The sequence below is a fragment of the Natrinema versiforme JCM 10478 genome (assembly GCF_000337195.1).
GTDB lineage: Archaea > Halobacteriota > Halobacteria > Halobacteriales > Natrialbaceae > Natrinema > Natrinema versiforme.
Map to the genome: position 1 here is coordinate 166,695 of NZ_AOID01000005.1, position 56,344 is coordinate 223,038.

Genomic DNA, 56,344 nt, shown 5'->3' on the forward strand with positions numbered 1-56,344 from the left:
ACCGCAATGGTCCTCGAGTGGCTCGATGCCGTCGATCCGGCGCGGTATCTCGCCGCGGGTGCATGGGTCGTCTTCGGCGTCTTCTGGGTCACGCTTACCCCCCACTACTACCTCGAGGTCAAGAGCCCGATCGAGACGCTGTTGACGGTGGCTGCGCTGCCGCTGTGTGTCTACACCGGATATCTGCTTGTTCGGGGCCGCGAGTCGCTTCTGTTGCTTTCGAAAGCGGTCGCGATCATGGGAGTGATCTATCTGCCCGCCGAGACGATTCCGGTCGTCCGCACGTGGCTGATCGAGACGACCGCCGCCCAGACCCACTTCGGGATGGAACTGCTCGGCCACAGCCCCGGCATCGAGACGGGATTGAACGGGTATCAGAGCCGCTTTGCGTTCGATTCCGACGAGACGGTGACCGGTCGAACGACCTACATCATCATGTCCTGTACCGGAATCGGAAGCATGGCCATCTTCGGCGGGCTCATCGGCGCGGTCAAGGCACCGATCAAGCGAAAGGTCGCCCCCTTTGTGCTCTCGATCGGCGTCATCTGGTTTCTCAACCTCATCCGGAACGTCTTCATCGGGCTGGCCTCGCCGTGGGGTTGGTTCCAGCAGGACGCCTTCGTCTACGTCGTCACGGAGTTCATGGGGGCCCCCGTCGACCGGACCTCCTATATCGTCGCCCACAACTTCATCGCCCAGTCGCTGTCGATCGTCGCTCTGCTGGGGATCACCTACCTCGTCGTCCGCATGCTCCCCGAAGTCCTCGAGCCCCTCGAGGACGTGCTCTACATCCTGACGGGGACGGAGTACGACCTCTCGGACGCTCTCGGGCAGGAAATGCGCGCCGACGGGGGCGCGGGCGCGACGACGACAGCATCCGGGACGGAGCCGGCGGCCGAGCCAGCGGCGACGGACGCCGAGTCCGACGCCGCGTCCGAAGCCGACACCGACTCGGAGCGATGACCGACCCCGACGTCGAGATCGACGTTCCGTTTTCCGTCCGCGATCGGGCGATTTTCCTTCCCGCCGCCGAGACGCTCGTCCTCGCCGACGTCCACCTCGGCAAGGCGGCCGCCTCGAGCGTCGACGCGCCGATCGACGACGGGAGCGATAGCCTCGAGCGGCTTCGGGGCCACCTCGTGGAGACCACCCCGGAAACCGTCGTCGTCGCCGGCGACCTGCTGCACTCGTTTTCGCGGATTCCACACGGCGTGGAGCGCGATCTGGATCGGCTCACCGATATCGTCGAGGGAGCCGGTGCGGAACTGATCGTCACGCCCGGCAACCACGACGCGCTGCTCGAAGACGTATTCGACGGCGAGACGACCGCCGAGTACGCGGTCGGCGACGGCGAGACGGTGGTCTGTCACGGTCACGAGCGCCCGGACGCGGCCGCCGACCGCTATATCGTCGGTCACGACCACCCGGCGCTGTCGATCGAGGGGCGCAAACGCCCCTGTTTCCTCTACGGACCCGACCAGTACGAGGGCGCGGACGTACTCGTCCTCCCGGCGTTTACCCGCCTCGCCGCCGGGTCGACGGTCAACGGGATGTCCGGTCGGGACTTCCAGACGCCGCTCGTCCCCACCCCCGACGCCTTCTATCCCGCGGTCAGGGACGCCGCGAGCGGCGAGACGCTCTGGTTCCCGCCGCTGGGGCGGTGCCGACGGCTGCTGTGAGGCGGTGTTCTGCAGCGATCGGCGACCGCCGCGAAAATCGAACTCAAGAATCGAGGTATCCGACGGTCGACCGCCCAGCCACGAGCGCCAGCACGCCGACGCGAACCCCGGCCGCGTCGCGGAGCATGAACAGGTCCCTGAAGAAGTCGCTGAACGTGATCAGGATCAGCCCGGCGACGATAATCAGGCAGAGAAAGCTAAAGAAGATGATCGCCGCCTGCCGCCCGGTCAACGCTGTCCCCTCGAGGAGTTCGTCCAGAGCCATGGCTGTACTATCTCCGTATCTCGAGTAACGGCGCTCCGGCGCTTAATAGTTCTCCGCTACTCGCGGGACTGTCACGGTCTCGAGAGCGTCTGCTCCCCTCCGCAGCCGGTCGATCCGATCGAACGGGGCGACTCGAGTCGGCCGCCGCGGGGATCACCGTGACAGGTCGTCGATCACGGCTTTCGCCGCCTCCCGGCCGCTCTCCATCGCACCCTGGATCGACGACCACTGCGTGTAGTCGCCGGCCAGATAGACGGGGCCCGCGGGATCGCGAGCGTCTGGCAGTCGATCGCGAAAGCCCGGCGGCTGGTCGAACTGCGCGAACGGCACGCGCTCGGTGTGGAGCGTCTCGAGCGCGTCGAACTCCCGATCGGGATACCACGACTCGAGGGCCGCTCGCGTCCGGTCGGCCAAGGCGTCGTCGCTCTCGTCTGGGACGCCGAGGTAGGTCGCGCTGACCAGCGTTTCCCCATCGGGGGCGTACTCGGGTGCGACCGCGCTGTGGGGCACGACGTGATTCGGGCCCCGATCGGTCGCGTTCAACAGGAGCCGCCGCCCGGTCTCGAGGTCGATATCGTCCGGTAGCTCGTAGTACTGGGTGGTACAGCCCCGCGCGTCGGTGGGGATCGACTCGACGCCGGTGAGGTCGCGTGCGGTCGGCGGATCGGTCGCGATGACGACGGCGTCGGCCGCGACGGTCCCCTCGTCGGTCTCGATCGTGACGGAGCCGTCGGTGTCGAGGCCTACCTCGCTCGAGTCGCTGCCGTTCGCCGCGACCGACTCGACATCGACGCCGATCTCGATCGTGCCGCCGGCCTCGCGAACGCGGGCGGCGAGCTGAGCCGGAACCGCGCCCATCCCGGCGGCCGGAACCACCGTCTCGCCCGCCGCGAGGGTCTTGAACGTGTACTCGAAGACGTGTCTCGAGGTCGAGAGCGAGCGATCGAGCGTGATCCCGCCGTAGAACGGCGCGACGAAGCCCTCGATGAACGGCTCCGAAAACCCGCGGTCGCGGAGGAAGTCGTCGATCCGGCCGTCCTCGCCGGCGAACAGGTCGTCCGGATCGGTTCGTCGAAGGTCCCACCAGAGCCGGGCGACCCGAAACGCGTCGCCGGCAGAGAGGAACGGAGTGGACAGCGTTTTTGCGATCGTTCCGGGCTCCCGAAGCGGGTCTGCGAGCACCGATCGCCCGTCGGGTCCGGCGATGGTAGCTCCCGGCGCGAACCGGCGCAACTCGAGTGCCGCGAGATCGAGTTCCCGCCGCACCGCGGGATAGGCGGTAAAGAGGACCTGAAAGCCGCGATCGAATCGGTAGCCGCCGCGCTCGAGGGTCCGGACGCGGCCGCCGACCCGGTCTCGGCGTTCGAACACCGTCACGTCTGCGCCGCCGCCGGCGAGGTGGCGTGCGGCGACCAGTCCGGCCAGTCCGCCGCCGGCGACGAGTACCCGCGGAGTCGACTGCATGGGTGGACATCGACCAGCGGCGGATAAAATCGTCGGGCCACTAATGCAGGTGTTTTCGATCGCTGACAGGTCAGGGGGTCGCCGATTCGCGTTCGAACGGCATGCGAGACAAGCACTCGCAGGTGAATGCACTATTCGATATCTCGGCGTCCGTCGCCTATATGGCAGACGATGACGAGCCAGCGTTCGATTTCACGCGCGATCTCTCGCGGCGAAAAGTGATGCAGGCCGGTGGCACTCTGGCCGTGTTCGGCATCGCCGGAACGGCGGAGGGGTTCGATCCCGAGCAGTTCGACGTGACGCCGCTCGAGCAACTCGAGGAAGTCGAGGTCGAGGAACAGGGCCTCGAGTACTTCACGATCCAGCAGGCGCGAGTCGTCCACGACCTGACGGCGCGGATCTATCCCTCCGACGACAACGGGCCGGGTGCGCCGGAAGCCGGCGTGGTCTACTTCATCGACAACCAGATGAACTCGGCGTGGGGTCGCGGCGAGCGATGGTATATGCAGGGGCCGTTTGCGGGGAAGGACCCGGGCGGGCCGTTCGAGGACGATCCGGAGCAGCCGGCCGATGTCGAACAGGAGCAGGAAGTCCCGTGGGCGGAAACGACGCCGGCCCAGACGCAGGGCTGGCAGTACGCGCTCACGCCAAACGAGGCCTACGATCAGGGCATTGCGGCCGTCGAGGAGTACGTCCAGTCCGAGTACGACGCCGAGACGTTCACCGGTCTCGACGACGACCAGCAGGACGCGGTCATCGAGGCGCTCGAGGCGGGCGAGGTGGGGACGTTCGAGGACACCGACATCGACCCGGAGGGGTTCTTCCTCATGGTTCGCCAGAACACCCTGGAGGGGATGTTCAGCGATCCGATGTACGGCGGCAACCGCGAGATGATCGGCTGGCGGCTGAAGGGCTTTCCCGGCACGCCGGGCGCGCTCGGCAGCTACCGGGGACTACTGCAGGAGGGCGAGTACGTCGAACTCGAAGAGGGCGACTACCGGAAACTGGCCGACGACGTCGAGTCGCTCGGGGTCGACGCCGAGAACGAGCAGCCGGCCAACGAACAGAGCGAGGAGGGCCACGCACACGTCCACGATGCGGCGGAAGCGGACTACCCGAACATCGTCGACGAGCAGGCCGCTCGCGGAAACGCCGACGACGAGTCGGTTCAGGCCGATCTCGACGACGAGGCCGCCGATCACGGGGGTGAGCGCTGATGGCCCAACAACTCGACCCCGTCGACGTGGTGACCGTCGGCGCGGGCTGGACCGGCGGCATCATCGCCAAGGAACTCACTCAGGAGGACTACCAGGTGGTGAGCTTAGAGCGCGGCGGCGAGCGGGAGACGGAGAACTTCTTTACGGTCCACGACGAGCTGGGCTACGCGCTCCGGTACAAGCTGATGCAGGACCTCTCGAAGGAGACCATCACGTTCCGGAACGCGGTCGACGACACCGCCCTGCCGATGCGCCGCTACGGCGCGTTCCTGCCGGGCTCGGGCGAGGGCGGCGCGGGCGTCCACTGGAACGGCCAGACCTGGCGATTCCTCCCCTACGACTTCGAGATCCGATCGCGGACGATCGACGAGTACGGGGAGGGGAAAATCCCCGAGAACATGCAGCTGCAGGACTGGGGGATCAGCTACGACGAACTCGAGCCCTACTACGATCAGTTCGAGTACACCGCCGGTATCGCGGGTCAGGCGGGGAACATCGAGGGCGAGATTCAGGAGCTGGGCAACCCCTACGAGGGCCCCCGGTCGCGGGAGTACCCGCTCCCGCCGATGATGGAGACGCCGGTCCTCGAGCGGTTCAAGGAGACGGCCGCGGAACTGGGCTACGAACCGTTTCAGGCACCCTCGGCGAACCTCACGGAGCAGTACACGAATCCGGACGGCGTCCAGCAGGGCCAGTGTCAGTACTGTGGCTACTGCGAACGCTTTGGCTGCGAGTGGGGGGCGAAGGCCTCGCCGATCACCACCGTGTTACCCGCCGCACGGGAGACGGGCAACTTCGAACTGCGGACCCACTCGGACGTGGTCGAACTGCTGTACAACGAAGACGAACAGGAAGTCGAGGGCGTCCGGTACGTCGACCGGAAGACCGACGAGGTCTACGAGCAGCCGGCCGACGTCGTCGCGCTGACCGCCTACGTGCTGAACAACGTCCGGCTCCTGTTGCTGTCGGACATCGGCGAGCCCTACGACCCGGAGACCGGCGAGGGGACCGTCGGGAAGAACTACTGCTATCAGAACTTCCAGGCCAGCGCGACCGGTTTCTTCGAGGACGAGGAGTGGAACCTCTACATGGGTGCCGGCGCGCTCGGCGCGTCGATCGACGACTTCAACGGCGACAACTTCGACCACTCGGATCTGGACTTCCTCCACGGCGGGAACGTCGCCCTCAACCAGACCGGCGACCGGCCCATCGCGAACAACCCGGTTCCCGAAGGGACCCAGTCGTGGGGGTCGGAGTTCAAGGCCCAGAGCATCGACAACTACCACAGTTCGATCTCGGTCGCTGCACAGGGAGCCGTGCTCCCGTTCCGGGACAACTATCTCGATCTCGACCCCAACTACACCGATCAGTACGGCCAGCCGCTCTTGCGGATGACCTTCGACTGGCACGAGCAAGACCGGAACATGGTCGAACACATCGGCCCGCAACTCGAGGAGTTCGTGACGGAGATGGGTGCCGACACGGTCGACGCGAGCACGAGCCTCGAGGGAAGCTTCGATATCACGCCCTACCAGTCGACGCACAACACCGGCGGTGCGGTTATGGGCTCGGACCCGTCGGAGTCGGTGGTGAACAACTACCTCCAGAACTGGGACGCACACAACCTCTTCGTTCCCGGTGCGTCGGCGTTTGCCCACAACAGCGGCTACAACCCGACGGGGACCGTCGGCGCGCTCGCCTTCCGCGCGGCGGAGGGGATTCAGGAATACCTGGACAGCCCCGACCTGCTCGCATCGCCGGAGAACTGACCGCTCGAGCCGGCTTCGCGGACGGGTCCGTCGGCAAACGCCGAGCGCCCCGACGCTCTCACTTCCCCGCCACCAACCGAAGCACGATGCCGGCGAGGATCACGGCGACCCCGCCGAGCGCGCTCGCGACCGGTGGAATTGGGAAGAACAGCATCACGATACCGGCGACGATAACGATCGTCGAGAGTTTGACCATACGATAGCATTGACGGGGCGACACGTATGTGGCCGGCAAGCATTCACAGTACTGGCCGCTCGCCGTTGCCGGCACGATTGGAAAAGCGCCCGCAGCAATCGGGTTCCCATCCGGACTGCCGGAAGTCATTTCCGGAGACCCGCGGGCGTTCGCGGCCTCCGGTCAATCGGTACGACAGCCCGTCTCAGTGGACGCCGACGTACGCCTCGCGGACGTACTCGTTGTCGTGGAACTCCGCGGACGTGCCCGCCAGTTCGATCTCGCCGGTTTCGATCAGCGAGAGCCGTTCGGCGTGGCGCAGCGCGAACGTCGAGTTCTGCTCGGCGAGCAGGATCGTCAGCCCCTGCTCCGAGAGCCGCTCGAGCGCGTCACTGATATCCTGGATGATGACCGGCGCGAGCCCGAGCGTGGGCTCGTCGAGCATCAACACGTCGGGGTCGCTCATGAGCGCTCGGCCGACGGCGAGCATCTGCTGTTCGCCCCCGCTCATGGTCTCGGCTTCCTGTTCGCGGCGTTCGTCCAGCCGCGGGAACAGCTCGTAGACCATCGCGAGGTCGTCCTGGACTGCATCGCGGTCGTCGCGGAACTGCGCGCCCATCAACAGGTTCTCGTGGACCGAGAAGTACGGGAACAGGTCCCGGTCCTCGGTACAGTAGATCAGGCCGTCCCTGACGATCTGTTGCGGGCTCACGCGGGCGAGGTCCGCCCCGTCGTAGCGGATGGATCCCTCGTACTCGACGAAGCCGGCGATGGCGTTGAGCATCGTCGTCTTGCCGGCCCCGTTGGGCCCGATCACGCCGTAGATTTCGCCCTCGTCGATCGATAGCGAGACGCCCTTCAGCGCGTGTGACTTGCCGTAGTAGACGTTGAGGTCGTCGACCTCGAGTATCGGATCTGTCATTAGAGTCCCTCCCCGGCGAGGTATGCCTCTTGTACGTGCTCGTTCTCGGCGATCTCCTCAGGGCTGCCCGACGCGAGGAAGTCGCCGTTGTTGAGCACGACGACGCGATCGACGAGTTCCATCAGGCCGCCCATGTTGTGGTCGACGACGACCATCGTCATGCCGTTCTCGCGGAACCGTTCGATCTGGGCGGACAGTTCCGAGATCTCGGCCTGATTCATCCCGGCGAAGGGCTCGTCCAACAGCAGCATGTCCGGCTCGGTCGCCAGCGCCTTGGCGATCTCGAGCCGGCGGACGTCCGCGTGGGGCAGTTCGTCCGGCATCTCCTCGAGTTTGTCCTCGATGTCGATGCGGGCGGCGTACTCGTAGATCTCCTCGTCGCTCGCGCCGCCGTGGAGCGAACGAATGCTGTTGGGCAGGGTAAACAGTTTGATGTTGCCCCCGACGGAGTAGAGATCGATCGGATTCGATTCCTGTGAGACTCGCGAGAGCCCCTTGGTGACGATTTCGTGGGTCGAATCGGCCGTGATGTCGTCGCCGTTGAACCGAATCGATCCCTCAGTCACGTCGTAGCTGCCCATGATGCAGTTGAACACCGTCGACTTGCCCGATCCGTTCGGGCCGATCAGACCGACGATTTCGCCCTCCTCGATATCCAGCGAGAAGTCGTCGACGGCGACGAGCCCGCCGAACCGTTTGGTGAGTCCGTCGACCTCGAGGACGCTCATTCCGACTCACCTCCGACGGCACCGAGCCGGTGCCAGATCATCCTGAACAGCCCGTCCCGCGCGAACACGAGCACGAGCAAGACCAGCCCCCACAGGAACAGATACCGGACCGGCGTCGAGTAGCCGTGGAAGAGCTGGTGATTGAGGAACTCGAAGAGGAACGCGCCGCCGAGCGGCCCCAGGATCGAGCTCATGCCGCCGATGACGGCCATCGCGATCATCTCGATACTGTTGTCGACGATGACGAAGGTATCCGGGTCGACGTTCCCCGTAAAGCCGACCAACAGCACCCCGCCGATCCCCATCGGGATCGAACTGAGCGCGAACGACCAGATCTTGAACTTCGTCGGGTTGATCCCGGCGGCCGACACCGCCGATTCGTTCTCGCGGATCGCGACTAGGATCATGCCGAGGTTCGACCGGGCCATGAACGTCAGCCCGAGCGCGATGAGCAACATCGGGATGGCCATGTAGTAGTACCGCATGACCGGGTCCCACGTGAAGACGTCCGGCTGTCCGAATCCGGGGATACCGCCCAGCGAACTGAACGCGGTCGTCAGCCGGTAGAACAGGAGCACGGCGACGAACGTGATCAGCGAGAAGTACGGCCCCTCGAGTCGGAGCGTCGGCAGCGCGACCAGTAGCCCGACCACGAGCGCCGCCAGCACTGACACCGACGCCGTGACCCAGATCGAGAGCCCCGGATCGACGTGGACGATCAGCAGTGCCGTCGTGTAGCCAGCCGCCCCCGACAGCACGGAGTGTCCGAAGCTGATGTACCCGGTGTAGCCGCTCTGGATGTCCCAACTCATCGCGAAGATGGCCCAGATACTGGCGAGTGCGAGCGTCCGCAAGAGGCCGCCGCCGACCAGCGGGCCGACCATCGGTGCCCACACGCCCGCGGTCAGCAGGGCCACGACGCTGCCGACGATCAGCGCGAACTGCAGCCCGGACATCGTGCCGAAATACCGCCCGAGCGACCGATTGTAGGCGTTCGCGGCGGGCTCGAGTCCCCGGTCGATCGGCGCGAGGAGTCGGTCGAGGGCCTGCCCGATCGGTAGCAGGAGTTGCTGTCGTACCGTGCCGGCGGCGTCGCCGAGTCGGCCCGTTACTGTCGCGAGTACCGTTCCGAGGAGTAGGATCGTACTAATCATGGGCGAACTCCCTCCCGTAGAGTCCCTGCGGCATGTACAGCAGGAATACCACGAGCACGACCAGCGAGAGGATACCTCTGAAGCCGTGCCCGACGAACGTGACCGTAAACTGTTCGAGGAATCCGATCACGTACGCCGCGATGACGGACCCCTTGATCGATCCGATGCCGCCGATGACGACGATGATGAACGCAAGCGCCAGCGGATTGAGCCACATGAGCGGCGTCGCACCGCCGGTCGAGCCGAGGATGACGCCCGCGGTCCCGGCGAGTGCCCCGGCGATGAGCCACGTCTTCGACCGCACCGCGTGGAGATCGACGCCGGTCAACTGGGCCCCGCGTTCGCTCATCGAGGCCGCGAGGACCGATCGGCCGTCGTCGGTGTGGGTAATGTAGTACCACAGCAGTCCGATCGCGAGCCACGAGACGACGAAGCCGACGAACTGGACGTAGCGAGTCCGCGCGTTGATCCCGTAGGGCTCGAGGTTCACGGCACCGCTTATCAGCGTCATGCCGATCGGCGAGCCGCCGAACTGATAGAGGACGAACTCCGTCGACGCGATCGCGACGACGACGGTCGCCAGAAACGTGATGACGACGTTTTCCTCGACCCAGCGAACGAGCACCTGATACAGCCCCCACGAGAGGAGGGCGATCACGGCGATCGTCACGGGGAACGCGACGGCGGCGTGGACCGATCGAGAGAGGAGCGCGAAGACGTAGGCACCCCCCATGATCAACGCGCCGTGAGCGAGGTTCAGCGTCCCGCCGACGCCGAAGATCATGGTAAAGCCGATGGCGATCAGCGCGTAGACGGCGCTGATCATCGTTCCCTGCAAGACCAGTGTCCCGATATCTCCGAGCATTGCTCACTGCATCCAGGTCGGCATCTGGTGGTCGGCAGTGCGGTGCTGTTCGGGGTAGACACACTCGAGTTCCGTCTCCGACACCCACTGCGTCACCGGGTAGTTGGTGATCGTGTCGTCGCCGCCGCGTTCCTCCTGGACGTCGTGTGGGTACTCCGAGCCCTCGCCGTAGAAACTGACCTGTCCGGCGACGCCGGTGAAGTCGACGTCGAGCATCTCGCCGACGAAGTCGTCGAGGTTGTCCCGCGTGCTCGTCGTCCCCATCGCGTCGACGACTTCCTTGAAGACCGAGATGCCGTCGTACGTGTTGAACCCCATGTACATCGGTGCCTGAATCGGTGCGTCCTCCGCGTCCTGATAGCGCTCCGCGTACGATTCCACGAAGGGCTGTGTCCGCTCCGTAATGGGTGTGACGCCGGCAGCACCGGACTGCGAAGTCGTCTCGTAGGTCGCAGCGCCGCTGTAGAGTTGGTTGTACGACGGGTGCATCCCGGGCACGTGGACGCCCTCGATGCCGAACTCGTACTGGCCTTCCTGCCAGCGCGTGAGCATGTCGCCGCCGTCGATGTGTGCGAAAAACCGCAACACGAAGTCCGCGTCCGAGTCGTTGATGTCGCTCATGACCGGCCCGAAATCAGTCCCCTCGATCGACAGGGCGTCCTCGTAGACGAGCTCGAGTCCGCGCTCCGAGAGGAGATCCGGAATCTGATCGCCGAACGGTGTCGTCCACTCGGCCTGATCGCGAAGGAACGCGACCCGGCTCCAGTCGTGTCGCTCGTTGAGATAGGCACAGTAATCGGCGATCGACTCCGCCTGGAAATCGGAGTTGATCGGGCCGATACGGAAGACGTTCTTGTACTGTTCGTAGTCCGAGCCGACGGAATCCGTGATCAGGCTCGGTGCGGCCGACCCGGTGATCATGAACGGGACGTCGAACTCCGAGGTGAGGTCTAAAATCGACTGCGTCGTCTCGGAGTTGAACGTCCCGACGAGCAGATCCACGTTCTCCTGCTGGATGAGTTCCTCCGTCACGCTCTGTGCTTCGGAGGGGTCCGTCCGCGTGTCTTTCGTGATGAGTTCCGCTTCCTCGCCGTTGAACCCGCCGTCTTCGTTGAGTTCCTCGACGGCCATCTCCGCGGTTCGCTTGGAGCCGACACCGAGGACGTTCCCCATCGGTGCGAGGTGGCCGATCGTGAGTCCGTCGCTGCCGCCGCCGCCGAGACAGCCGGCCACTGTCGTCGTTAGGGCACCGGCACCAGCCGCCCCCAGAAATTTCCGTCGTCCGACGCGCCCCTTTCCAGATCTACCCGTTCCGAGAATATTGTTATCTTTGTTAGGCATTATGAGTCACTGAGTTACCGATTCTCACACCCTACTTCCGATCCCCTGTTAATAAAGATGAGGGTAGTTACCACGTATCTTGTGAACGAAGTACGTGTTTAGAGTTGCCACTAGCAGGGCTACAGGGGGACTACGCTACCCCGCGAAACCGCCGACCGATCAGAACAGGTCGTCGAGCGACACCGCGTCTTCGAGCAGCCGGTACTCGCCGTTTTCGAACGCGACGACTCCCTCGTGACGGAGATGATCGAGATGGGCAAAGGCCTCACCCGGCCCGTGAACGATGTGAATCCCCTCAAGGTCGCCGAAGAGGTGGGCACTAATCGTCCACGCGTCGGCCGGGCCGTGGTCGACCAGCAACTCGAGGATCGTTTCGGTCCGTTCGCGGTGGTGCTCGAGGATCGTCAGCGCCCGATCGGTCGGGTCCGCGATGGGATCGCGGTGGCCGGGCCAGACCCGCTCGTAGTCGCGGTCGGCGAGCCGACGCAGCGTCGCGACGTACTTCTCGAGCGGGCGCTCGATCCGAACGTCCGCGCCGCCGACGTTCGGCGTATACACCGGGAGGACGGCGTCACCGACGAACGCCTCGTCGCCGTCGGCCGTCTCGAAACAGCAGAGCCCGGCTGCGTGCCCCGGCGCGTGGATCGTCTCGAGGGTTCGACCGCCGACCTCGAGTATCTCCCCGTCCTCGATCGGCGTTGGCTCGGCCGGTGGGCCGTCGATCTCGGCCGACTCGAGGAACTCGAGCAGTTCCGACTGCGCGTCCTCGGGGACGCCCCACTCCTCGAGGCGGTCTCGACGCCGCTCCTCGACGGCCGCGATCGCGTCCGGGTCCTGTGCGACCATCGGGGCGTCGGCCTCGTGGACGTAGACCGTCGCGTCGCTTTCGGCCTGAATCTCGCCAGCCAATCCGGCGTGATCGACGTGGAAGTGCGTGAGGACGATGTCGTCGACGTCGGCGAACTCGTAGCCGCGGTCGGCGAGGCCGTCGCGGAGATCCCGCCGAACCGGATCGGTGGCGATGCCGGTGTCGACGAGCGCGAGTTCGTCCGTCTCCTCGTCAGCGAGTACGTACGCGTTGTTTCGACCCTCGAACTCCTCGTTGCCGAGCGTAATGCGGTCCATGCCGGCTAGGAACATGTCGACAGTTCATAATTCACGCGGTCGCGGAAGGAGACGGATATCGGACCGGTGTGGAAACGATTCCACGATAGTCGCAATTCGCAACAGTCGCTCCCTCGAGAATGGGAGAGCGAGAGCCGCGATTCTGATACAGAACAAAGAAAACGTCGAACGCGCCGGTTAGTCCTCGAGTTCCGCCCGAAGCAACTGATTCACGTCGCCCGGGTCCGCACTGCCGCCGGTCTTCTGCATCACCTGCCCGACCAGGAAGTTGATTGCGCCGTCGTCGCCGCTCTCGTAGTCGTCGACGGCGTCGGGGTTCTCGTCGACCGCTTCGACGACGGCCTGCTGGACCTCGTCTTCGCCGGTCTTGCCCAGCCCCTCCTCGCTGACGACCTCGTCGGGGGTTCGGCCGTCGTCGAGCATCGATCGCAGGACCGTCTCGCGGGCGTTTTTCGCCGTGATCTCATCTTCGGCGAGGAGTTCGACGAGTCGTTTGATCTCCTCGAGTCGGCCCTCGATTTCGGTGATCTCGATGTCGCGGTAGTTGAGTTCGCCCAGCAGGTTGTCCGCGACCCACGTGGCGGCCAGATCGGGGTCGAACTCGCCGGCGACGTCCTCGTAGAAGTCCGCGACCTGCTTGGTCGAGGTGAGCTTCGAAGCCGCCTCCTCGCTCAGGTCGTATTCGTCTTGGAACCGCTCGCGGCGGGCCGAGGGGAGTTCCGGGATCGCGATTTCGTCTTTCCAGCCCGAGACCCGCAACGGCGGCAGGTCTGCTTCCTCGAAGTAGCGGTAGTCTTTTTCCTCCTCTTTCGAGCGCATCGAGACCGTGATGCCGCGGCTCTCGTCCCAGTGGCGGGTCTCCTGCTCGACCGCGCGTCCGCGCTGGATCGCGTTCTTCTGGCGGGTCTCCTCGTAGGCCAGCGCCTTCTCCGCGCCCTTGTGACTCGAGATGTTCTTGACCTCGGTGCGGTTCGCGGCCTCGAGGGCGTCCATCCCGATCTCGTCGGTGTCGTCGCCGTCGATCTCCTCCTCGGGGATGATCGAGAGGTTGGCGTCGATCCGCAGGCTGCCGTCCCGCTCGGCGTCGAAGACGCTCAGGTACTCGAGGACTTCCTCGAGTTCGGCGAGGAACGCCCGGACCTCGCTCGGACTGCGGAAGTCGGGGGCCGTGACGATCTCCATCAGGGGCGTCCCCGCGCGGTTGTAGTCGACGAGCGTGTATTCGGCCGAATCGATCCCGCCACCGCCGCCGACGTGTTGCAGGCTCCCCGGGTCCTCTTCCAAGTGGGCGCGCTCGATCGCGACCGTGCGCCGGGTGCCCTCGACGGAGACCTCGAGTTCGCCGTCGGCACAGATCGGCTCGTCGTACTGGGTGATCTGGAAGTTTTTGGGCAGGTCGGGGTAGTAGTAGTTCTTCCGGTGGAACCGGGTTTCCTCGGGAATGTCGGCGTCGATCGCCTTCCCGATCTTGACGGCGGCCTCGACGGCGGCCTCGTTCAGCACCGGCAGCGCTCCCGGGAGCCCGAGACAGACCGGGCAGACGTTGTCGTTTGGCTCGTCGCTCGGCTCGGTCGAACAGCCACAGAAGATCTTCGTGTCGGTCTCCAGCTGGACGTGGACCTCGAGCCCGATGACGGTCACGAGGTCGCCCTGCTGGGCGGTCTGGGCAGTCATTGAGCCCCGATTCGGGCCCGTGGGGGTAAAGCGTAACGACTGGCGGTCGGCGGCAACCAGCGGTCGCGGACGGCAGTCCCGCCACAGTCCGAACGGCGACGACTCCCGACTCAGGGCCACCCCGAACTGCCGCTACAGCGGTCCTGGCGGAACTGGACATACCGCTCGTCGCTCTCGCGCTCGGTTCGGACTTCGATGTAGAGGGAGTCGGCCTCGTCGTCGTCCGGACAGCCGGGATAGTACCGATAGGTCTCGCGCGTCGCGGGAGCGTCCGCGAGGTGCACGCTGACGTGATACGTGTCGTTCTCGAGGGCGTCCGGCTCCCGGTGCTCGGCCGCGACGGCGTCGTCCGGCGGCGTCTCGAGGTCGTACTGCTCCTGTAAGACGATCGCCTCGGAGTAGCGGTCGGCGTTCGGACGTGCCAGTTCGACGTCGAAGGTGTGCGGCTCGGAATCGAAGTTCAGCAGGATCACGGTCAGCGTATCGGTATCGGAACCAAGCGCCGCACAGCCTGACAATCCCACCGTACTCAGTCCGCCACCGAGCGCGAGGACCTGTCTCCGGGAGACCATACGTCCCGTGAGCGATTCGCGGTACAAATAACTGGGAGAGACGGCCACCAGCGGCAGTCGATTCGGGTCGATCCGACTCGGGGCCTCGAGGTCGGCAGTGACACTGCAGCGGGCGGCGACTGACCCGCCGTTTATCTCGCGTCCTCGAGGTCCTCCAACGCCGCTGGGTTCTCGATGCTGCTCATGTCGCCTAAGTCCTCGCCGGTGTAGGTCGCCTGAATGGCCCGCCGAATGATCTTGCCGGACTGGGTCTTGGGGAACGCGTCGACGAACAGCACCTCGCGCGGCCGGAACGGTTTGCCGAGTTCCGCGCCGACCTGCGCCCGCAGTTCCTCGCGGAGGTCGTCTGACTCCGCGACGCCGTCCTCGAGGACGACGTAGGCGACGACGGCAGTGCCGGTGGTATCGTCCGGCGCGCCGATGGCGGCCGCCTGATTGACGGCCTCGTGGTCGATAAGCGCCCCTTCGACCTCCGCCGGGCCGACCTTGCGGCCGGCCACGTTCAGGGTGTCGTCGGCCCGGCCGTGGAGGAACCAGAAGCCGTCCGCGTCCTTCTGGGCCCAGTCGCCGTGGTCCCACAGCGGCGGGTCCTCGAAGGTCGACCAGTACTCGTTCAGGTAGCGCTCGTCGCCCGACCAGAGCGATTTCGTCATCGAGGGACAGGAGTCACGCGCGACGAGGTAGCCGCGTTCGTTGTCCTCTTTGACCGAATTCCCCTCGCGGTCGACGATATCGATGTCCATCCCGAGGCCGGGGCCGCCGAGCGTACAGGGCTTGAGCGGTTCGGTCGGCATCGGCATCAGGAAGCAGCCACAGATCTCGGTCCCGCCGGAGATGTTGATGATCGGGCACTCGCCGTCGCCGACGCGCTCGTGGAACCAGTGCCAGGACTCGGGGTCCCACGGCTCGCCCGTCGAACCCAGAACCCGGAGCGAGGAGAGGTCGTGGCCCTCAAGCCAGTCGTCCCCGTGCTTGCGAAGCGCGCGGATCGCGGTCGGCGAGATGCCGAACTGAGTGAGGTCGTGGCGGTCGATCATCTCCCAGAAGCGGTCCGGATCGGGGTAGTCCGGAGCGCCCTCGTACATGAAGACGGTGTCGCCGAAGGTATGCGTTCCAATGAGGCTCCACGGCCCCATCATCCAGCCGATGTCCGAGACCCAGAAGAACCGATCCGCGGGCTTGAGATCCATCCCGAAGTAGACCTCCTTGGGACACTGGACCTGCACGCCAGCGTGAGTGTGAACGATTCCCTTGGGCTTGCCCGTCGTCCCCGAGGAATACAGCAGCATCGATTCCTGACTCGAGGGCAGCGATTTCGTCTCGTAGTCGTCGTCCCGCATTTCGACAGCGTTGGCCCACCACTCGTCGCGATCGTCGTCCCACGGGATTTCGTGCTCGCTCCGTTCGTCGCTCGACCCCAGTCGATCGAAGACGATCGTGTGTTCGACGTGACCCGCTTCTTCGATGGCCTCGTCGGCCGCGGATTTGAGGAAGACCGGGTCGCCGCGGCGGTAGAAGCCGTCGCCGGTAAAGAGTACCGAGCACTCCGCGTCCGCGATTCGGGTCGCGGCCGCGTCGACGCCGAATCCCGAGAAGATCGGTACCGCGATCGCGCCGACCTTGAAACAGCCATAGAGGATCGAGACGACCTCGGGTACCATCGGCATGTAGAGGCCGACGGTGTCGCCCGTCCCGATACCCCGGGCCTCGAGCGCGTTCGCGACCTGATTCGACTGCCGGTGGAGTTCGTGGTAGGTGACCTCGCGGACCTCGCCGTCCTCGCCCTCCCAGATGGTGGCGACTTTGTTCCGGCGTTCCTCGTCGACCGCGGCGTGGCGGTCCACGACGTTGTGAGCGATGTTGAGTTCCCCGCCGGGGTACCAGTCGGTGAACTGCGGGCCACCGCGGGTCGCACTGCTCCCCGCTCTCTGTTCCGAGGCGCTTCGCGCCTCGCTCTCGCTGTCGTCCCGGACCTCGTCGTACGCTTCGTAGAACTCGATCCCGAGGTAGTCGACCAGTTCGTCCCAGAACCAGTCGACGCCGCTTTCCGGTTCGTCCGCCAGTTTGGTCGTCGTCCGTTCGATCAGTTCCTCGTAGTCGTCGATTCCGTACGCCTGCATGAACTCGAAGACGTTCGTCGACTCGACGAACTCTCGACTCGGCTCGTGGGCGATCTCGTCGATGTCCTCGAGGCTGGGGCTGGTGTTCCCGGACATTGTTACTCGTAGGTTAGGGTCATGCCACCATCAAACAACAGGTCGCCGCCGTCGAGATGCCGGCCCAGCTCGGAGAAGCCGAGCAGGAAGAGGTTTGCGACGTCGATGGGCTCCATCATCTCTGTGACGCGGGACTGGCCGAGCATGACGTCCTCGATCACCTCGTCGACCGAGATGTCGCGCTGTTCGGCGGTGTCCTCTAGCTGGGCGGTCACGAGCGGCGTCTTCACGTAGCCGGTGCTGAGCGAGAACGCCCGAATCTTTCCCTCGCCCTCGGCGGCGATCGACTGGGTCAGCCCGCGGAGCCCGAACTTCGAGACGTTGTAGGCGACCTTGTCACTGGTGACGTAGTGGCCGTGGACCGACGCCATGTTGCCGACACAGCCCTGGCCGTCGTCGGTCTCCCGGAAGTGTGGAATACAGAGCTTCGAGAGATAGAGCGGTGCCCGGAGCATGATGCTATGCATCAGGTCGTAGGTTTCCATCGGGAATTCGTCGATCGGATCGATGTGTTGCATCCCCGCGACGTTCGCGAGGTACTTGAGATCGCCCAGCGCGGCGGCCTCGTCGACGATCCGCTCGAGATCGTCGTCGTTCGTGAGGTCGCCGGGAACCGACTCGATGGTCCCCTCGAGACCGAGTTCCTCGCCGCGGTCGATCGTTCCCGCGAGGCCGTCCTCGTCGACGTCGGTGGCCGCGACGGTGAGGCCGTTGCCGGCGGCGGCCAGCGCGGTCGCCCGGCCGATGCCCGAGGCCGCGCCGGTCACGAGACAGACGTTGCGCTCGGTAAAGGAGTCGTCGGGGAAGCGGTATATCTCTTCAGCAGAGACGGTGGGCGCTGTGACCTGATCTTGAACCATTGTACACAGTTCATTGTTATCGAGGCTCATCCTAAAGCACCGCCATTAACATATCAACGACGACTGCGCGGACGACCAGACGGCGTGTAGTTTTCGGGGTAGCTGATCGAACGATTATCGCAGATCAAACCCCATAACTACGTGTCTATTCCGGCAGTAACCGACTAGTGAGTGTGAATAATAGCAACTATTAAGACCTTGTATGGGAGTCATTATCTTCCTAGCGATGATCGACCTCGATATCGATATGCGGCAGTACGATTGTCCGTTCATCGACACGACGGACGACGTCGACATCGCCTTCTCGGCCGTCCAGTGGCAACTCGATACCAGCGCCGAACGACTCGAGACGCGACTCATTGCGGAGGGGGATTCGAGGGACGCGCTCGAGGACGGGCTTCGAGCGCTCCGAACCCACTCGAACATGACGGACTGTTATATCCTCTCCAAGCGCGACACCGTCGCCGAGATCGGCACGAAAATCGAGGTGACCAACGCCATGCAGACGATCCAACGGAACGGGGGCTACATCACCGGCCCGTTTCAGATCGAGAACGGCCGGGAACGGTGGCACATCGGTTTCGACGCCGACGAAGACGAGGATCGGACCCTCGCGGAACTCGAGCGCCACAACGAGTTCAGCGTCGAGGACCGCGACCAGTTCGGCCCGTCGAGGCTGTTCGACCTCTTGGAGAACGCCGAGAGCGCGATGGAACTGCTCGACGGCTGTCGATCGCTGACCGAGACCGAACGCGAAACGTTCGCAGTCGCGTTCCGGCACGGGTACTACGAGACGCCCCGCGGGACGACGCTCGACGACCTCGCGGATCACTTCGACGTCTCGAAGACGGCCGTCTCGATGAACCTGCGCCGGAGCGAGCGCAAAGTGCTCCAGTCGGCGCTGGGCGTGCTCGAGCGGATGAACGACGACCAGTTTTGAGCGGGACGGCGAAAACGTCTGTTCCGCTGCTTCGGGGAGCCGTCCCCGGTCACTCACTGCTAAAACTCGGTAGCACTGCGAGCGGTCGAACGGAAACGCGGCGCAGCGACGCCTTACTCCCCGCCGCCCTGCATCAGCAGCTGGATCTCCTCGTCGGAAGAGAGGGCCTCGGGGTCGCCGCTATCGACGATCTCGCCGCGTTCGATCACGTACATTCGGTCGACGATCTCCGGGACGTGGCTCGCGTTCGATTCAGCGATCAACACCGAGATGTCCCGATCGATGATCTCGCGGATGTAGGACTTGACGTTCTCGACGACGACCGGAGCCAACCCCTCGAGCGGTTCGTCGAGGATGAGCAGGTCCGGACGGAGCGCGAGCGCTCGGCCGATCGCGGTCATCTTTCCCTGCCCGCCGCTCAAGTTCTGCACTTCGGCGTCACGCCGCCCCTCGAGTTCCTCGAAGAGATCGAAGACGTCCTCGACCACGGCGTCCTCATCCTCGATGCCGCGTGCCTCCCCGGCGGTCCAGATCGGGAGCCGGAAGTTCTCCTCGACGGTCATCCCGGTAAAGAGGTCGCGGCTCTCCGGCTGGTAGCCGATCCCCCGCTTGGGGATCAGTTCGGGCCGCATCTCGAGGAGTTCCTCGCCGCGCAGCCTGATCGACCCGTTCGCGACCGGCGTCAGACCCATGATCGACCGGAACGTCGACGTTTTTCCAGCACCGTTGCGGCCGACGAGCGCGACGGCTTCGCCCTCGTTGATTTCGAGGTCGATGCCGTGAGTGACCTCGAACCCCTCGACGGTCGCCGTGAGGTTCGAAACCTCGAGCAGTGGGTCGGACCCGCGTCCGGTATCGGAGCCGGGACCGAGGGTGCTCATTCGTTCACCCCCAGCAGGACGCGCCGGAGTTCCGAGTCGGTCTCGAGCAGCGAAGGATCGCCCTCACGGAAGACCGCCCCCTCGTGGAGGACCACGAGGCGGTCGGCGTACTCCTTGACGAGGTCCATATCGTGTTCGATCGTCACGGTCGTTACCCCGTCGGCCTCGCTGGCCTCGACGATGGTCTCGATGACGTACTCCTTTTCACGGGTCGCGACGCCGGCCGTCGGTTCGTCGAGCAGCAGGTAGGTCGGATCGAGCCCGAACGACATCGCTACGTCAAGCAGTTTGCGGTCCCCGTGTGGCAGCGTCTCGGCCACCTCGTCTTGGACATCGGTCAGGCGGAACCGCTCGAGCAGCCCGTCGATTTCGGTCTCGACTTCCTCGTGGCTGTCGTCGACCGATCGCATGCTCAGCGTCTTGTCGTAGCGCGAGAGGACCGCGACGCGGAGGTTCTCGCGGACCGTCATCTCCTCGAAGACGTGGACGATCTGGAAGCTCCTGACGAGCCCCCGTCTGACCCGCTCTTCGGGGGCCATCCCGGTGATGTCGTCTTCGACGGGAGCGCCGTTCTCTTCGCCGTGGACGACGACCGACCCCTGATCCGGCTCGAGGAGCCCGGTCAACAGGTTGATCAGCGTCGTCTTGCCGGCCCCGTTGGGGCCGACGATGAACACCATCTCGCCGTCGGTCTTCCCGAACTCCAGCGAGACGTCGTCCGTGGCGCGCAGTTCGCCGAACTCCTTGCGTAGGTCTCGTGCTTCGAGCATCTCAGTTTACCCCGAAAACGATGATTCGAACGGTGGTTACGGCGCGACTCACGCCCCGACGGAGCGACGACCCGACCGTCGCAACGTCCTCGCGGAGCAGGCCGGGATCGCTCCGTCGTCGCGCCAGCCCGGTGCCGATCTTCGGGATCGACCCCAGGATTCCCTCCGGCAGGAAGAGGACGACCGCGATCAGTACCAGCCCGGTCAGGGCGTTGTAGTACTCCACGTAGAACGGCGCCTGAATCAGCAGGTAGACGAGGACGACGCCGCCGATCACCGGGCCGACGAGCGTCCCGAACCCGCCGAGGATCGCCATGAACAGGATCTCGCCGGATACGAACGCGTAGAGGGTCGGCTCCGGACTCACGTGTAACTGCAGGAGCGCGAACAGCCCGCCGGCGAGTCCGCCGTAGACGCCCGAGATCGCGAACGCGATCCACACGTACTTCTCGACGGGGATCCCGACGAATCTGGCCCGCGTTCGGTCCTGTCCGATCGCGTCCAGCGCCCGGCCGAACGGCGAATTGACGAGCTTCCACATCGCCAGCAGCGAGACGACGAGGACGACGACCGTGAAGTAGTACAGGATCAGGTCGTACCCCGACGACGTCCACTGCAGACCGAACAGCGTCGGCGGATTCAGCCCGTCGGGACGGACGCTGAGCCCGTCGCTGTAGTTGAAGTAGCCGCTCTGCAGGACGAACGCGTACAGGACCTGGTTGAACGCGAGCGTCAGCAGCGCGAAGTAGATGTCGAGGTAGCCGGCGACGAAGTAGCCGATCAGGACCGCGATCGCCGTCGACGCCAGGACGCTCCCGACCAGCAACAGGAGGCCGCTCGAGACGTCGAAGTGCGACGCGAGGACGGCAGCGCCGTAGGCCCCGACGCCGAAGAACGCCGCGTGGCCGAACGAGACGAGTTCGGTGTGGCGCAACAACAGGTTCAGGCCGACCGCCGCGAGGCCGAACAGGATCCCGCGGTGGATCGCCTGAAACGAGAGGCTGGTCAGTCGCGTGATATCGGGGACCGCAAAGAGCACCACGAGTCCGAGGACCGCGAGGACCGACTGGCTCTTCGTCAGCTCCATCCCCTCCGAGAGCCGCACGCGGGTCTGGCCATCCCGTTCGACGAGGAAGCGACTCATTGGATCTCACCCCACGTTCCGTAGAGGCCCTCGGGCCTGACGAGCAAGACGAGCACCATCAGGAGGAAGGGCACGGCCAGCTCGAGTTGCGGGTAGTACGGCGTCACGACGCGACTCGAGACGCCGACCAAGAGCGCGCCGACGAAGGCTCCCTTCAGGCTCCCGAGCCCGCCGATGACGATCACGACGAAGGAGAGCACCAGCCAGCTGAGTCCCATGCCGAGAGACGCGCTGCTCGGGCCGATGCTGACCATCGCGCCGCCGAAACCGGCGAAGAACGCGCCGATGGCGAACACGAGCGTGAACATGCGGTCCGTGCTGACGCCGATCGCCGTCGACATCTCCCGGTTGATCGCGGTCGCTCGCACGATACGGCCGGTCTTCGTCCGATCGAAGAACCAGGCGAGCCAGGCGAACACCGCGACGCCGATCAGGATGACGAGCACGTTGTACGACGGATAGCTGAACCCGACCAGCTCGGTCGTCGGAATCTCGTTGATGGCGCTGAAGACGCCCACGTCGACCGGGGACGGCCCCCAGACGAACTTCATCACGTCCGTGAGGACCAGCAAGAGCCCGTAGGTCAACAGGAGCTGGTAGACCTCGTCCCGGTCGTAGATCGGTCTGATGAACGCCGCCTCGAGCGCGCCGCCGACCGGCAGTAACACGGCGGCGGCCGCGAGCGACCCGGCGAGGACGACGAGTCCGAAGACGATCGTCGTCGCGGGGCCGGTCGGGGCGGCGACCTGCCCGGCGACGAAGCCGACGATACTGAACGCACAGAACGCCCCCAGCGCGTACAGTTCCCCGTGCGCGAGGTTGAGGATCCCGAGGACGCCGAAGATGATCGTCATCCCCGACGCGATCATGAACAGGATCGAGCCGTAGTAGAGTCCGTTGAGTACGTGTTCGAGCATGATTACTGAATCCCATCACACACGCGTCACCAGCTCCCGATCCAGTCGGCGGAGGTCTCGCCGGGCGGCGGCGACACGTTCTTCGCGGCGAAGACGTTCACATCCGAAAGCGCCGCGGCGTCGTGGTCGTCCGACCACGTCAGTTCGCCGAAGTGTGCGTTGGAGTAGCCCTGATGGTCCGCGCCGATGGTGTGGTAGCCCGCCGGTGTGAAGAAGCCGTGATTCTCGAGGACCGTCGCGAGTTCCTCCTGTTCTGGCCAGCGGCCGAGGAGACTGACGGCCTTCTCGGCGGCCGTGGCCCACGCCGTCACCGCGCCGTAGCCGCTCATGAAGTGGGCCGTCGGAACGACGCCGTACTCGTCTTCCACCTCGGAGACGAGGTCGGCGGCCGGGCTCCACTGGTCGGTCGACGGCTCCCCCCAGTAGAAGTTGCGCGATCCGGAGTAGATCGGTCCGTCGACGAGGTCTTCGCTCAGGTCGTTGGCCGAGCCGTAGAGGACCGGCCCGACCAGCAGGTCGACGGCGTCGAACATGCCGTTGGCGTGGCCCTGCTCGAGCAACAGCGTCGCGTCGCCGCCCCAGCAACTCGAGAAGACGACGTCGGGGGCCTCCCCGTTGACCTCGGTGATGTGGGTGGACATGTCGCCGGTCCCCAGATCCGGGAAGCCGCTGTAGACTTCTTCCGCGCCGGTGAGCGCCTCGATCCCCCGCGAGAACAGGTCCATCTCGTCCTGTCCGAACGCGTAGTTGGGGTTGATCCCGGCGTACGTGTCGATCGAGTCCGCACCGAGGACTTCGACCGCTTGCATGACGGCCGCAAGCGCCTCCATGACGTCGTGGTTCTGGAACCGGAACGAGTAGGTCACGTCCGGGAAGTCCTCCTCGTAGAGGGTCGTCACCGTCCCGTCCGTGGAGACGTTAATGACCTCCTGTGCCTCGATCTCGGGGACCATTTCCGCGTGCCCGCTGCTCGAGATCGGGCCGAAGGTGACGTCTTTCCCCTCGTCGACGAACTGCTGGTAGTTCGTGAGGTACGCGCCGCCTTCCTCGACGACGTCGAGGTTCATCTCGCGACCGGCGATCCCGCCGTTTTCATTGATGCGCCGGACAGCGGTCTCCGCACCGTACTGGGCCTGGACGCCGAGTACCGACGGCGCACCCTCGGTGAACGTCTGGAGCCCCGACTCGATCGGTTCGTCCGGTACGTCCGCGTCCGCGAGCGAGTCCTCCCCGTCCTCGAGCAGTTCCGTACACCCCGCCAGTGCGACCGCGAGCGCCGAGCCGCCGACGGTCTTCAGGAGCGTTCGTCGATCGATGCCGCCAGAGTCAGCCGCTGTGGTTGGTCCAGTCGTCATAGCTGATATGCACCGCGTGCCTGTCGCGCCATATATATGAGACTCGCTACCAATCCAAATAGGAGAACGTAAACATGTTAACAGCGACCCCGATTCCGGGTCCGTCGCCGATCGAAGCGCCGTCGCGTCGTCGTCGCGCTCGGCTCGAGACGGCGAGCGTTTTTTCCCCGTCTACGGCGTTCGGAATACCATGAGTACTCGAGCGGGCGCGAACGACGGGGCATTCTGGGGCGATGCCGCCGACGATGTCGCGCTCCACCGCTATCGGACCCTGATCAACACGATCGACGACGGGATCTACCAGCTCGATGCCGACGGCTGCTTCGTCGCGGTCAACGACGTGATCCTCGAGGAGACCGGCTACGAGCGCGAGGAACTGCTCGACGAGCACGTCTCGGTCCTCCTCGACGACGCCGACACCGCCCGCATCGAACGCGAAGTCGCGAGCCAGATCGCCGCTCGAGACGGCGAGATCGCCACCTTCGAGTTGGCCATTCGGACCGCCGACGGCGACGCGCTCCCCTGCGAACTGCGCGTCAACTTGCTGATCGAGGACGACGAGTTTCGGGGCACTATCGGCGTCGCTCGCGACCGCTCCGAGGAGCAACGGCGGCAAGAGACGCTCGCATCGGCGGTGGCGTCGTACGAATCGGTCACGAGCATCATCGACACGGCCGATATCGGCGTCTGCGTCCTCGACGAGGACGAAACGATCTCGTGGGTCGACGAGACCATCGAACAGTACTTCGGCCTCGATCGAGCATCGCTCATCGGCCGGAACAACCGCACCGTCATCGAAGACACGCTCGGAGACCAGATCGCCGCCCCCGATTCGTTCGCGGAGACGCTCATCTCGTCGTACGACGAGCACCGGTATATCGACCGCCTCGAGTGTCGCGTCACTGCGGGCGAGGACCGCGAGGAGCGGTGGCTCACCTATCAGAGCAAGCCGATCGAATCCGGCGAGTTCGCCGGCGGACGGGTCGAGTTCTACTACGAGATCACCGACCAGAAGCGGTCCGAAGCGGACTTACAGGAGAACGAAGCGGAGTTCCAGTCGCTGGTCGACGCCGTCGAGGAGTACGCGATCTTCCGGCTTGACACGGACGGTCGCGTCATCAGTTGGAACAAGGGCGCACGGAAGCTCAAGGGCTACGACCGCGAGGAGATCGTCGGCGAACACTTCTCGACGTTCTACACCGAGAGCGATCGAGCGGCGAACGTCCCCGAGCGAAACCTCGAGGCCGCGACCGAGACCGGGTCCGTCGAGGACGAAGGCTGGCGGGTCCGCGAGGACGGCACGCGATTCTGGGCGAACGTGACGATCACGGCGATCCGGGACGACGACGGCACGCTGCAGGGCTACCTGAAGGTGACCCGTGATATGACCGACCGCCGGAAGCGCGAGCAGGAACTCGAGAGCGAACTCCAGCGCATTCTCGGCCGGATCTCGGATGCCTTCTACGCGGTCGACGACGAGTTTCGATTCACCCACGTCAACGACCGTGCCGCGGAACTCCTCCAGCGCTCCGAGGAGGAACTCCTCGGCGAGCGGCTCTGGGACGTGTTCCCCGATCTCCACGAGATCGACGAGGTCTGGGACGCCTTCCATACGGCCCTCGAAACGCAGGAGCCGACCAGCTACGAACTCTACTACGACACGCTCGATTTCCGGGTCGAGGCGAACCTCTATCCCTCCGAGACCGGCATCTCGGTGTACTTCCGCGACATCACTGAGCGCCGGGAGCGCCAGCGGGAACTCGAGCGGACCGAGCGCCGCTTCGAAGCCATCTTCGAGGACCCGAACATCCTCGTCGGCTTACTCGAGCCCGACGGGACGGTCTTAGACATCAACGGAACCGCGATGGAGTACGTCGATGCCGACCTCGCGGACGTGACCGGCGAGCCGTTCTGGGAGACGCCGTGGTGGGGCGAGGGCGAGGACGTTCGGGCCGCGGTCAAGGAGTGGACCGAACGGGCGGCGGCCGGCGAGTACGTCGAGTTCGAGACCGATCTCACCCGGCCGGACGGCGACCAGTACACGCTCAACGGCGTCTTCAGGCCGGTCACGAACGAGGAGGGCGACGTCGTCTCGATCTTCGTCTCTGACCGCGACATCACGGCGCGGAAGCGACGGGAACGCGAACTCGAGGAGTCCGAACAGCGCTACCGGACCCTCGCCGAGCACTTCCCGAACGGGATCGTCACCCTGTTCGATCACGACCTCGAGTACACGCTCGTCGCGGGCCAAGGCTTCGAGAAGATCCCGGTCGAGCCGACCGATCTCGAGGGCGAACACTTCAGCGACGCTTGGCCCGCCGAGATCAGCGAGGCGCTCGAGCCGGCGCTCCGAGGCGCACTCGAGGGCGAGCAAGGGGAGGTCGAGGTCGAGTACGCCGGCCGGGAGTGGGCCATCTACGCGGTCCCGATCACCGATACCCGCGGCGATGTCTTCGCCGGGGTGACGATGGCCCACGACATCACCGAGCGCAAGGAGTACCAGCGCAAACTCGAGGAGACGATCGCCCGGCTCGAGGAGTCGAACAAGCGCTTAGAGCAGTTCGCCTACGCTGCCTCCCACGACCTCCAAGAGCCCCTGCGGATGGTCTCGAGTTACCTCCAACTGATCGAGAGCCGCTACGCCGACGCGCTCGACGCGGACGGCGAGGAGTTCCTCGAGTTCGCCGTCGAGGGCGCAGAGCGAATGCGGAACATGATCGATGGCCTGCTCGAATACTCCCGGATCGAGACACAGGGGGACCCGCTCGAGCCAACCGATCTCGATTCGGTCCTCGAGAGCGTGCTGACGGATCTGCAACTTCGGATCGAGGAGAGCGGTGCCGAGATCGAGACGGCGGCCCTACCCCGCGTCGAGGGTGACGCGAATCAGTTGCGGCAGGTGTTCCAAAACCTGCTGTCGAACGCGATCGAGTACAGCGGCGAGGAACCGCCGCGGATTTCGGTCGATGCCCGTCGGCGGGGCGGAGAGTGGGTAATCTCGGTCCGCGACGAGGGCATCGGGATCGATTCCGACGATCGGGACCGCGTCTTCGAGGTCTTCCAGCGCCTGCACAGCCGCGGGAAGTACGCCGGCACCGGGATCGGGCTGGCGCTGTGCCAGCGGATCGTCGAACGCCACGGCGGGGAGATCTGGGTCGAGTCCGAACCCGGCGAGGGCGCGACGTTCTCGTTTACGCTCCCCGCGGCGGAGTCCGCGAAGTAAAGGGCTCCCGTCACGGCTCGCTGGCCGCGTACCGCACGCCAATTGTAATATAAATTATAGTCGTCTGACGTACGTTTATGTGGCCAGGCGGATCCCTAGCTGATATGTCGAACAACCGCGTCGAGACGCTCGAATCGACGGTTGCGGAACTCGAGTCGACGGTAGAAGGGCTGACGGACGAACTCATCGAGGCCAAAGAGCGAATCCGCGTCCTCGAGGCCGAACTCGATGCCGACACGCCGACGCGCGTGCCCGAACGACGGAACGAGGAAACCGGAACGACGGCGGACACCGGCGACGAAACGCCTGAGGCCGAACCCGACGATGTCGCGGAAGCGGCGGCCGACGCCGAGACGGAGACGGAATCGACCGACGACGAAGCGGAAGACTCAGGTAGCGACGACATCATTGTCGCATAACTGCGGCCGTCGCTGTGGGTGGGTAGCGCAGACGCGGTCCTCGCCCGCTCCGACGGCCGGTTGCGGTACGGAGGTCTCGCAAGAAGAATGTATATCAAGGCGATCGTCCTCGACAATTTCAAGAGCTTCGGCCGAAAGACGAAGATCCCGTTCTACGAGGATTTCACCGTCGTCACGGGCCCGAACGGCTCCGGGAAATCGAACATCATCGACGCCGTCCTCTTCGCGCTCGGACTGGCCCGCACCCGCGGGATCCGCGCCGAAAAACTGACCGACCTGATCTACAACCCCGGTCACGAGGACGGCGGCGACTCGAGCGGGCCCCGCGAAGCGACCGTCGAGGTCATTCTGGATAACTCCGAGGGCACCCTCGAGCGCTCGCAAGTCGTCAACGCCGCGGGCAGCGACGACGTCGGCGACGTCGACGAGATTCGCATCCGTCGCCGGGTCAAGGAGACCGAGGACAACTACTACTCCTACTACTATCTCAACGACCGCTCGGTCAACCTCTCGGACATCCAGGACCTGCTCGCACAGGCCGGAATTACGCCCGAAGGGTACAACGTCGTCATGCAGGGCGACGTGACCGAGATCATCAACATGACTCCCCACGCCCGCCGGGAGATCATCGACGAGATCGCGGGCGTCGCGGAGTTCGACGCGAAGAAAGAAGACGCGTTCGGCGAACTCGAGACGGTCCAGGAACGGATCGACGAGGCCGAACTCCGTATCGAGGAGAAACGCGACCGCCTCGACCAACTCGCGGACGAACGGCGGGAGGCCATGCGCTACCGCCGGCTCCGCCGCGAGAAGGAGGAGTACGAGGGCTACCGGAAGGCCAGCGAACTCGAGGAGAAACGCGACGAACTCGCATCCGTCGAGAGCGAGGTCGACGACCTCGAAGCCGAACTCCAGGATCTGCAGCGCGAACTCGACGAGCGCGAAGGCGCGGTCGTCCGACTCCAAGAGGACCTCGAGGACTTAAACGCCGAAATCGAGCGCAAGGGCGAGGACGAACAGCTCCGGATCAAAAGCGAGATCGAGGAGATCAAAGGCGACATCTCGCGGCTCGAGGACAAGATCGAGGCCAGCGAGGAACAGATCGAGGACGCCGAGTCCGAACGCCGGGAGGCGTTCGTCCAGATCGACCGCAAGCAGGAGACGATCGACGACCTCGCCGACGAGATGCGCGAGCACAAACTTGAGAAGGCCTCGATCAAGAGCGAGATCCAAGAACGCGAGGCCGAACGCGACGACCTCGAGGCCGAGATCGAGGCCGTCGACACCGAGTTCGACGAACTCAAGGCAGATCTCGCCGAGCGCAAAGACGAGTTAGAGGCGGCTAAAACCGAGAGGAACGACCTCCAGCGCGAGCAGGACCGCCTGCTCGACGAGGCCCGGCGGCGGTCGAACAACATCAGCGAGAAAGAGCAGACGATCGAGGACAAACGCGAGGCGATCCCCGAAATCGAGAGCCAACGGGGCGACTTAGAGCGCGAACTCGAGAAGGCCGAGCGAAACCGTGCGAACATCGCTGAGGTCGTCGACGACCTGAAAGGCGAGAAGCGACGGCTCCAATCCGATGTCGACGAGTTGGACGACGAGATTCAGGCCAAACAGCAGGAGTACGCCGAACTCGAGGCAAACGCCGGCGAGAGCGGCGACTCCTCGTTCGGCCGTGCGGTGACGACGATCCTCAATTCGGGAATCGACGGCGTCCACGGCGCGGTCGCCCAACTGGGGACCGTCCCCGGCGAGTACGCCGTGGCCTGCGAGACCGCCGCGGGCGGCCGGCTCGCGAACGTCGTCGTCGACGACGACGTCATCGGCCAGCAGTGTATCGAGCATCTGAAGTCCCGAAACGCGGGCCGAGCGACGTTCCTGCCGCTGACGGATATGAGCCAGCGCCGGCTGCCGTCGGCTCCGAGTGATCCGGGAATCGTCGACTTCGCGTACAACCTCGTCGACTTCGACAGCGAGTACGCGGGGGTCTTCTCCTACGTCCTCGGGGACACGCTGGTCGTCGAGGACATCGAGACCGCCCGCTCGTACATGGGCGACTACCGGATGGTCACCCTCGACGGCGACTTAGTCGAGAAAAGCGGCGCGATGACCGGCGGCTCTGGCGGCGGCTCCCGGTACTCCTTTACCGGCGGCGGCGAGGGCCAACTCGAGCGCGTCGCGACACAGATCACGGAGCTCCAGGAGGAGCGCGAGTCCCTCCGCGAGGACCTGCGCGGCGTCGAGGAGCGCCTCGACGACGCCCGCGACCGCAAGAGCGACGCGGCCGACGAGGTCCGTTCGATCGAATCCGAACTCGAGGGGCTCGACGAGAAGCGCGACGATGTCGAGAGTGAGATCGAAACGCTCGAGGCCGACCTCGAGGAGCTCCGCGAGGAACGCGAGTCCGTCGACGAGCGGATGAACGAGATCTCCGCGGAGATCGAGGCGAAGACCGCGGCGGTCGAGGAACTCGAGGCCGATATCGCGGACCTCGAGAGCGAACTCGCAGACTCGAAGATCCCCGAGCTAACGGACCAGATCGAAGAACTCGAGGCCGAGATCGACGAGCGCGAGGACCGCATTCAGGAACTCGACAACGAACTCAACGAACTGAGCCTCGAGAAGGAGTACGCCGAGGACGCCATCGAGGACCTCCACGATGACATCGAGGCTGCCCAGAACCGCACGGCAGAACACGAGGAGCGGATCGAGGACTACGAGGAGGAAATCGCCGGCAAGCGCGAGGAACTCGACGAGAAGCGGGCCGCCGTCGAGGAGCTAGAGGAAGAGCTCACGGAGCTGAAAGCCGAGCGCAGCGACCTCAAAGAGGAGCTCTCCGAGGCCCGGACGAAACGCGATCAGCAGCAAGACCGGGTCAACGCCGTCGAGAGCAAACTCGAGGACGCAAGCGAGCGGGCGAGCAGCTTGGAGTGGGAAATCGAGTCCCTCGAATCGGAAGTCGGGGACTACGACCCCGAGGACGTGCCGGACCACGACACCGTCCTCGAGCTGATCGAACACCTGCAGGCGGACATGGAGGCCATGGAGCCGGTGAACATGCTCGCGATCGACGAGTACGACGAGGTCCGCAGCGATCTCGACGACCTCGAGGAGGGGCGGGCGACGCTGGTCGAGGAAGCGGAGGGGATCCGCGACCGCATCGAGCAGTACGAGACCCAGAAGAAGCAGACGTTCATGGACGCCTACGACGCGATCGCCGCCCACTTCACCGAGATCTTCGAGAAGCTCTCGGAGGGGACCGGGACCCTCCACCTCGAGAACGAGGCGGATCCGTTCGACGGCGGGCTGACGATGAAGGCCCAGCCGGGCGACAAGCCGATCCAGCGGCTGGACGCGATGTCCGGCGGCGAGAAGTCGCTGACCGCGCTGGCGTTTATTTTCGCGATCCAGCGGCACAACCCGGCTCCCTTCTACGCGCTCGACGAGGTCGACGCCTTCCTCGACGCGGTCAACGCCGAGCGGATCGGCGAGATGGTCGAGGAGCTCTCCGACAAGGCCCAGTTCGTCGTCGTCTCCCACCGCTCGGCGATGCTCGACCGCTCCGAGCGGGCGATCGGCGTGACGATGCAACAGGACAACGTGAGCGCGGTGACCGGGATCGATCTGAGTAGTGGGGAGGTTCCTGCTGATGACTAGCGAGGGTTCCAAGGAGCCGAAGGCGACGCAGGAACCCTCGAGAATGCGAACGGGGAGCGAAGCGACCCGTGAGCGGAGCGACCCGCGAGACAACAGTGGGGGCAGGCCAGCGGCCCGCAAGCAGACGGGTGACCCGCTTGGCGACGGCGAACAGAGCGAACTACGAGCCGACGGCGGCGAGGAAATCCCGCTGAACATCACCGGACACGAGGACCGCGAGCCGCCGGGCGAATCTCCCTCGAGCCCCGAGACGGCCTCGAGCACCGACGACCCCGCCGGCGAGGACGAGGGTGACTCGGTCCTCGAGTTCACGGATGTCGAGACGGCCTCGGACGGGGACGGGGACGAGGAAGAGAAAGTCGAACCCGTCGAACTGCTCGTCCAACTGGCGAAAGACGGCGAGATCGAGCCGTGGGACATCGACATCGTCGCGGTCACCGACAAGTTCCTCGAGGCGATCGAGGACGTCGACCTGCGGACGTCGGGCCGGGCGCTGTTCTACGCAAGCGTCCTCCTGCGGATGAAAAGCGACGAACTGTTCGCGACCGACGACCCCGACGAGGAGGAACTACCGCCGTGGGAAGCGCCCTTCGCCGACGACGGGCCGATGGACCCCGAGGACGAGGAGCGGGACTACCCACCCGGCTTCGATCCCGTCGAGAACCTCGAGGAGGAGATGGAACGTCGCCTCGAGCGCAAACACGCCCGCGGGAAGCCGGAGACGCTGGACGAACTGGTCCGGGAGCTGCGGACCGCCGAGCGCGACACGTGGTGGAAGGAGTCCCGAAGTTACGATACGAGCGACTCGCCGAAGGGGTACGACCGCGGTGTGCAGGAGCTGAACTACCACTCCGGCGACGACTTCCGGGTCGACGACGAGCCGACCAGCGACGACGTTACCCACACGACCCACGAGGAGGACATCGAGTCCGTCATCGACGATGTCGAAGCGGAACTCGAAACCAACTACGAGGCGGGCCGCGACGAGGTGCTGTACGCCGAAATCGACGATGTCGGCGGCACGCGGGTGATGACTTATCTCGCCTTGCTCTTCTTGGCCCACCGCGGTCGAGTCACCCTCGAGCAGGACGAACTGTTCGGCGATCTCTGGATCGAAGACGCTACGGTGGCGTCGGACGCGAGCGAAGCGGTCGCTGAGTGAGTACCTCCTATCGTCAGGACCACTCCACAGACTCGAGCGGGCCGTTTATTCTGCGACAAAATAGGGCGGTTCCGGACCCGCTCGACTCGAGCGCCCACAAGCGTTTAGCCCGCACCGGCGAAACGTCGGGTCGATGACGAGGCCGGACGATGTCCTCTTTCGCACCCGGATCGAGACGTTCGCGCTGATCCGGCGGTGCCTGCCGATCGCACTCTTCGCGGGAGCGCTGGTCGGGCCGATCACCGTCACTGACCCGACGACCGGCGTGTGGCTCTCGGTGCTGGGCGTCTCGCTCGTGCTGATCGGCCTCCACGTCGTGAGTCGCCTGCCGCTGTATCCGGCCCATACGTTCGGGATCGAATACCGGTTCGAGGAGGAGCCGTTCGAGACCGACCGCCGACGGTGCGTTCGCTGCGAGACGCTTGTGACATCGGGCACCCACCGCCGCTACGCCAAGCAGCTCGTCGTCCTCGGCGTGCCGCTGCACACCCTCGAGTGGGGGCACAACGACTTCTGTGCGGACTGTATCGGGCTCGCCGAGGGCGTCGGCTCGAGCCCCGAGGCCGACCGAGCCGCGGGGCCGGACCCGACGCCGACCCAGTCGACGGTCCCGAACCGGGAGCGGAGTCGAGGTCGGGACAGGGATCGGAATCAGACCCAAAACCGAAACCGCGGACCGACAGCGCCGTCGGCCGCCACGAGGCACGTCGACCCCAGCGCCGGTCGCCTCGAGTCCGCCCGCCGCGTCGACCGGAGCGACGAGACGACCGCGCTGGAACTCAGACGCGCGTTCGAGTAACTAGTCGAGGTAGTCGCCGGCGAGGAGATCGACGCGTTCGAGGGTGTCCTCGGGAATCGCCTCCTGTGGCGTGTTGATCGTGCCCTCGAGGGCGTTCCAGGCCTCGCTGTGGAAGTCCTCGGGCATCGTTCGCACGGCGTGTTCGACGATCGCGTTGATCGCCTCACGGTTGGCCGCGGCGTTCTCGAGGACTTCGTCCAAGGTGACCTCGTTGTCGTCCTTCCAGACGTCGTAGTCGGTGACCCCGGCGACGGTGGCGTAGCTCAGTTCGGCCTCGCGGGCGAGTTTGGCCTCCGGGATGGCGGTCATGCCGACGATGTCCCAGCCCTGATCGCGGTAGAACTCGCTCTCAGCGCGGGTGGAGTACTGTGGGCCCTCGATACAGACGTAGGTGCCGCCCTCCTCTGTTTTCGTGTCGTCGGTCGCCTCCTCGGCCGCGGTCGCGAGGTGGGAGGCTAAGGCGGGGCAGTAGGGATCGGCGAAGCCCATGTGGACGACCATGCCGTCGCCGAAGAAGGACGGCGAGCGGTGTTTCGTACGGTCGAAGATCTGGTCGGGGACGACCAGCGTTCGCGGTGGCAGATCCTCACGCAGGCTCCCGACCGCGTTGGTTGCGATGACTCGATCGACGCCGACCGATTTGAGCGCGTAGATGTTCGCGCGGTAGGCCGCGTCGGTCGGCGGATGCTGGTGGTCCGCACCGTGGCGCGGGAGGAACGCGACCTCCTTTCCGTGGAGTTCGCCGAGCGTAACCGCCTCGCTGGGTTCGCCGTAGGGCGTCGATACCGCTTTTTTACGGGTGTTCTCGAGTGGCAGTGCGTCGTAGATACCGCTGCCGCCGATAACGCCGATCGTCATGCACGGACGTCTGTCGAGCAGCACCCTAAACGCGCGGATATCGGTCGGCTCTGCAGTGCGGATGGCTACCGCCGACCCCCGTTGTGCGGTTCGAACCGGTGGCCGTCGCTATCATGGGTCACGAGCACCCAAGTACCGTCGCGCCCACTGTCGGGTATGACGGACGACGAGGCGTCGGAGGGCAGCCTCACCGACGGTCCCCTCGTCCGGCCGATGATTCGGCTGGCGTGGCCGCTGATCGTCATTCAGCTGTTACAGGTCGCCTACAACGTCGGCGACACCTTCTGGCTCGGCGCGCTCTCGCCCGACGCGGTCGGCGCGGTGAGCCTCGCCTTTCCGCTGTTGTTCCTGCTGATCGCGATCGGCGGCGGCTTCACGACTGCCGGTGCGATCCTGATCGCCCAACACACCGGCGCGAAGAGCGGCGACGCGGGGCTGATCGCCGGCCAAACGCTTTCGTTCGTCTCGCTGGTCGCGATCGGACTGAGCGCCCTCGGCTTCGTCGCGACCGAACCGATGCTCGCCGTCTTGCCCGCCGATGCCGAAACCCAGGCCGCGATTATCCCCCTCGCCGCCGCGTATCTGCGGGTGTTCTTCCTCGGACTCCCCTTCCTCTTCGGCTTCTTCGTCTTCGTCGCGCTCATGCGCGGCTACGGCAGCACGCGAACACCGATGCGCGTGATGCTCGTCAGTGTCGTCATCAACGTCGCGATCGATCCGCTGCTCATCTTCGGTGTCGGCCCCCTCCCCCGGCTCGAGGTGCAGGGAGCCGCCGTCGCGACGCTCATCTCTCGGGGGATCGCGACGGCGATCGGTTTTTATCTGCTGTACTACACTGACGTCGGTCCCGACATCCAGCCTTCGCACCTCCGGCCGCGACGCGAGTACGTCGCGAAGATCACGCGATTGGGCGTGCCGACGGCGCTCGAGCAGTCGATGACCGCGCTGGCGCTGGTCGCGATGACGGCGATGGTCGTGACCTTCCCGCCGGCGGTGGTCGCGGCCTACGGGCTGGGGAATCGGCTGATCTCGCTCGCGTTCCTGCCCGCGCTGGGGATGGGGCAGGCGACGGACACGATCGTCGGCCAAAATCTGGGAGCGGGCGAACCCGCCCGGGCGGCGAGGGCGGTCCAGCTCGCGGCGGGTGTGATCGGCGCGGTCATGATCGCGGCGGGGGGACTCGTCGCCCTCTTTCCGGAGCCGTTCGTCTCGGTGTTCGTCACCGCCGACGCCGCGGGGAAGCAGGCGACGATCGACTACGGCGTGACCTACCTCCGATTCGCCGCGATCGGCTTCGCTTTCATGGGTGTGTTACAGGTGGTACAGGGGGCGTTCCGCGGTGCTGGGAACACGAAGACGGCGCTTGCCTTCGCCGTACTCGGGCTGTGGATCGTCCGCGTCCCCGTCACCTACTACCTGATCTTCGTCGCCGACTGGGGTCCCACCGGTATCTGGACGGGCGTCGTAATCGGAGACATCGTCGGCGCGGTCGCCGCCGTCGCGTGGTTCAGCCGCGGTACGTGGACGGGCGCGCTCGTCGACGAGGGCGAGGCGGGTTCAGAGACGACCGACTCGAGCGACACCGACTCCGTCGCGGAGTAACGTCATCGACTCGAGCCGATACACGGGATGTTTACCCGCTCGATCGGATCGGTAAAGCGAGTGCCGTGTAGTGAACTGTCTGTAACCGGTGATAGTTTCCTGAAAAACGAATTGAGCAGCTGTGAGTTGAGAACGGGACGACAGCGCTATTCGTCCGCCAGCGCATCGTACACGTCCCGGCGTTCGTCGCGTCCCTTTTTAGCTAACGACCGCAGTAGATCCCGGCGAGCGTCGCGCATCACTTTCTCCGGCGGCTCTTCGCCGTGTTCTTCGACGTACTGTTCTCGTACGTCTTCAAGCAGCCGCTCGAGCAGGTTACTCCGCGAACCCTCGGAGGCGCTTTCGTCAGCTGCCATTTTCCGATATTGCTTCGTCGCCATCAACGTAATCGATAGCAAACCCGATCCTGTCCGGATCGGTAACGCCAGTACTGGCCTCGTCGTCTTCCGAGACAATATCGCCATGAAGCAACAAGATGTCGTCTACGGACGGATACCATAACTCATCCTCGGCGGGCATCGTGTGGGCGTTCCTACAATAACCGTGTGCGTAAGTACTCCGGATTCCCGTAAGTAACGCTACCCCGAAGTCGGAAGCGAGACCGGGCTCGCGTTCGAAGAAAGAAACGACCCAATGAGACGCCGTTACTCAGCCAGCGCCCACTCGTCGGTTCCGGTCGACTCGAGCACCTCGCGCCGTTCCATCTCGTGGAGGACCTCCGGCAGGCGGTCGGGTTGGGCGATCTCCATCTCGATGCGCTCGATGCCGTGGTGTTCGGTGAGGTAGTGGCGGATCTCCTCTTCGGTAAAGGACTGCTGGTCGGCTTTCTCCATCGCGCTGGAGATCAGATCGACCATGTCCTCGATGAAGTTCCACGGGTAGACGACCCACGTCCACTCCGCTAAGCGTTCGCCGACGTAGTCGGGTCGGAACTCGCTGGTGCCGAGCAGTTGCAGGGTCGCGGTGCGGACCTCGCCGGCGTCGCGGTCATCGACGTACTCGTAGGCGCGCTCGATCGAGCCGCCGGTGTCGGCGATGTCGTCGATGATGAGGACGTCCTTGTCCTCGACGCTGCCCTCGGGCATGGGATAGCGGACGGTCGGCTCGCCGGAGGTCTGGGCGGCCCCGACGTAGTGTTCCATCTTCAGGCTCGTCAGGTCGTCCAGGCCGAGGAAGTCACAGAGACATCGGCCCGCGAACCAGCCGCCCCGGGCCAGCGCGACGACGACGTCCGGTTCGAACTCGTCGTCGCGGATCTCGTCGCTCACGTCCCGACACAGGCCGTAGATATACTCCCAGTTGGTTATCGTACAGTCGAAATCGTCCGGTAAGTCGGACATCTGATGGCCACCTACCCGGTGTCTCGAGCGCGGTCCCCTTAAGTCGGCTGAAACGGATCGCGTCCGCCAGCGGCCCGACGGTCGGCGACCGGAACCGCCGGAGGTTTATAATCTAGTAATACAACATAGTTATCGATGGCACAGACACAGATTCAGGCCGCCCGCGAGGGCAGGCTCACGGCGGAGATGGAACGCGTCGCCGAGCGAGAGAACCGCGATCCCGAGTTCGTCCGCGAGCAGGTCGCCGACGGACAGGCGGTGATTCCGGCGAACGTCAATCACGACGCACTCGACGCGATGGTCATCGGCCGCGAGTTCGCGACGAAGGTCAACGCGAACATCGGTAACAGCGAGACGACCAGCGACCTCGAGACGGAACTCGAGAAACTCCACACCGCGGTTCACTACGGCGCGGACACGGTGATGGACCTCGGAACGGGCAGCGACCTCGACGAGATCCGGGAAGCCCACGTCGAGCACTCGCCGGTGCCGCTGGGGACGGTGCCGCTGTACGAGGCGGTCAAGCAGGCGGGCAGCCCCGAGGACATTACGAAAGACCTGCTGCTCGAGATCGTCGAGAAGCAGGCCGAACAGGGCGTCGACTACATGACGATCCACGCGGGCATCCTCGCCGAGCACCTGCCGTTGACCGACGGGCGGAAGACGGGGATCGTCTCGCGGGGCGGTTCGATCATGGCCAAGTGGATGGAAGAAAACGGCGAGCAGAACCCGTTCTATCAGGTCTTTCCGGAGATCTGTGAAATTTTCGCCGCACACGACGTGACGTTCAGTCTGGGCGATAGCCTGCGACCGGGCTGTCTGGCCGACGCCTGCGACGAGGCCCAGTATGCCGAACTCGACACGCTGGGCGAACTGACCCGCGTCGGCTGGGACCACGGTGTGCAAGTAATGGTCGAAGGGCCGGGCCACGTTCCGATGCACAAGGTCGCCGAGAACGTCGAGCGCCAGCAGGAGGTCTGTGACGGCGCCCCCTTCTACGTCCTCGGCCCGCTGGTGACCGACATCGCGCCGGGCTACGATCACATCACGAGCGCCATCGGTGCGGCGATGGCGGCCCGAGCCGGTGCCGCGATGCTGTGTTATGTCACCCCGAAGGAACACCTCGGGCTCCCCGAGGAGGAGGACGTTCGCGACGGCCTCGCGGCCTACCGGATCGCCGCCCACGCCGGCGACGTCGGGAACGAACGCCCCGGTGCACGCGACTGGGACGACGCGCTCTCGGAGGCCCGCTACGAGTTCGACTGGCGCGAACAGTTCGACCTCGCGCTCGATCCCGACCGCGCCCGGTCGTTCCACGACCAGACGCTGCCCGGAGACAACTACAAGGAGGCGCGCTTCTGCTCGATGTGCGGGGCCGAGTTCTGCTCGATGCGGATCGATCAGGACGCACGCGAAGACGGCGAGATGAAGGCCATCGAGGGGAAGGAACGCACCGACCTCGAGTCCTCGCCCGCCGCCGAGGTCAACCGACCGCCCGTGGGAACCCACGAGTCGGGTGAGCTGCCGCCGATGGCGGACCACGATCACACCGATCCGCTCGAGGAGACGGGCGACGACTGATCGGGGGTTCACGATCGCGCGAAGTCGCAGACTCGAGGGCTCGAGAGCCGTGTGCCTTTGCATATCAAAATCGAGCACAGTCACAGAGAATCGACCGTGTCTTTATCCGATAGATCGTGGTCGCTTCGGTATCGATGGCACCTCGACGGCGGACCGTACTGGCGGCGGTATCGACGGCGACGGCGTCGGCAGCGGCCGGCTGTGCCGACCTGCTCGCCGACGAAGACGACGGAAGCGGCCCGGCGAGCGACGAACGCGTCGCGACGGCGTTCGTCGAGAACCTCGCGAATGGGGAGTTCGAACGGGCGAGCGAGCGATTTATCTCGAGAGAGCAGGACCGGTACGGCGACCCCGGCCGCCTCGAGCGGCTCTGGATGGGATACGGCGCGGTCGGCGGCTCGTTCGAGGAAATCGCCGATACGAACGTGAAGACGGGCAACGGCGCGTCGGCGGTCGACCTGACGCTGTCGTTCGCCCGCAGCGATCACGACTGCCGCGTCGTCGTCGACACCGACTTGCGGATCGTCGACTGCGGGGTCACCGACGAGTACGAGCGCCCGTCGTACGTCGACTCGAGCGCGGTTGCCAGTGAGGACCTGACCCTCTCGGCCGACGGCTGCTCGCTCCCCGGAACCGTCACGACACCCGTCGACGGCGACGGCGCGCCGGGAGTCGTGCTGGTCCACGATTCCGGACCGGTGACCGCCGACACCGCACGCGGCGGCACGCAGTTCTTTACGGACCTCGCGGAGGGACTCGCCACGCAGGGGATTGCGACCCTTCGGTACGACAAGCGCGTGCCTGCCTGCGAGGTCACGGGCACCGAGTACACCCTCGACGGCGTCACCGTCGACGACGCGCTGGTCGCGGTCGAGCGCCTGCGGAGCGTCGAGGGCGTCGACTCGGATCGGATCGCCGTCGTCGGCCACGGCCTCGGCGGACGGGCCGCGCCCCGGATCGCCGCTCGAGACGGGACCCTCGCCGGCGTCGTCGGCCTCGCCGCGCCAGCGCGGCCGTTCCACGACCTGACACTCGCCCAACTCGAGCACAAGGTGTCGGTCGGGTCACAGGAGTGGGCCGATCTGGCGAGCGTCTACGAGACGTGGACCGACGAGATCGAACGGGTTCGGTCCGGCGAGTACGAGGCGGACGAAACGCTGCTCAACAAACCCGGCGCGTTCTGGCAGAGCCTCGAGTCCTACGACCACCTGGGGACCGCGGCGGAGATCGATACGCCCCTGTTTTTCCTGCAGGGGACGCGCGACTTTCAGGTCAGCGCCGCCGACGACTTAGCACGGTGGCAGTCCGAACTCGAGGGAGACTCGTCGGCGGACTTCGAGACCTACGACGGGCTCAATCACCTGTTCATGCCCGGCGTGGGGGAATCGGTCGAGTTCGCCTACGCCGTTCGCAACAACGTCGACGAGGCGGTCGTCACCGATCTCGCCGACTGGATCGACGGGTTGTAACGCGGCCGATCGACGGGGGCCGAGCCGCCGGTCGGTCGACCGATGGACCGAGGATTCATACGCCGGTCGCCCGACCCACGTCGTATGGAGACGATTCGGGTCTTGCAGGTCGACGCCTTCACCGACGAACCGCTCACCGGGAACCCGGCGGGGGTCGTGCCGAACGCGGACGACCTCTCGGACGACCAGATGCAGGCGATCGCCGACGAGATGGCCGTCAGCGAGACGGCCTTCCTCCGCTCGAGCGAGACCGCCGACCGTCAAATCCGCTATTTCACGCCGACACAGGAGGTCGATCTCTGCGGGCACGCGACGATCGGGACCTTCGCACACCTCCACGAGGAGAGCCTCGCGACTGGAACGACGACCCTCGAGACGAACGTCGGGACCCTCGAGATCGAGATCGCGGACGACGGTACGGTCTGGATGACCCAGGATGAGCCGACGATCCGCGAGGTCGATATCGGCTACGACCGCGTCGCCGAGGCGCTCGGCGTCGATCAGGCCGCCCTCGAGGGCGCGAGCGCCGATATCCCGCTGGCGGTGTCCTCGACGGGCCTCCCGTTCCTGATCGCGCCGATTACGTACCTCTCGGACGTCGGCGACGCCGAGCCCGATATGGCCGCGATCGAGGCGCTGACCGACGCGGTCGACGCCGCCGGCGTCTACCTCTTTACGTTCGACGCGCTCGAGCCCGAGTCGACGGTCCACGGCCGCATGTTCGCGCCGGGTGCCGGCGTCCCGGAGGATCCGGTCACCGGCACCGCGAGCGGGGCCGTCGGCGCGTACCTCGACCGCTTCGGTGCGTTCGACGACGACCTCCCCGACGAGCTTCGACTCGAGCAGGGTCACTACGTCGACCGGCCGGGGATCGTCCGCGTTCGCCTCGACGACGCGGTGCGAGTCGGTGGCCGCGGCGTGACCGTCCTCGACGGCTCTCTCGTCGTCCCCGAGGCCGACGAGGACGAGATTCTCGAGGCCTGAGTCCGCTGACACGGCCGCGCTCAGGCGAGCGGGTCGCTGCCGCCGTTGCCGTCGCTGTCACTGTCGTCACCGCTGCCACGTCCCTCACCGCCGCCGCTGCTATCGCTCTCGAGGCTCTCCGTCGGGGAATCCGACGGACTCGAGGGCGGCGACGGCCCCTGTCCGGCCGAGCCGGTCGGCGGCTCGGATTTCGATTCCGTTTCCCGCTCCCGCTCTCGTTCCGACGCTGACTCCGGTTCCAGCTCTGCCTCTCGAGTCGCCGATGCGACGGCCCCGTCGCTCGACTCGGTTAACTCGGCGGCCGCTGCGGTGTCGCCGGCCGCCGCGTCGTCATCGAGGTGCTCGCGCTCGTCGAAGGTCGCGGTCCGACCGCCCTCCTCGAGCGCCTCGACAGCCCGGCGCGTCTCGGCGAGCTCGGCTTCCATGTCGGCGAGGCGGTCGTCGAGTCCGTCGTGGACCTCGCTCGCGAGTCGGTTCGCGTCGAGTTGGCGACCGGCGGCTCGGCCCGCCGCGCGCGGGAGCGTGACGAACAGCGCGTAACTCTTCCCGAGTTGCCAGACGACGATGCCGAGCGCGGCGAAGAGCAGGGTAATCATCGGATTCGCGCTCTCGATCGCCGGCCCCGGATTCAGCGGATCGGCGAGCAATCCGGTGATCGCGCCGCCGAAGCCGGCGAGGAATCCCGCGGCGACGAGCGCCAGTCCGAGCCCGAGTGCCCCGACCGTGATCGCGCGATAGACGAGCGTCCACTTGAACGGATTTCGAAGTCCCATATCGGGAACAGTCTCCGAAATAGTATAATCGCTGTGGACGACACGACAATAGTGTCGAGATCCGGCACTGTAACGGGCTCATATCGATCATTATCTCGTGTCGTCGCTTGGTTCCATTCGGCGGCTACCGATTCGCGGCGTCCGTCTGCCGCCGCTGCGGTGGAAACTCATTCACTTGTGAGTTGCGATTGGGCGCTACTGTTCGCAACCTTCTTTATTCGGTCCAGTGACCACCTCAATAGAGATGGCTGTACTCTGGCTGGACGAGATCAGTGCCGGCGACCTTGAGAAGGTCGGCGGGAAAGGTGCCTCTTTGGGCGAGCTCACGGGCGCGGGGCTGCCCGTTCCACCGGGATTCGTCGTGACTGCCGGGACCTATCGATCGTTTATCGAAGACGCCGAGATCGACGAGGAGCTGTTCGAGGCCGTCGACGTCGATGTCGACGACTCGAGTGCGTTGGCCGACGCCGCCGACCGCGCACAGGAACTCATCCTCGAGACCCCCTTCCCCGACGACCTGCGCGAGGAGATCGTCGCGAGCTACCGCGAGGTCGGCAATGGCGAGGCGTTCGTCGCGGTCCGCTCGTCGGCGACGGCCGAGGACCTGCCCGACGCCTCCTTTGCGGGCCAGCAGGAGACGTTCCTCAACGTCACTGAAGAGGACCTACTCGACCGGGTGCGGGAGTGTTGGGCCTCGCTCTTTACCCAGCGAGCGATCTACTACCGCCAAGAGCAGGGCTTCGATCATTCGGCGGTGAACATCGCGGTCGTCGTCCAGCAGATGGTCGACGCCGAGAAGTCCGGCGTGATGTTCACGAGCCACCCGTCGACGGGCGATCCGACAATGATCATCGAGGCTGCGTGGGGACTGGGCGAGGCCGTCGTCTCCGGTGCCGTCTCGCCGGACAACTACGTCATCGACCGCGAAGACCGGTCGATGAACGTCACCATCGCCGAGAAGAAGGTCAAACACGAGAAAGACGAGGCGACCGGCCAGACCGTCGAGCGCGAGGTGCCCGAGGACAAGCGCACCCAACGAGTCGTTTCCGACGCCGAGATCGACGATCTCATGGACCTCGGCGAGCGCGTCGAGGACCACTACGGCGAGCCCCAAGACGTCGAGTGGGCCATCGTCGACGGTGAGGTCTACATGCTTCAGTCCCGCCCGATCACCACGATCGATGAGGGGAGCAGCGACGCCGCCGATGCCGAAGGCGTCGATCCCACGAAGGGAGTCACCGACGGCAGCGGCAGCGTCCAAGCCGCTGACGCCGGCAGCGCCGATACCGCCAACGCGAGCGGGTCCGGCTCGAGTTCGGGCGAGGTCATCGTCGACGGCCTGGGCTCGAGCCCGGGCACGGTCAGCGGGCCGGCGAAGATCGTCACGAAACTTGACGATCTGGCCAAGGTCGGCGAGGGCGACATCATCGTCACCGAGATGACGATGCCGGATATGGTGCCCGCGATGAAGCGGGCCTCGGGGATCATCACCGACGAGGGCGGCATGACCAGCCACGCCGCCATCGTCTCCCGCGAACTCGGCGTCCCCGCCATCGTCGGCACCACCAACGCCACGACCGTCCTCGAGGACGGCCAGGTCGTCACCCTCGACGGCGACAAGGGATCGGTCCTCGAGGGGGCGGCGGTCGAACCCGACGAGGAGACCGAACCGGTCGAGGAGGTCCGCCCGCAGTCGCCGGTCAAACCGATGACCGCGACCGAGGTGAAGGTCAACGTCTCCATTCCGGAAGCGGCCGAACGCGCGGCCGCGACCGGGGCCGACGGCGTCGGCCTGCTCCGGACCGAGCACATGATCCTCTCGCTGAACCAGACCCCCGAGAAGTTCATCGACGAAAACGGCACGGACGCCTACACGAAGGAACTCGTCGACGGCATCCGCGGCGTCGCCGACGAGTTCTACCCTCGGCCCGTCCGCGTCCGTACCCTCGATGCCCCCACCGACGAGTTCCGCCAACTCGAGGGCGGGGAGGACGAACCGGCCGAACACAACCCGATGCTCGGCTACCGGGGCATCCGCCGGTCGCTCGATCGAACCGACGTCTTCGCCCACGAACTCGAGGCGTTCCGGCGGCTCTACGAGATGGGCTACGACAACGTCGAGATCATGCTGCCGCTGGTCAACGACGCCGAGGATGTCTACCGGGCCAAAGAATGCATGAAAGAGGCCGGCATCGACCCCGAAAAACGCAAGTGGGGGGCGATGATCGAGACGCCGGCGGCCGCGCTGTCGGTCGAGGAACTCGCCGAGGCGGGCATCGACTTCGCTTCCTTCGGCACCAACGACCTCACCCAGTACACGCTCGCCGTGGATCGGAACAACGAGCACGTGGCCGACCGCTTCGACGAACTCCACCCCGCCGTGTTGCGCCTGATCGGCGACGTTATCGAGACCTGCCGCGAACACGGCGTCGACACCAGTATCTGCGGGCAGGCGGGCTCCAAGCCCGAAATGGTCCAGTTCCTCGCCAACGAGGGCATCACGTCGATCTCCGCGAACATCGACGCCGTCCGCGACGTTCAACACGAGGTCAAACGCGTCGAACAGAAGCTCCTGCTGGACTCGGTTCGCTAACTCGTCTCACACGGCCTTTTTATCGTGGAATCGCAGTGATTTTCGGCCGACTCCGTCTCGTTCTCAGTCACAGCCTCGAGCGACGCGCCTGAACCGATCGGCCGGACTCTCAGCCAACCTCACCACGCGTAGGCGCGCCCGGCGGCGACGAGAAAGACGAGCCCGATTCCGATCGCACAGACCGCGATCGCGAATCCGAGCAGCCGCAGCAGATCGGTCATGAGTTCCGGATACTCGGGTTGGGGCTCGAGGTTCGCGACGAGAACGTAGACGAACGCACCGGTACCGACCGCGAACAGCCCGAAGACGGCCGGCCCAGCCCAGGTCATAGGTCCGCTGGGACGGCGACCCCCCTATAGCCTGCGGCCGTCGCAGGGAAAGGTCCATGAGACAGGCCGACCTCAGGTGACATATGAGCGACCGTTCTGACGAGGTGACCGAGCGTCGGGACCGAGACCCCCCCGCCACCGACGACCTCCTCGAGGAGACGGATCGACTGCTCTCCGGGTCGAGCGGCGGTACCGGCGACGCGACGCCCGAATCCGCGGATCCGTCGGACGCGTCCGGCAGTGACCCCCTGCAGGACCTGTCCACTGGAATCAATCGCGGCCCGGAACCCGAGTCCGAACCGGCCGGTGAAGCAGCCGGCGAGTCCGACTCCGGCTCGTCGCGCTCGTGGCTCGCTCCCCTCACGTCACGGCTCTCGCTCGGGCGGTATTTTTCGCCGAAGGAGTTTCTCGCGCTGGTGCTCGTCCTCAGTGCCGGCCTGCTGGCCGGCACGACCGTGCTGCCGATCGCCGGTCGCGTGATCGGTATGTTCGGCGTCGCGTTCACCGTCGGCCTCCTCGCGTCGAAGCGGCGCTACCTCGAGCTGAGCGTCGCCGGCGTCTCGGTCGGCGGCGTCGCCGCGATCCTCAACAATGCCGTCCTCGCGGCCGTCGGCTCCGGGCAAACGCTCGTCGCCGTCGGCGCGACCGTGGGGCTGCTCGCGTCCGTGGTCGGCTACTACTTCGGCCGCGATCTGCGCGACGGTCTCGCTCGGGATATCGACTGAGTCAGCCTCCGGTCGCCTCGCCGTTCTCCCCCTTCGTTATCCGTTCGTCGTCAGTTCCCAGCCGCGCTCGGTTCGCCGGACCACGCCGTTGTCGGCCATCACCTCGAGTAACTCGGCGACGACCTCGCGGGGCGCGTCGATGTCGTCGCTGAGTTCGCCAACTGATTTTGGCTCCGAACGCACGCTCGCGAGCAGGTCGGCGTAGATCCGGCTTTCCGGGCCAGTGCCGATGTCTTCGGAAATGGAATCGAGCACGTCACAGAGTTGGCCTTGCACCCACCGCTGGGCTAAGGAGAGTTCGTTCTCGAGGCGCTCGAGTTCTTCGAGGGCACCGAGTTGCTCGTCGAGATCACCGTCGTCGTCCCACGAGACGTCGAGCGTGAGGTGGCGACAGGTCGTGATATCGAAACTGCTGTTTGCCGGATAGGCGCTCTTGCTCGCGAAGCCGTACGGCGAGACGTTCACCTCGAGGCGGACGTTGCGGGCGATATGGAAGTACTTTCGCCGCTGGTCGTCGACGCGGCTCTCGATCAAGCCCGCCTCCTCGAGTTTCCGGAGGTGCTCGATAACCGCCTTGGGACTCACGCCGAGGTATTCCGAAATTTCGGTGACATAACAGGGTTTGCGGGCGAGCAACCGAAGGATCCGTCTCCGGTTTTCGTTCCCGAGTAAATCCAACAACGCGGCGGAGTCCATCGAGAGAGGGTTAGTGATCGCCGCTGAAAAGGGTGTCTGCTCGCCGGACTCGCGGCGACGATCGCGACCCGGCGACGGCCTCGATCGTCGACCGTGCTGGGTGCTGACCGTAGTTGCGTCGATATTTGAGAGAATAACTCACCGGGCTCGGATTCCGTCAGTTAGTTGCCGTTTCCGTTCCCCGACGATTGGCCGTTTCCTGCGTTCTGCCCTGATCCAGCGTTGCCCCCGTTTCCGGAGCCGTTACTACTGCTTCCGTTGCCGTTGTTTCCGGAGGCATTACTGTTGCTTCCGTTGTCGCTGTTTCCGGAGGCATTACTGTTGCTTCCGTTGTCGCTGTTTCCGGATCCATTACCGTTGTTTCCGGACGTATCGCTCTTCCCTTCGTCTCCGCCGGTTCCGGCGTCGTCGCTGTTTCCGTCGTTTCCACTAGTTCCCGGTGCGTCGCCGTTCCCTGCGCTCTCGCTGTTCCCGGGGGAGTCACCGTTCTCCCCGCTTTCGCTATTTCCCGGCGCATCACCGCTGCCTGTGTTCTCGCTATTCCCGGGTGCGTTACCGTTCCCTGCATCGCCGCTATTACCGGGTGCATCACCGTTCCCTGCATCACCGCTATTTCCCGGCGCGTCACCGTTCCCCGCGTTCCCGCTGTTCCCGGGAGCGTCATCGGGTCCTTGATTCCCCTTCTCGGCGGGCGGGCCGCGGTCGTCCGGCGGGCCGCCGGCACCGGGCGGTCCGTTACCGTTGCCGGTGGACAGTCCGCGGGCGACCGCCGTGGTCCCTGGACCGGCGTCTTTCGACGCGTTCTGCCGGATCCGCGAGGCGTTCTCCCGAAGGTCCGAGAGCTCGGTCTCGTCGACGCCGGCCTCGGCGGCGCGGCGCTCGGTTCGTTCGATCGACCGCTCGAGGCTGGCAATATCGACCGTCAGCGTCGCCATTCGGGAGCGGTACGCGCCCTGATCAAGCGAGTCGCGTTGCGCCCGGAGTTCGGCGCGTTCGGCTTCGAGGTCGGTCAACTGGGCCTCGAGTTCGCCCGTCCGGTCCCGAACGACATCGTCGCGGCTCTCGTTGTCCGCGGTGTCGTACTTCGCGTCGAACAGTTCGGAATCGACCGTGTTCTTCGTCTCGGCCGCGTTCGCCTGCATCAACGTCCCGACGGATGCGTTCGTGGATGCCGTCTCGGTTTGGTCGGATTGGCTCGTTTGGGCCGCGGTCAACGAACTCGCGACGGCACCGCTTGCAAGCGGCGCGACCGTGAGCCCGACGACCAGTGCGGTCACGAGGAGCGTGACCGACCGAGTGGGTGTCATCGCTTCTGTCGTTGTCCCGAATATACTAAAAAGACGGACCTTCGTTCGTACCGTTTACTCAATTCGATCGACGCTCGAGATCAGTTCCGAGCGTTCAAGCGGGCCGCAGTGGTCGCGATCCGACCCAGTCACAGTTGGGCTCTGCCTCGAGTCGACCCGCGCTCGTTTGCACCGTTCGAATCGTTTGTGTCGGCCGAGACCGCCGCAATCACACGCTACGAACCGTTCCGAACGCAACGGGTCGGCCGCGAACACGGACAGCCGACTCCGGTAAGCCGTGCCTGAAGCTGGCGATGACTCCCAACTGGCCCCGAAACCGCCGTCGGAGATCGGTCTGATAGCGCGACGACTTAAACGTATCTGCAAACAGTTATGTCGCTCCGCACCCTGGTATTTGTTACCATGTTCGAGGTGTTCTCGCGAAGCTATTATCTCGGACGTCTCTACGTGACCCCCACCGACGGGGATCACGCACTCATGCACAGCGAGCAACACGAGCGGATCAACGAGGCGGTGTACGCCACCGGCGACGGGCTCGAGCGCCTCGATACCCCGCTCGTGATGAAACTCGAGTCCCAGCACTTCCCGGTTCACGGGGCGGCAGACATCCCGACGAATACGCTCGCCTTGCCGGAATCGATGGTCGAAGGAGCCGAGATCAGGAATCCGCCGTCGCTCAGGGAGGTGTTCCTCGCTCGGCGGGAGCGCGCCCGGCAGCTGCTCGCGTTCACCGGTGGGCGGCAAACTGCCGGCAACCGGCCGGACGAGGACCTGCGAAACGCCGGAACCTAGAAGTACGCTCGCTTCCCGTTTTCGCCCGGATGTTCGACGAGTTGCTCGGCCGCGCATCGCTCAAGGACCGAATCGCCGAACTCGAGGACGAAAACGAGCGGTTACGGAAGCGGTACGAGGCCGAATCCGAGCGCCGGGCCGATGCCGCGACCGCCAGACAGGACGCCGAGGAGCGGCTCAACCGACTCGAGGACCGGATCGCCCAACTCGAGGGCGAACTCGAGCGCGTCGAGGAGGCCGAAACCGGAATGGCGGTCCGCCACCGCGAGCAACTGCGGGGTGCCCGTCTCGAGTCGGTACTCGACCGGTTGACGACCTTTCGGACGGGTCCCGAGGGGGCGCTGACCGTCGGCGTGGACCGCGACGGACTCTCCGAGTCAACCCGCGGGGAACTCGAGTCCGTCCTCGGCGATCGCGTTGCACTCGTCGACGACGCCGCGCCGTGTCTGTGCTGTGTCGATGACGCGGGACTCCTCGCCGTGACACTCGCGCCGCCGGTGGTTCCCGATCAGGACGCGACGTGGCGCGACCGGTTCGCCCTCGAGCGCGAGTGGTTCCTGCCGACCGGTCGCCACGCGGTCGCGCTCGTCCGGACCGACCTGTTCGCCCTCGGGGTCTACGAGGGGGCGGACCGCGTCGACTACCGCGGGTTCGAGAGCGACGTCAAGGGAAGCCACTCGAAAGGCGGGTTCTCTCAGGCCCGGTTCGAACGGATCCGCGACGGCCAGATCGACGACCACCTCGAGCGCTGTCGAGACGCCCTCGCCGCGTACGAACCCGGCGGCGAGGCCGCCGACATGCCGCTCTCTCTCGTCGGCCAGCGCGGTATCGTCGACGCGCTCGTCGAGGAATCGTCCCTCGAGCCGGCCGCGACGGCCGCCGTCGACGCGACTGGCGACCCGAAGCCGGCGCTCGAGGACGCCGTTCGGTCGTTCTGGACAACGGAACTGCGGGTGCTGTGAGTCCGTCTCGACCGGTCGTCAGTAGCCGCCGCCGTCGGTGAAACAGCGACCACACCGGTTCGCCTCACCGTCGCTGACCGCTTGCTCGACGGGAACGACTCGAAGGTGTTCGTGAGCGATGTGAGCGGTCGCGCCGCAGGCCGTCTGGAAGTCGGACTGGCCCGATTCGTGCTTGTGGATCTTGTTCGTCGTCTCGTTCAGAACACCATTCATGCTGTGCGTTATCATGCCGAATGCATATAATAGCATCGTCCGGTGAACGGGGGCTCCAAGCGGGCGTCGAACCGTTGCACAGATGGAACGGGACAGCGGACCGAGTCGGAACGAAACAGGGTATTTCCGGTCCCGGAACGATGCAACGGGACGCGTCTCAGTTTTGTTCGACGCTCGGGTGCATCGTCGGCTCCTCGTCGAGGGGCTCCGCGAACGCCTCGAGCATCGACTCTCTCGCCTGCTCGTCGCGCTTTCGCCGTTCCTCGTCGTCGATCTCTTCACAGCCCGGGGGCACCTCGCGGCCGCGGCCGGTGAAGTAGCCCTCTGGGACGACCCAGTCGTGATAGAAGTTCGCGTCCGAGTCGTGGACGACCGCGAGGCCGACCTTCGCGCCGTGGCCGGCGGCGATGATCGTCTGGTGGGGCTCGTCCGCGAGCCGACCCGCGGCGTAGACGCCCTCGACGGCCGTCCGCCCGCCGGTATCGACGTTGACGAAGCGTTTGCTTCCCCGTTTGGTCCGCCCCACGTCCAGCGGGACGAGGTAGTCGCTGGAAGACCACGAGGCCGCGATGAGCCGCCGGGCCTCGAGGGGGTCCCCGCCCTCGGTCTCGAGGGCGAAGCCCTCCTCGAGATCGGTCGCTTCGATCGGTTCGGCCCGCGTTACGCGGCCGAGTTCGAACTCGACGCCCGCGTTTCGGGCCTGCTCGCGGGTCAGTTGCAGGTACCGACGGGCGTCGACCCCGTTCGGGAAGCCGGGGTAGTTCTCGAGGCTAGCGTTGCGCGCGAGGATGGATTCGCCCCCGTCGATGACGAGGGTGTCCAGTCCCGCGCGAGCGGTGAAAATCGACGCGGCGAGGCCGGCGACGCCGCCGCCGACGATACAGACGTCTCGCATACCTCTCGGTTGCGCGTCGCCTGTATAGAAGGTTGTCGTCCGTCGCGGCCCCGAAACGGAGCCTGCCGGAGGCAGGACTCAGTCGTCGCTGGCGACGTGCGGACCGCTACTGGCACCGACGTCCGGCGTCTGCAACACCGCTTGTCGGTCTCCGATCCGAGCGTCTCGAGGTGGCGGTTGAGTGCGGTCTCGTTGACGGAGAGAATCGCGTCTCCCGGGCCGACGTGCTCGGGGATCCCGGTGGGTCCCGTTCGGCCGACCGGAACGGAGTCGGGGTCCCGACGCTATTCGGGATCTGGTCGGCGATCAGGGTGACGATGGAGGCGCGACCACACCGATTTAGTCTCTCCGGAACGGCGTTCGAGTATGGCGAATCCGCAGTTCGAGGAAGTCAAGACGGAAGCCGCCGCGGCGATCACGGACGAGGACCTCCGTTCGGTGTACACCGGGCTCGTCCACGAGGATGGCCGCCACGAGTACTACTTCGGCAACGACACCGAGGAAGCGGCCGAACTCCGCGAGGCCGCGGCGATTCAACTCGGGATGTTGACGCGCGTGCTCGCGGACCGCTCCGATATGTCCGTCGAGGAGATCGCGGACCTCGCTGCCGAACGCGCCGAGAACATGGAGTTACGGTGAGTCAGTAGCGCGATCAGAGTGCCCCGGTCCGAATCTCACGATCTCTTTTGTACGCCGTCTCACTTGGTCACTCGGAGACGAGCGCTCTGAACACGACCGCCGCCCCCGCCACGCTACGGAGTGAAACCGTTATCACGGATCGCACGGTGTGTTCGGGTATGGACGTTGTCGAGGCCCTCGAGGCGCGGCGCGGAACGACCTGTGTCGTCGGGGCCGGCGGCAAGAAGACGGCGATGGCGACGCTCGCGGCGGCCCTCGAGCGCGCGGTCGTCACCGCCACGGTCCGCATCCCCATCTTCGACGACTGGGTCGAGCGGGTCGCGGTCACGGACGATCCGATTACGGCCGTCGCGGAAACAGCCGACTGGCCGCTCGGCGTCGTTCCGGAACGGGAACGCGAGGACCGCTATCTGGGCCACGACCGCGCGACGGTCGACGCCCTCGCTGGGCTCGACGTTCCGGTCCTCGTCAAAGCCGACGGCGCGCGGATGCGTCGGTTCAAAGCCCCGAACGATCGGGAGCCACAGCTGCCCTCGAGTGCGGACACGGTCGTGCCGATCGGGAGCGCACACGTCGTCGGAGAGCCCCTGACCGAGGAGCGCGTCCACCGGGTCGAGCGGGTCGCGGAACTGACCGGGCTCGAGCCCGGCGACGAGATCCGGCCGGCCGACGTGGCGACCGTCCTCGCCAGCGACCGGGGCGGCCGCAAGGACGTTCCGGAGAGCGCGACGGTAATTCCGCTCCTCAACATGGTCGACGACGAGGCGCTCGCGGCGACCGCGCGGCGGGTCGCCGACGAAATCCACGAGCGGGCGGACGTTCCGCGGGTCGTCCTCGCGGAGCTGCGTGCCGACCGGCCGATCGTCGATATCGTGTAGCGCTCCGGCCCCGCCGTCTGCTCAAGCCGGGACTCGCCGTTGACAGTATGGCAATCCTTACTTTCGGACCCGTTGTACGACCGGTGTGGACAGAATTCTCCTCAGCACGCTCGCCTATCGGTCGCCCGAGGAGGTCTTCCCGTACGTGCGCTCCTTTACCGACTACCCGCGGTACACGGACCACCTGAAGTCCGTCCGCGTCACCGGCGACGGCGATGTCGGCTCCGTCTACGACCTCGAGTTGGCGTGGTGGAAGCTGAGCTACACCGCCAACTCGAAGGTGACCGCTATCTCGCCCCCCGAGTCGCTCACGTGGGAACTGGTCAACGACCTCGATGCCCGCGGCGAGTGGCGGGTCGAGTCGGAGCCGGAATCCGCCCCGGCGGACGCGGAGACGGCGAGCCGGATCTACTTCGAGGCGCGCTATGACCCCTACTCGGCCGACGAAAACGCCATCTCGCTGCCGCGATTCGTCTCGCTTGACTGGGTCGTCCGGAAAGTCGAGCCGAAACTGCTCGGCGAGGCCCAGACCGTCGTCGAACGGCTCGTCGCGGACATCGAGGGGCAACCGCGGGACGTGGAGCTGACAGTGCATGAGATGCCGTAGCGCCCGCGCCGCTTCCACAGCCGAGCGGAGACCCACTGTGACCGGTTCGCTGGCAGGGCAAACCCACTTACTGCTCGAAGACCGACACTGCTGACATGAGCGGACGCTGTCCCGACCCATCTCCTCGCTGCCCGCGGGTGAGTGTCTGATGCGGGTCCTCGTCGTCGGTGCGGGCGAGGTGGGGTCGAACATCGCCGCGAGCCTCGACGACGATCATCACGTCGTCGTCATCGATACGGATCCCGATCGCATCGATTCGATCACCTACTCTCACGACGTGTTGGCGATCCAGGGCGACGGCACCGCGATCGGGACGCTGCGGGAGGCCGGTATCGAGAACGCGGATCTGGTGATCGCGAGTACCGATATCGACGAGACGAACATCGTCATCTGCGGCGCGGCCAAGGCGGTCGGCGATCCGTTCACGATCGCCCGTGTGAAGAAGACGAACCTCCTCCGGACCTGGGAGCAGTCCACGGGCGCGTTCGGCGTCGATTTCATGGTCAGTACGAACTTACAGACCGCCGAGACGATCGTCAGGATCGCCGGCCTGCCCGGCGCTCACGACGTCGAGACCTTCGCCGGCGGGCTCGTCCAGATGGCCGAGTTCGAGGTCGAACCCGACAGCCTCATCGCCGGCGAGACCGTCTCCGAGGCCGACCGGTTCGAGTCGCTGACGTTCGCGGCCCTGTTGCGCGATGACGACGTCATCATTCCGCGCGGTGACACGGTTATTACAGCGGGCGACGCCGTCGTCGTCATCGGATCCAAAGCGAGCGTCCGCGCCTTCGCGAGTTCGCTGACGCCCGAACCGACCCTCGAGGACGCCCGCGAGATCGTCATCGTCGGCGGGACCGACATCGGCTACCAGACGGCGCGGCTCTTCGAGGCGGAGGGGCTCGAGCCGCGACTGGTCGAACGCGATCCGGACCGGGCGCGGGAACTGGCCGAGCAACTGCCGGGGACGCTGGTCTTGGAGAGCGACGCGACGGATATCGACTTCCTCGTCCGGGAACACGTCGACGAGTCCGATATCGTGGTGTCCGTCCTCGAGAGCGACGAGAAGAACCTGCTCGTCTCCCTGTTGGCGAAGCGACTCGGCGTCGAGCGCACCATCGGGATCGTCGAGTCCGGCGAGTACGTCGACCTCTTCGAGACGGTCGGGATCGACATCGGCGTCAACCCCCGGCTCGTCACCTCCGAGGAAATCACCCGATTCACGCGCAAGCGCCGCGCGGAAAACGTCGCCATGCTCGAGTCCGACCGCGCGGAGGTCCTCGAGATCGAGATCGACGCCGACAGCGCACTGTTCGAGTCGCGGATTCAGGACGCGATCGCCGACCTGCCCGAGGGCGTCGTCATCGGCGCGATCAGCCGCGACGGCGACCTGATCACGCCACGCGGCGAGACGGTCGTCCATGGGGGCGATCACGTCGTCGTCTTCGTCGACACGGTCGTGTTGGACGAGGTTACCGCGGCGCTGTAACGCAGCCTCAGTCTCAGCCGTCGACACCGCTCTCCTGCCCGATCCGCTCGCCGATCTCGAGTCCGTTCCGGAGCGCCGCGTGGAGCCGACTTTCACCCGCGACCCAGTCGCCGAGACAGTACAGTCCCTCGCGCTCGGCGCGGCGCAGCGGATCGGCGGCGACGCCGTCCTCGGGTAAGGCGTATCGCCAGCCCTGCTGGTCGGCCCAGCCGGGCTCCCGCAGGCGCTCGTCTCCCATGAGGTCGGCGGTCAGATCGGCGAGTCGCTCGCGGTTCTCGGCCGCCGGCTCGTCGTAGCGATCGACCGACCACTCGTGGTTGGCCTGTACGACCAGCAGCGACTCGCCGTCGGGGACGTGACCGGGCTTGCACTCCTCGCGGCCGATCCAGCCGACCTCGTGGGCCTTGTCCGTGTTGACCAGCGCGTAGTAGGGCCGCTCGAGTTCGAAGGGATAGTGGAAGATCGCGGTCCAGATCGTCCGGAAGGGAACTTCGTCGACGGCGTCGGCGAGGTCGTCGCACGCGTCGGCGTCCCACTCGGCCGACCGCAGCAGGTCGGCTGTCTGGGGTGCCGGTGGGTTTAGGAGGAGAACGTCGAAGGGACCCCAGCGGGTGCCGTCGGCGTCCTCGAGGTGCCAGACGCCGTCTGCGTCTCCGTGCCTACCTGCGTCTCCGCGCCTGCCCGCGTCTCCGCTCCCGTCCACAGCGCCGTCGCTCCGGACGATCGTCTTGATCCGCGTCTCTCGGTGAATCGTCGCATCGGTACGAGCGAACAGTCGCTTCGCGATCTGTGTCAGCCCCTGCCGGTAGGTCCACTTGTGGCCGTCGCGGTCGTCGCCCTCGGACACCGTGCCGTCGCTATCGAACGTCCAGACTGGGTCCGTCACGTCGACCAATCCCTCGCTGTCCAGCGTTTCGGTCAACAGTTCGACCACCCGCTCGTCGTCGGATTTGACGTAGTTCGCGCCGTAGTCGTAGACGACGTCGTCGCGTCGCCGTGTCGCGGCCCGGCCACAGAGGCCGCGGGACTTCTCGAGTACCGTGATCTCCGTTTCGGCGGGCGTTTCCTCGAGGGTAGACGCCGCGGCCGCGGCGGCCGCACCTGCGCCGACGATCCCGATTCGGGTCATGGGTATCCCTCGGGCGCGGTCCCTCAAGAATCCGAGCACGGGGCGGTTCGATTGCCGGTTGTGCCGACGATGACTGCCGAACGGTTCAGGAACTGTGATAGTCACGAACGCTTTTCTTCGGGTCCGTGATCGTTTCGAGAAAATGGATCTTCCGAATCCGACGCGACGGCGACTACTGGCGTCCGGCGGTAGCGGTCTCGCAATCGGTCTCGCGGGCTGTCTCGGCGGGAGAGACGACACCGCCGCCCAAGACGAAGACGACCCCGAGGGCGAGACTACCGGCGCGGGCAACGAGAGAGGCGGCGACCACGAGCACGGCTCTCACAACCACGACCACGACACCGATCACGAAATCGGCCAGCCGGTGTCCGAAATCACGGTCGAGATGATCACGAACGACGAGGGCAAGCACTTCATTCCCCACGTCGTTCACGTCGAACCCGGCGGCACCGTTGAGTGGGTGTTGAAACGCGGGGCCCACGACACCACCGCGTACCACCCGGACGTGTACAACGGCCAGCAGCGCATCCCCGACGAGGCCGAGCCGTGGGCCAGCGACCATCTGAGCGACGAGGGCGCGACGTTCGAGCGGACGTTCGACATCGAGGGGATCTATGACTACGTCCGTGCGCCCCACGAGCGGGACGGCATGGTCGGCACCGTCGTCGTCGGCTGGCCGGACCCCGAGGGCCAACCCGGGTTGGAAACGCCAGCAGACGACCGCCCCGACGCCGCCGTCGAGGGACTCGAGCGGTACAACGAGCAGGTTCGCGCGGTGCTCGAGGCGGGGCCGGATGGGCAGAGTAGCACCGAGGCCGGTCACGATCACGACCACGGCCACAGCGACGGCAGCGATCACGAGCACTGAGTCGCCAGTCGGGATCCGAACGCGAGCCGCCCCGTGACCGTTCGACCGCAGTGACGGTCTCGCGAGGCGGCGGATCGAACGGCTTTTGCGACGCCGGCGGGTAAGAGCGGGCGATGGACGTATTGATCGTCGGCGCGGGGTCGATGGGGACGTGGTTCGGGGACGCGATCGACGCCCGAGTCGCGTTCGCCGATGTCGACCGCGACGCGGCGGCCGCCGCAGCCGAGCGGGTCGGGGGCGAGGTCGCCGACCTCGAGGGCGAGCGGACCTACGACGTCGTCTGCCTCGCCGTGCCGATGACGCACGTACGCGACGCGATCGC

53 protein-coding genes (2 of these 53 only partly in view) are annotated in these 56,344 nt (G+C 65.6%); 24 read left to right on the forward strand and 29 right to left on the reverse strand.

The window, feature by feature from the left end:
* Window positions 1-963 carry the 3' portion of an archaeosortase A gene (artA, locus tag C489_RS01710; protein ID WP_006429380.1) on the forward strand. The gene continues 144 nt to the left of window position 1, outside the view, so only the last 963 of its 1,107 coding nucleotides appear in the window; the start codon falls outside the window, past its left edge; it ends in the stop codon at window positions 961-963.
* Complete coding sequence (locus C489_RS01715) at window positions 960-1,679, forward strand: metallophosphoesterase (protein WP_006429381.1); 720 nt, start codon at window positions 960-962, stop codon at window positions 1,677-1,679. Before artA ends, C489_RS01715 begins: the two co-directional genes overlap by 4 nt.
* A 43-nt stretch (window positions 1,680-1,722) precedes the next feature.
* Here the strand turns inward: C489_RS01715 and C489_RS01720 are convergent, their stop codons facing one another.
* Together C489_RS01720 and C489_RS01725 are read right to left on the reverse strand one after the other, a co-directional pair.
* Window positions 1,723-1,944 carry a hypothetical protein gene (locus C489_RS01720; RefSeq protein ID WP_006429382.1) on the reverse strand — a complete coding sequence of 74 codons (222 nt, stop codon included), beginning with the start codon at window positions 1,942-1,944 and terminating at the stop codon, window positions 1,723-1,725.
* Between the two features lie 153 nt (window positions 1,945-2,097).
* Window positions 2,098-3,408, reverse strand: a complete 1,311-nt coding sequence (locus C489_RS01725) for an NAD(P)/FAD-dependent oxidoreductase (RefSeq protein ID WP_006429383.1) — start codon at window positions 3,406-3,408, stop codon at window positions 2,098-2,100.
* A gap of 161 nt (window positions 3,409-3,569) precedes the next feature.
* Here C489_RS01725 and C489_RS01730 point away from each other — a divergent pair, with 161 nt between their 5' ends.
* Together C489_RS01730 and C489_RS01735 are read left to right on the forward strand one after the other, a co-directional pair.
* Window positions 3,570-4,625 (forward strand): gluconate 2-dehydrogenase subunit 3 family protein, encoded by a 1,056-nt coding sequence (locus C489_RS01730; protein ID WP_049890504.1) that lies wholly within the window; start codon window positions 3,570-3,572, stop codon window positions 4,623-4,625.
* Window positions 4,625-6,394, forward strand: coding sequence for a GMC family oxidoreductase (locus tag C489_RS01735; protein WP_006429385.1), 1,770 nt, complete (start codon window positions 4,625-4,627; stop codon window positions 6,392-6,394). Before C489_RS01730 ends, C489_RS01735 begins: the two co-directional genes overlap by 1 nt.
* 58 nt (window positions 6,395-6,452) lie before the next feature.
* Here the strand turns inward: C489_RS01735 and C489_RS01740 are convergent, their stop codons facing one another.
* From C489_RS01740 to C489_RS01790, 11 genes are all read right to left on the reverse strand, one after another.
* Window positions 6,453-6,590 (reverse strand): hypothetical protein, encoded by a 138-nt coding sequence (locus tag C489_RS01740; protein WP_006429386.1) that lies wholly within the window; start codon window positions 6,588-6,590, stop codon window positions 6,453-6,455.
* A 184-nt stretch (window positions 6,591-6,774) separates the two neighbouring features.
* The gene (locus C489_RS01745; RefSeq protein WP_006429387.1) at window positions 6,775-7,491 is read right to left on the reverse strand and encodes an ABC transporter ATP-binding protein; all 717 of its coding nucleotides are present in this window, start codon (window positions 7,489-7,491) and stop codon (window positions 6,775-6,777) included.
* Window positions 7,491-8,219: an ABC transporter ATP-binding protein gene (locus C489_RS01750; RefSeq protein ID WP_006429388.1), complete on the reverse strand. Its 729-nt coding sequence runs from the start codon at window positions 8,217-8,219 to the stop codon at window positions 7,491-7,493. Before C489_RS01750 ends, C489_RS01745 begins: the two co-directional genes overlap by 1 nt.
* The gene (locus C489_RS01755) at window positions 8,216-9,373 is read right to left on the reverse strand and encodes a branched-chain amino acid ABC transporter permease (RefSeq protein ID WP_006429389.1); all 1,158 of its coding nucleotides are present in this window, start codon (window positions 9,371-9,373) and stop codon (window positions 8,216-8,218) included. The genes C489_RS01750 and C489_RS01755 overlap by 4 nt, the downstream gene beginning before the upstream one ends.
* Window positions 9,366-10,238, reverse strand: coding sequence for a branched-chain amino acid ABC transporter permease (locus C489_RS01760; protein WP_006429390.1), 873 nt, complete (start codon window positions 10,236-10,238; stop codon window positions 9,366-9,368). The genes C489_RS01755 and C489_RS01760 overlap by 8 nt, the downstream gene beginning before the upstream one ends.
* 3 nt (window positions 10,239-10,241) lie before the next feature.
* Window positions 10,242-11,579: an ABC transporter substrate-binding protein gene (locus C489_RS01765; protein ID WP_049890493.1), complete on the reverse strand. Its 1,338-nt coding sequence runs from the start codon at window positions 11,577-11,579 to the stop codon at window positions 10,242-10,244.
* Window positions 11,580-11,738: 159 nt separating this feature from the next.
* Window positions 11,739-12,704 carry an MBL fold metallo-hydrolase gene (locus C489_RS01770; RefSeq protein WP_006429392.1) on the reverse strand — a complete coding sequence of 322 codons (966 nt, stop codon included), beginning with the start codon at window positions 12,702-12,704 and terminating at the stop codon, window positions 11,739-11,741.
* Between the two features lie 177 nt (window positions 12,705-12,881).
* A complete protein-coding gene (gene gatB, locus C489_RS01775; RefSeq protein ID WP_006429393.1) occupies window positions 12,882-14,378 on the reverse strand; it encodes an Asp-tRNA(Asn)/Glu-tRNA(Gln) amidotransferase subunit GatB in 1,497 nt (498 codons plus the stop codon).
* Between the two features lie 110 nt (window positions 14,379-14,488).
* On the reverse strand, window positions 14,489-14,950 hold the full coding sequence (locus C489_RS01780; RefSeq protein WP_006429394.1) for a hypothetical protein: 462 nt from the start codon (window positions 14,948-14,950) through the stop codon (window positions 14,489-14,491).
* 131 nt (window positions 14,951-15,081) lie between these two features.
* Window positions 15,082-17,166 (reverse strand): AMP-binding protein, encoded by a 2,085-nt coding sequence (locus tag C489_RS01785; protein WP_006429395.1) that lies wholly within the window; start codon window positions 17,164-17,166, stop codon window positions 15,082-15,084.
* 2 nt (window positions 17,167-17,168) lie between these two features.
* A complete protein-coding gene (locus C489_RS01790; protein ID WP_006429396.1) occupies window positions 17,169-18,026 on the reverse strand; it encodes an SDR family oxidoreductase in 858 nt (285 codons plus the stop codon).
* A 226-nt stretch (window positions 18,027-18,252) separates the two neighbouring features.
* On the opposite strand from C489_RS01790, the gene C489_RS01795 reads away from it, so the two are divergent.
* Window positions 18,253-18,966: a helix-turn-helix domain-containing protein gene (locus C489_RS01795; protein WP_006429397.1), complete on the forward strand. Its 714-nt coding sequence runs from the start codon at window positions 18,253-18,255 to the stop codon at window positions 18,964-18,966.
* Window positions 18,967-19,079: 113 nt separating this feature from the next.
* Here the strand turns inward: C489_RS01795 and C489_RS01800 are convergent, their stop codons facing one another.
* Genes C489_RS01800 through C489_RS01820 form a run of 5 tightly spaced genes read right to left on the reverse strand, consistent with a single transcriptional unit; the run spans window position 19,080 to window position 24,033 of the window.
* On the reverse strand, window positions 19,080-19,847 hold the full coding sequence (locus C489_RS01800) for an ABC transporter ATP-binding protein (protein WP_006429398.1): 768 nt from the start codon (window positions 19,845-19,847) through the stop codon (window positions 19,080-19,082).
* Entirely contained in the window at window positions 19,844-20,617 is a 774-nt protein-coding gene (locus C489_RS01805; RefSeq protein ID WP_006429399.1) for an ABC transporter ATP-binding protein, read from the reverse strand. The genes C489_RS01800 and C489_RS01805 overlap by 4 nt, the downstream gene beginning before the upstream one ends.
* Window position 20,618: 1 nt before the next feature.
* Window positions 20,619-21,761, reverse strand: coding sequence for a branched-chain amino acid ABC transporter permease (locus C489_RS01810; protein ID WP_006429400.1), 1,143 nt, complete (start codon window positions 21,759-21,761; stop codon window positions 20,619-20,621).
* A complete protein-coding gene (locus C489_RS01815; protein WP_006429401.1) occupies window positions 21,758-22,678 on the reverse strand; it encodes a branched-chain amino acid ABC transporter permease in 921 nt (306 codons plus the stop codon). Before C489_RS01815 ends, C489_RS01810 begins: the two co-directional genes overlap by 4 nt.
* A gap of 26 nt (window positions 22,679-22,704) precedes the next feature.
* Window positions 22,705-24,033, reverse strand: coding sequence for an ABC transporter substrate-binding protein (locus tag C489_RS01820; RefSeq protein WP_006429402.1), 1,329 nt, complete (start codon window positions 24,031-24,033; stop codon window positions 22,705-22,707).
* Window positions 24,034-24,223: 190 nt separating this feature from the next.
* Here C489_RS01820 and C489_RS01825 point away from each other — a divergent pair, with 190 nt between their 5' ends.
* From C489_RS01825 to C489_RS01845, 5 genes are all read left to right on the forward strand, one after another.
* On the forward strand, window positions 24,224-27,256 hold the full coding sequence (locus tag C489_RS01825) for a PAS domain-containing sensor histidine kinase (RefSeq protein WP_006429403.1): 3,033 nt from the start codon (window positions 24,224-24,226) through the stop codon (window positions 27,254-27,256).
* 104 nt (window positions 27,257-27,360) lie between these two features.
* Window positions 27,361-27,675, forward strand: a complete 315-nt coding sequence (locus C489_RS01830; RefSeq protein ID WP_006429404.1) for a DUF7518 family protein — start codon at window positions 27,361-27,363, stop codon at window positions 27,673-27,675.
* Between the two features lie 87 nt (window positions 27,676-27,762).
* Complete coding sequence (smc, locus tag C489_RS01835; protein WP_006429405.1) at window positions 27,763-31,335, forward strand: chromosome segregation protein SMC; 3,573 nt, start codon at window positions 27,763-27,765, stop codon at window positions 31,333-31,335.
* Complete coding sequence (locus C489_RS01840; RefSeq protein WP_049890495.1) at window positions 31,328-32,497, forward strand: segregation and condensation protein A; 1,170 nt, start codon at window positions 31,328-31,330, stop codon at window positions 32,495-32,497. The genes smc and C489_RS01840 overlap by 8 nt, the downstream gene beginning before the upstream one ends.
* A gap of 133 nt (window positions 32,498-32,630) precedes the next feature.
* Window positions 32,631-33,296, forward strand: a complete 666-nt coding sequence (locus C489_RS01845; protein ID WP_006429407.1) for a hypothetical protein — start codon at window positions 32,631-32,633, stop codon at window positions 33,294-33,296.
* On the opposite strand, the gene mtnP is transcribed toward C489_RS01845, so the two are convergent.
* The gene (gene mtnP, locus C489_RS01850) at window positions 33,297-34,154 is read right to left on the reverse strand and encodes an S-methyl-5'-thioadenosine phosphorylase (protein ID WP_006429408.1); all 858 of its coding nucleotides are present in this window, start codon (window positions 34,152-34,154) and stop codon (window positions 33,297-33,299) included.
* Window positions 34,155-34,310: 156 nt separating this feature from the next.
* Between mtnP and C489_RS01855 the strand changes: the two genes are divergently transcribed.
* Window positions 34,311-35,756, forward strand: a complete 1,446-nt coding sequence (locus C489_RS01855; protein ID WP_006429409.1) for an MATE family efflux transporter — start codon at window positions 34,311-34,313, stop codon at window positions 35,754-35,756.
* 146 nt (window positions 35,757-35,902) lie between these two features.
* Here C489_RS01855 and C489_RS01860 read toward each other — a convergent pair whose 3' ends face one another.
* The 3 genes from C489_RS01860 to C489_RS01865 all read right to left on the reverse strand — a co-directional run bounded on the left by C489_RS01860 (window position 35,903) and on the right by C489_RS01865 (window position 37,096).
* Window positions 35,903-36,112 carry a hypothetical protein gene (locus tag C489_RS01860; RefSeq protein ID WP_006429410.1) on the reverse strand — a complete coding sequence of 70 codons (210 nt, stop codon included), beginning with the start codon at window positions 36,110-36,112 and terminating at the stop codon, window positions 35,903-35,905.
* Window positions 36,102-36,275 (reverse strand): hypothetical protein, encoded by a 174-nt coding sequence (locus C489_RS20575; protein WP_239642019.1) that lies wholly within the window; start codon window positions 36,273-36,275, stop codon window positions 36,102-36,104. The genes C489_RS01860 and C489_RS20575 overlap by 11 nt, the downstream gene beginning before the upstream one ends.
* A gap of 125 nt (window positions 36,276-36,400) precedes the next feature.
* A complete protein-coding gene (locus C489_RS01865) occupies window positions 36,401-37,096 on the reverse strand; it encodes a phosphoribosyltransferase (RefSeq protein ID WP_006429411.1) in 696 nt (231 codons plus the stop codon).
* 135 nt (window positions 37,097-37,231) lie between these two features.
* On the opposite strand from C489_RS01865, the gene thiC reads away from it, so the two are divergent.
* The 3 genes from thiC (at window position 37,232) to C489_RS01880 (ending at window position 41,130) form a co-directional block, all read left to right on the forward strand.
* Complete coding sequence (gene thiC, locus C489_RS01870; protein WP_006429412.1) at window positions 37,232-38,677, forward strand: phosphomethylpyrimidine synthase ThiC; 1,446 nt, start codon at window positions 37,232-37,234, stop codon at window positions 38,675-38,677.
* Between the two features lie 134 nt (window positions 38,678-38,811).
* Entirely contained in the window at window positions 38,812-40,146 is a 1,335-nt protein-coding gene (locus C489_RS01875; protein ID WP_006429413.1) for an alpha/beta hydrolase, read from the forward strand.
* A gap of 84 nt (window positions 40,147-40,230) precedes the next feature.
* Window positions 40,231-41,130 carry a PhzF family phenazine biosynthesis protein gene (locus C489_RS01880; protein WP_006429414.1) on the forward strand — a complete coding sequence of 300 codons (900 nt, stop codon included), beginning with the start codon at window positions 40,231-40,233 and terminating at the stop codon, window positions 41,128-41,130.
* A gap of 20 nt (window positions 41,131-41,150) precedes the next feature.
* Here the strand turns inward: C489_RS01880 and C489_RS20580 are convergent, their stop codons facing one another.
* Window positions 41,151-41,903 carry a hypothetical protein gene (locus C489_RS20580; RefSeq protein WP_006429415.1) on the reverse strand — a complete coding sequence of 251 codons (753 nt, stop codon included), beginning with the start codon at window positions 41,901-41,903 and terminating at the stop codon, window positions 41,151-41,153.
* Window positions 41,904-42,147: 244 nt separating this feature from the next.
* Here C489_RS20580 and ppsA point away from each other — a divergent pair, with 244 nt between their 5' ends.
* Window positions 42,148-44,496 (forward strand): phosphoenolpyruvate synthase, encoded by a 2,349-nt coding sequence (ppsA, locus tag C489_RS01890; RefSeq protein WP_006429416.1) that lies wholly within the window; start codon window positions 42,148-42,150, stop codon window positions 44,494-44,496.
* A 119-nt stretch (window positions 44,497-44,615) separates the two neighbouring features.
* On the opposite strand, the gene C489_RS01895 is transcribed toward ppsA, so the two are convergent.
* Window positions 44,616-44,825 carry a hypothetical protein gene (locus C489_RS01895; RefSeq protein WP_006429417.1) on the reverse strand — a complete coding sequence of 70 codons (210 nt, stop codon included), beginning with the start codon at window positions 44,823-44,825 and terminating at the stop codon, window positions 44,616-44,618.
* An 83-nt stretch (window positions 44,826-44,908) separates the two neighbouring features.
* Here C489_RS01895 and C489_RS01900 point away from each other — a divergent pair, with 83 nt between their 5' ends.
* Window positions 44,909-45,550: a hypothetical protein gene (locus C489_RS01900; protein WP_006429418.1), complete on the forward strand. Its 642-nt coding sequence runs from the start codon at window positions 44,909-44,911 to the stop codon at window positions 45,548-45,550.
* 36 nt (window positions 45,551-45,586) lie between these two features.
* Here C489_RS01900 and C489_RS01905 read toward each other — a convergent pair whose 3' ends face one another.
* Together C489_RS01905 and C489_RS01910 are read right to left on the reverse strand one after the other, a co-directional pair.
* A complete protein-coding gene (locus C489_RS01905) occupies window positions 45,587-46,246 on the reverse strand; it encodes an ArsR/SmtB family transcription factor (RefSeq protein WP_006429419.1) in 660 nt (219 codons plus the stop codon).
* Between the two features lie 161 nt (window positions 46,247-46,407).
* Window positions 46,408-47,553, reverse strand: a complete 1,146-nt coding sequence (locus C489_RS01910) for an ICP22 family protein (RefSeq protein ID WP_006429420.1) — start codon at window positions 47,551-47,553, stop codon at window positions 46,408-46,410.
* Window positions 47,554-47,955: 402 nt separating this feature from the next.
* On the opposite strand from C489_RS01910, the gene C489_RS01915 reads away from it, so the two are divergent.
* Together C489_RS01915 and C489_RS01920 are read left to right on the forward strand one after the other, a co-directional pair.
* Window positions 47,956-48,345 (forward strand): DUF5802 family protein, encoded by a 390-nt coding sequence (locus tag C489_RS01915; protein WP_006429421.1) that lies wholly within the window; start codon window positions 47,956-47,958, stop codon window positions 48,343-48,345.
* A 29-nt stretch (window positions 48,346-48,374) separates the two neighbouring features.
* Window positions 48,375-49,307, forward strand: a complete 933-nt coding sequence (locus tag C489_RS01920) for a Vms1/Ankzf1 family peptidyl-tRNA hydrolase (RefSeq protein WP_006429422.1) — start codon at window positions 48,375-48,377, stop codon at window positions 49,305-49,307.
* Window positions 49,308-49,325: 18 nt separating this feature from the next.
* Here the strand turns inward: C489_RS01920 and C489_RS01925 are convergent, their stop codons facing one another.
* On the reverse strand, window positions 49,326-49,520 hold the full coding sequence (locus tag C489_RS01925; protein WP_006429423.1) for a hypothetical protein: 195 nt from the start codon (window positions 49,518-49,520) through the stop codon (window positions 49,326-49,328).
* Window positions 49,521-49,677: 157 nt separating this feature from the next.
* Window positions 49,678-50,415, reverse strand: a complete 738-nt coding sequence (locus C489_RS01930) for an NAD(P)/FAD-dependent oxidoreductase (protein WP_006429424.1) — start codon at window positions 50,413-50,415, stop codon at window positions 49,678-49,680.
* A gap of 366 nt (window positions 50,416-50,781) precedes the next feature.
* Here C489_RS01930 and C489_RS01935 point away from each other — a divergent pair, with 366 nt between their 5' ends.
* From C489_RS01935 to trkA, 4 genes are all read left to right on the forward strand, one after another.
* Complete coding sequence (locus tag C489_RS01935; protein WP_006429425.1) at window positions 50,782-51,054, forward strand: hypothetical protein; 273 nt, start codon at window positions 50,782-50,784, stop codon at window positions 51,052-51,054.
* A gap of 158 nt (window positions 51,055-51,212) precedes the next feature.
* Entirely contained in the window at window positions 51,213-51,932 is a 720-nt protein-coding gene (yqeC, locus tag C489_RS01940; protein WP_006429426.1) for a selenium cofactor biosynthesis protein YqeC, read from the forward strand.
* 85 nt (window positions 51,933-52,017) lie between these two features.
* A complete protein-coding gene (locus C489_RS01945) occupies window positions 52,018-52,539 on the forward strand; it encodes an SRPBCC family protein (protein ID WP_006429427.1) in 522 nt (173 codons plus the stop codon).
* 148 nt (window positions 52,540-52,687) lie between these two features.
* Window positions 52,688-54,025, forward strand: coding sequence for a Trk system potassium transporter TrkA (trkA, locus tag C489_RS01950; RefSeq protein ID WP_006429428.1), 1,338 nt, complete (start codon window positions 52,688-52,690; stop codon window positions 54,023-54,025).
* 13 nt (window positions 54,026-54,038) lie between these two features.
* Here trkA and C489_RS01955 read toward each other — a convergent pair whose 3' ends face one another.
* Window positions 54,039-55,154 (reverse strand): NAD(P)/FAD-dependent oxidoreductase, encoded by a 1,116-nt coding sequence (locus C489_RS01955; protein WP_006429429.1) that lies wholly within the window; start codon window positions 55,152-55,154, stop codon window positions 54,039-54,041.
* Between the two features lie 142 nt (window positions 55,155-55,296).
* Between C489_RS01955 and C489_RS01960 the strand changes: the two genes are divergently transcribed.
* Both C489_RS01960 and C489_RS01965 read left to right on the forward strand, forming a co-directional pair.
* Window positions 55,297-56,022 (forward strand): plastocyanin/azurin family copper-binding protein, encoded by a 726-nt coding sequence (locus C489_RS01960; protein WP_006429430.1) that lies wholly within the window; start codon window positions 55,297-55,299, stop codon window positions 56,020-56,022.
* Window positions 56,023-56,135: 113 nt separating this feature from the next.
* Window positions 56,136-56,344, forward strand: partial view of a prephenate dehydrogenase/arogenate dehydrogenase family protein gene (locus C489_RS01965; protein ID WP_006429431.1) — the 5' portion only. Its footprint extends 577 nt past the window's final position; only the first 209 of its 786 coding nucleotides appear in the window; its start codon is at window positions 56,136-56,138; its stop codon lies beyond the right edge, outside the window.

Bases quoted from the DNA above. Each gene is read 5' to 3' on its own strand.
- C489_RS01715 (WP_006429381.1), top strand. From the start codon at position 960: ATGACCGACCCCGACGTCGAGATCGACGTTCCGTTTTCCGTCCGCGAT.
- C489_RS01720 (WP_006429382.1), bottom strand. From the start codon at position 1,944: ATGGCTCTGGACGAACTCCTCGAGGGGACAGCGTTGACCGGGCGGCAG.
- C489_RS01725 (WP_006429383.1), bottom strand. From the start codon at position 3,408: ATGCAGTCGACTCCGCGGGTACTCGTCGCCGGCGGCGGACTGGCCGGA.
- C489_RS01730 (WP_049890504.1), top strand. From the start codon at position 3,570: ATGGCAGACGATGACGAGCCAGCGTTCGATTTCACGCGCGATCTCTCG.
- C489_RS01735 (WP_006429385.1), top strand. From the start codon at position 4,625: ATGGCCCAACAACTCGACCCCGTCGACGTGGTGACCGTCGGCGCGGGC.
- C489_RS01740 (WP_006429386.1), bottom strand. From the start codon at position 6,590: ATGGTCAAACTCTCGACGATCGTTATCGTCGCCGGTATCGTGATGCTG.
- C489_RS01745 (WP_006429387.1), bottom strand. From the start codon at position 7,491: ATGACAGATCCGATACTCGAGGTCGACGACCTCAACGTCTACTACGGC.
- C489_RS01750 (WP_006429388.1), bottom strand. From the start codon at position 8,219: ATGAGCGTCCTCGAGGTCGACGGACTCACCAAACGGTTCGGCGGGCTC.
- C489_RS01755 (WP_006429389.1), bottom strand. From the start codon at position 9,373: ATGATTAGTACGATCCTACTCCTCGGAACGGTACTCGCGACAGTAACG.
- C489_RS01760 (WP_006429390.1), bottom strand. From the start codon at position 10,238: ATGCTCGGAGATATCGGGACACTGGTCTTGCAGGGAACGATGATCAGC.
- C489_RS01765 (WP_049890493.1), bottom strand. From the start codon at position 11,579: ATGCCTAACAAAGATAACAATATTCTCGGAACGGGTAGATCTGGAAAG.
- C489_RS01770 (WP_006429392.1), bottom strand. From the start codon at position 12,704: ATGGACCGCATTACGCTCGGCAACGAGGAGTTCGAGGGTCGAAACAAC.
- gatB (WP_006429393.1), bottom strand. From the start codon at position 14,378: ATGACTGCCCAGACCGCCCAGCAGGGCGACCTCGTGACCGTCATCGGG.
- C489_RS01780 (WP_006429394.1), bottom strand. From the start codon at position 14,950: ATGGTCTCCCGGAGACAGGTCCTCGCGCTCGGTGGCGGACTGAGTACG.
- C489_RS01785 (WP_006429395.1), bottom strand. From the start codon at position 17,166: ATGTCCGGGAACACCAGCCCCAGCCTCGAGGACATCGACGAGATCGCC.
- C489_RS01790 (WP_006429396.1), bottom strand. From the start codon at position 18,026: ATGGTTCAAGATCAGGTCACAGCGCCCACCGTCTCTGCTGAAGAGATA.
- C489_RS01795 (WP_006429397.1), top strand. From the start codon at position 18,253: ATGATCGACCTCGATATCGATATGCGGCAGTACGATTGTCCGTTCATC.
- C489_RS01800 (WP_006429398.1), bottom strand. From the start codon at position 19,847: ATGAGCACCCTCGGTCCCGGCTCCGATACCGGACGCGGGTCCGACCCA.
- C489_RS01805 (WP_006429399.1), bottom strand. From the start codon at position 20,617: ATGCTCGAAGCACGAGACCTACGCAAGGAGTTCGGCGAACTGCGCGCC.
- C489_RS01810 (WP_006429400.1), bottom strand. From the start codon at position 21,761: ATGAGTCGCTTCCTCGTCGAACGGGATGGCCAGACCCGCGTGCGGCTC.
- C489_RS01815 (WP_006429401.1), bottom strand. From the start codon at position 22,678: ATGCTCGAACACGTACTCAACGGACTCTACTACGGCTCGATCCTGTTC.
- C489_RS01820 (WP_006429402.1), bottom strand. From the start codon at position 24,033: ATGACGACTGGACCAACCACAGCGGCTGACTCTGGCGGCATCGATCGA.
- C489_RS01825 (WP_006429403.1), top strand. From the start codon at position 24,224: ATGAGTACTCGAGCGGGCGCGAACGACGGGGCATTCTGGGGCGATGCC.
- C489_RS01830 (WP_006429404.1), top strand. From the start codon at position 27,361: ATGTCGAACAACCGCGTCGAGACGCTCGAATCGACGGTTGCGGAACTC.
- smc (WP_006429405.1), top strand. From the start codon at position 27,763: ATGTATATCAAGGCGATCGTCCTCGACAATTTCAAGAGCTTCGGCCGA.
- C489_RS01840 (WP_049890495.1), top strand. From the start codon at position 31,328: ATGACTAGCGAGGGTTCCAAGGAGCCGAAGGCGACGCAGGAACCCTCG.
- C489_RS01845 (WP_006429407.1), top strand. From the start codon at position 32,631: ATGACGAGGCCGGACGATGTCCTCTTTCGCACCCGGATCGAGACGTTC.
- mtnP (WP_006429408.1), bottom strand. From the start codon at position 34,154: ATGACGATCGGCGTTATCGGCGGCAGCGGTATCTACGACGCACTGCCA.
- C489_RS01855 (WP_006429409.1), top strand. From the start codon at position 34,311: ATGACGGACGACGAGGCGTCGGAGGGCAGCCTCACCGACGGTCCCCTC.
- C489_RS01860 (WP_006429410.1), bottom strand. From the start codon at position 36,112: ATGGCAGCTGACGAAAGCGCCTCCGAGGGTTCGCGGAGTAACCTGCTC.
- C489_RS20575 (WP_239642019.1), bottom strand. From the start codon at position 36,275: ATGCCCGCCGAGGATGAGTTATGGTATCCGTCCGTAGACGACATCTTG.
- C489_RS01865 (WP_006429411.1), bottom strand. From the start codon at position 37,096: ATGTCCGACTTACCGGACGATTTCGACTGTACGATAACCAACTGGGAG.
- thiC (WP_006429412.1), top strand. From the start codon at position 37,232: ATGGCACAGACACAGATTCAGGCCGCCCGCGAGGGCAGGCTCACGGCG.
- C489_RS01875 (WP_006429413.1), top strand. From the start codon at position 38,812: ATGGCACCTCGACGGCGGACCGTACTGGCGGCGGTATCGACGGCGACG.
- C489_RS01880 (WP_006429414.1), top strand. From the start codon at position 40,231: ATGGAGACGATTCGGGTCTTGCAGGTCGACGCCTTCACCGACGAACCG.
- C489_RS20580 (WP_006429415.1), bottom strand. From the start codon at position 41,903: ATGGGACTTCGAAATCCGTTCAAGTGGACGCTCGTCTATCGCGCGATC.
- ppsA (WP_006429416.1), top strand. From the start codon at position 42,148: ATGGCTGTACTCTGGCTGGACGAGATCAGTGCCGGCGACCTTGAGAAG.
- C489_RS01895 (WP_006429417.1), bottom strand. From the start codon at position 44,825: ATGACCTGGGCTGGGCCGGCCGTCTTCGGGCTGTTCGCGGTCGGTACC.
- C489_RS01900 (WP_006429418.1), top strand. From the start codon at position 44,909: ATGAGCGACCGTTCTGACGAGGTGACCGAGCGTCGGGACCGAGACCCC.
- C489_RS01905 (WP_006429419.1), bottom strand. From the start codon at position 46,246: ATGGACTCCGCCGCGTTGTTGGATTTACTCGGGAACGAAAACCGGAGA.
- C489_RS01910 (WP_006429420.1), bottom strand. From the start codon at position 47,553: ATGACACCCACTCGGTCGGTCACGCTCCTCGTGACCGCACTGGTCGTC.
- C489_RS01915 (WP_006429421.1), top strand. From the start codon at position 47,956: ATGTTCGAGGTGTTCTCGCGAAGCTATTATCTCGGACGTCTCTACGTG.
- C489_RS01920 (WP_006429422.1), top strand. From the start codon at position 48,375: ATGTTCGACGAGTTGCTCGGCCGCGCATCGCTCAAGGACCGAATCGCC.
- C489_RS01925 (WP_006429423.1), bottom strand. From the start codon at position 49,520: ATGAATGGTGTTCTGAACGAGACGACGAACAAGATCCACAAGCACGAA.
- C489_RS01930 (WP_006429424.1), bottom strand. From the start codon at position 50,415: ATGCGAGACGTCTGTATCGTCGGCGGCGGCGTCGCCGGCCTCGCCGCG.
- C489_RS01935 (WP_006429425.1), top strand. From the start codon at position 50,782: ATGGCGAATCCGCAGTTCGAGGAAGTCAAGACGGAAGCCGCCGCGGCG.
- yqeC (WP_006429426.1), top strand. From the start codon at position 51,213: ATGGACGTTGTCGAGGCCCTCGAGGCGCGGCGCGGAACGACCTGTGTC.
- trkA (WP_006429428.1), top strand. From the start codon at position 52,688: ATGCGGGTCCTCGTCGTCGGTGCGGGCGAGGTGGGGTCGAACATCGCC.
- C489_RS01955 (WP_006429429.1), bottom strand. From the start codon at position 55,154: ATGACCCGAATCGGGATCGTCGGCGCAGGTGCGGCCGCCGCGGCCGCG.
- C489_RS01960 (WP_006429430.1), top strand. From the start codon at position 55,297: ATGGATCTTCCGAATCCGACGCGACGGCGACTACTGGCGTCCGGCGGT.